The following is a 57,671-nucleotide window of genomic DNA, read 5'->3' as shown; positions in this document are numbered from 1 at the left end:
CAGGTGTTGATGGTCACCTTCCTGATGAAGAAGCTTGGCTTCGTCGATACGAGGGCCAACCTGGTCTGGGGTGCGGCGGCTGCGCTGATCTATGCGACGCCGGCGATCGGCGGCTGGGTTGGCGACAAGCTGCTGGGTACGCGGCGCACCATGCTGATCGGCGCGACGGTGCTGGCGATCGGCTACGGCATCCTGTGGATCCCGCCGGAGGCGCTGGGCCTGACCGATGGCGGCAGCGGCCTGATGGCGTTGTTGAACCCCGCCAACCTCACCTATTTCGCGCTCGGCGTGATCGTGGTCGGCAACGGCTTCTTCAAGCCCAACGCCGGCAACCTGGTACGCAAGATCTACGAGGGTGACGACACCAAGATCGACAGCGCCTTCACCATCTACTACATGGCGGTGAACATCGGCTCGATGATCTCGATGACGGCCACGCCGTTGATTCGGGATGTGGTCGCCAGGCACTACGGCGATTCGATGGGCTGGCACACCGCTTTCGGCGTCTGCGCGATCGGCCTGATCCTGGGCCTGTTCAACTACATGTTCATGCGTCGTGCGCTCGTGCACATTGGCTCGCCTGCTGACGACCTGCCGATGAACATGCGTCGCGCGATGCCGGTCTTCGGGGTCGCTTTCCTGATGATCTTCATAGTCGCGTTCATTCTGCAGAGCGAAGCCGTCGCGAAGGTCTGCGTCTACGCCGCCGGCGTGGTGATTCTGGGCGTTTTCGCGCACCTGATCCGCAGCAGCAAGCCAAGCGAGCGCGCAGGCCTGATCGCGGCGCTGGTGCTGACGGTGCAGACGATCTTCTTCTTCATCTTCTACTCGCAGATGGCGACGTCGCTGAACCTGTTCGCGCAACACAACGTGGACCTGTCGTTCAACGTATTCGGGGTACACCTGTTCAACTGGATTCCCGAGCAGTACCAGAACCTCAACGCGATCTGGATCGTCGTCCTGAGCCCGGTGCTGGTGTTCGCCTACAACGCGCTTGGCCGGATCGGCAAGGATCCGTCGATCGCACTGAAATTCGCGCTGGGCTTTGCCGCCGTCGCAGTGGGTTTCTTCATGTATGGCGTCGGCGCAAGCGCCGCGGTGGCCGGCCAGGTGTCGTCGTGGACGATGGTCTGGGGCTACGGCTGGTATTCGCTGGGCGAGTTGCTGGTCAGCGGCCTCGGCCTGGCGATGATCGCCCGCTACGTGCCTTCGCGCATGGGCGGCTTCATGATGGGTGCGTACTACGTGGCTGTGGGCCTGTCGCAATATCTCGGCAGCATCGTCGCCAACTATGCGCACATCCCCGACCACATCACCGATCCGGAACAGTCGCTGACGATCTACGTGAGTCTGTTCAACAAGCTCGGCTTCGTCGGCATCGCCTGCGTGGTGATCGCGCTGGTCATGCTGCCGCTGATGAACAAGCTGTCGGCCAGCCACTCCGATCCTGCGAACAACCACACGCCGCTGCCCGCCGTGCGCAGCGAGGAATTCAACACGCCAGCCTGACCCGGCCAGCCCGTCGCGCATGGCACGGCGGGCTTCACGGATCATCGGCAAGCCTGGAAGAACAGCATGCCGCACCGGCCAGCCCAACCTGTCGGCCCGTTCGCGCTGACGCGCACCCTGGCATGGTTGCGGCTTTGCGCGATCGCCGGACAGAGCGTGGCGGTACTCGTTTGCGCCTGGTGGATGCAGCTGGCCATACCGCTGTTGCCGTTGTTGCTCGGCATCGGCCTGCTCGCCGTGTTCTCGGTATTTGCCGCATGGCGACTGCGTCAGCCATGGCGGCTGCGTGAGTGGGAGGCCATCGGCCATATTGCCGCCGACACCCTGGTGCTCGGCTACCTGCTGTACTTCACCGGCGGCGCCAGCAACCCGTTCATCACGTTGCTGCTGGTGCCGATCGCACTCAGCGCAGCCGCCTTGTCAGTGCGTGCCATCCTGGCGGTGGCCACGCTGACCGGCTTCGCCTACCTGGTCCTGCTGCGCTGGCACGTGCCGCTGCCGATCCCGATGCACGGCGAACTGCACGCCGGCTTCTCGCTGCACGTGGCCGGCATGGGCGTGAATTTCGTGATCAGTGCACTACTGCTGGGCTTCTTCATCAACCGGCTGGCGCATGCGCTGCGCGTGCAGCAGCTGGAAGTGCAGCGGGTACGCGAGCGGGCACTGCGTGACGAAGGGATTCTCGCCATTGCCACCCAGGCCGCCGGCGCCGCGCACGAGCTCAATACGCCGTTGTCGACCATGCGCACCCTGCTGCCCGAACTTCGCCGCGAGCACGCAGGCGATACCCTGCTGGCCGAAGATCTTGTGCTGCTCGAAGACCAGGTCGATCGCTGCCGCACGATCCTGCGCGAAATGGTCGCCCTCGGGAAAGCACAGCTATCGCAGGAACCCGAACGCCTCAGCGTGGCGCAGTTCATACACGGCTGCCTGGAACGCTTCCAGTTGCTACGACCAGAGGCAGAGCTGACTCTGGAACTGGACGAGGCCGCAGCGCAAACCAAGCTGCGCACGCCACCAGGCCTGCGCCATGCCTTGCTCAACCTGCTCAACAATGCGGCTGATGCCTCGGCCAGTTGCGATTCACAGGTAGTGGTGCTGCAGGTGGCGCGTGATACCGGCTGGCTACGGCTTTGTGTGCGTGATCATGGCCCCGGCTTCGACCCGGATGGTGAACCTGCGACACGGCTCGGGCACTCCCAGAAACAGGCCGGCCTGGGGATCGGCCTGGCCCTGGCCGAAGCCACCGCCGAGCGCCTGAACGGCAAGCTGACCGCCGGCAACATCGAACACGGTGCCGAGGTATGCCTGTACCTGCCGCTGGCGGTAATTGCGGACCGCTAAGCCCGGACGCGTCATCAAGCAGAACGTGCATGCGACATCGCTTCCGGCAAGAATGGGCGCGATCCATTCAGGGAAACACCGATGACCGAGTTGCCCCATGTCGTCACGACGCGCCCGCTGCTGCTGGTCGACGATGACGCCACCTTCGTGCGTGTGCTGGCGCGCGCGCTGACCTCGCGCGGCTTCGAGGTCATCACAGCGACCAATTTCAGCGAGGCACGCATGCTGACGCGCCGTCAGCACCCGCGTTACTGCGTGCTTGATCTCAAGCTGGGTGAAGAAAACGGACTGCGACTGATTCCCGAACTCCATACCTTGGTACCCGACCTGCGCGTACTGCTGCTGACCGGCTACGCCTCGATCGCCACCGCGGTGGAAGCGATCAAGCGTGGCGCGCACGACTACCTGGCCAAGCCGGTCGATGCCGACGCGGTGGTGCGCGCCCTGCTTGATGGCGACAGTGCCGAGCCCGGTGAACCCGATCTGCCAGACACACCGGAGGCACCGCTGGCGCTGCGCCGGCTGGAATGGGAACACATCCAGCGCGTGCTGACCGAATGCGATGGCAACATCTCCGAGACCGCGCGGCGACTCGGCATGCATCGCCGCACCCTGCAACGCAAGCTGGGCAAGCATCCGGTACGCGAACGGCCCGAACAAGAGTAGTGCCCGACTGGCCCTGAGTGATGGGCTCTGGGCCGTTGATACCCTCGACCATCGTCGCCTTGTATGGGCAACCGCCGGCACGCGACCATGCCGCGACAAGCCATCGGAGAGCCGGATGAACACCACACGCGACGGATTCATGGCACGCGCCGCCCTGCGCAGCGCGGCATGGGCGGAGCGCTGGTTTCCCGATGCATGGGTATTCGCCGCGCTTGGCGTGATCGTCGTCGCGCTGGCGGCCCTCGCCTTCGGCGCCACTCCTGTCGCTGCGGTGAGCGCGTTCGGCGACGGCTTCTGGAGCCTGATTCCGTTCACCATGCAGATGGCCTTCGTCGTGATCGGTGGCTACGTGCTGGCCACTGCACCGATCGTGGCGCGCTTCATCGACGTGCTGGCCCGCGCACCGCGCACGGGACGCGGGGCGATCGTCTACGTGGCGCTGGTCAGCATGCTGGCCTCGTTGTTGAGCTGGGGTTTCTCGCTGGTGTTCGGCGGCCTGCTGGTGCGTGCGCTGGCGCGGCGCAGCGACCTGCGAATGGATTACCGCGCGGCGGGCGCGGCAGCCTACCTCGGCCTCGGCGCGATCTGGGCGATGGGGCTGTCGTCATCGGCGGCGCAGTTGCAGGCGAATCCGGCCAGCATGCCTCCGGGCCTGCTGGCGATCACCGGCGTGCTGCCTTTCAGCGAGACGATTTTCCTGTGGCAGTCGGTCGTGTTGACCGGCGCGCTCATCGTGGTGTCGCTGCTGATCTGCTGGACCACCGCGCCATCGGAGGCGAATGCGCGCACCGCGCAGGATTTCGACGTCGGCGAAACCTCGACACCGGCGCTGCCGCCGCGCACGCGCCCCGGCGAATGGCTGGAATACAGCCCGCTGCTGTCGCTGGCGATCGGCCTGCTCGGCCTGGGCTGGCTCGGCCACGAGTTCGCCAGCAAGCCGGCGATCAGCGCGATCGCCAATTTGAATACCTACAACTTCCTGTTCCTTACCCTCGGCCTGCTGCTGCACTGGCGCCCGCGCAGCTTCCTCAACGCGGTGAGCCGTGCCGTACCCAGCACCTCCGGCGTGCTGATCCAGTTTCCGCTGTACGGCGGCATCGCCGCGCTGCTCACTCAGGTGCCGGGGGCCGGCGGTGTGACGCTGGCGCACCGGCTGTCGAACCTGTTCGTGCACCTCGCCTCCACCGACAGCTTCCCCGCGGTGATGGGCGCCTACTCCGCCGTGCTCGGCTTCTTCGTGCCTTCCGGCGGCGGCAAATGGCTGGTCGAGGCACCCTACGTGATGCAGGCGGCCAACGACCTGCACGTGCACCTGGGTTGGGCGGTGCAGGTGTACAACGCCGCGGAGGCGCTGCCGAACCTGATCAACCCGTTCTGGATGCTGCCCCTGCTCGGTGTGCTGGGACTGAAGGCGCGCGACGTGGTCGGCTACACCTTCATGCAACTGGTGGTACATGTGCCGCTGGTGCTCGGTCTGCTGTGGCTGCTCGGACTGACACTCGACTATGTGCCACCGGTGATGCCGTGAACGAACTGACTGCGGGAAGGGTTTCCATCCAGACAACGCGTCGCAACTGAAATCCTTCCGGCAACATCGAACCTGTATCGGCAGCGGGCAGTGCTTGCTGGCACGGATCCCCGCAGCCGTTCCGCTTCTTCCACGCTGACCACGCCATCGGCGTGGATGGTGCTGGCCAGCCCCTGGATCAGCCGGACCCTGGCATCCACAGTCCATCCAGCGCGCGCTCGAAGAGTTTCTGCCAGGCGAACGGCGGAGCTGCCCGGACACCGGCAAAGATCATGCTCACGGACTGCTGCACATCGTTGCCAAAACCGCCGGCGGTCAAACGCCGGTGACACACCTGCAGGCTCGGGAAGCTGCACAAAGGCCTGCTTGCAGCCGTTGCGTTAAGTGATCAGTCCGTTGTGGATCCCCATGAAGTGCAAGACAATCAGAACGCCAACCATCGGAAAAATGATCCGGCTCACCATCACGTTCTCCACCCCACGGCGCATCCACGCACCGGAATCACGTCAGGGCATCATGCAGTTTCACAAGTTTTTTCTGCCGATCGCAGCTGCGCTCGGGCTGGCCTGCGTACCGGTCGGCGCGTCCACGGCCGGCGCAGTGCCGCAGATCATTCCGATCCATGCACCTGTCGCGTCAGAGGCGCTGCCAACTGCGCGCGTACAGAGCACACTCGCCGACTACCAACGCTGGCTGGACCGGCTCGCCGCGCGCAATGCCGTTGCCGGCCTGGCGACCGCCGTGGTGATCGACGACAAGGTCGTGTTCGAGCGTACGGTCGGTTATGCCGATGCCGCCACTGGAGAAACGGTGACACCCGATACGGTGTTCCGGCTCGCGTCACTGTCCAAGGCTTTTGCCACCGCGATCACCGGCCTGCTGGTGGATGACGGCAAGCTCAGCTGGGACACCAAGCTGGTCGATGTGCTGCCGTACTTCAAGCTCAAGGACATGCAGGCCGCTTCCGAGGCCACCGTGGCCGACATCCTGGGGCAGCGCCTGGGCCTGCCACCCAACACCTACGACAGCATGCTCGAGGGCGACATCCCCTACGAGGAACTGGTGCGTAAACTGGACGAAGTCGACCTGGTCTGCGGCGTAGGCCAATGCTACGGCTACCAGAACGTCGCGTTCGGCATGATCGGCGACGTGGTGCTCGCACGCACCGGCGATTTCTTCTACCGCCTGGTCGACAAGCGCATCTTCTATCCGCTGGGCATGACCACCGCGAGCTATGGTCGCGCCGCACTGGAGTCCAGCAACAGCTGGGCACGCCCACACCGCGCTTCCGCCCATGGCTGGATACCGTTCGAGCCAAGCGAGACCTATTACCGCGTCGCTCCGGCCGCCGGCGTCAACGCCAGCCTGCACGACATGGAAAAATGGCTGATCGCACAGATGGGCGGCCGCCAGGACGTGCTGCCGACGTCACTGCTCGACGTGCTGCACGCGCCTGGAGTTGCCACCCCGAGCGAACTGCGTGCCACGCCATGGCGCAGCGCCAGACTGACTGATGCGCACTATGCGCTGGGCTGGCGGGTGTACCGCTACGCCGGTGAAACCCTGATCTTTCACGCCGGTGCAGTGGCCGGCTACCGCACCATGATCGGTTTCTTCCCCAAGTACAACGTCGGTGTAGTCACCCTGTGGAATTCGACCGGTCCGACCCCGAGCGGACTGATGCCGATGGTGTTCGATGGCCTGCTCGGCCTGCCGCACGTCGACTGGGCCGACATCGAAGGCACAACTCCATCGCGCAAGGCTGCCCCCAGGAAGAAGCGCCGCGCCCTCCAGCACTGAGCAGCGTCACCGGACGCTGGACCGGGCGGATGTCCGAAACGGAAACGGCGCATGCAAGCATGCGCCGCTTCCGTCAGCACCATCGGATCAGAGATTGAACTCGATCTTCAATTGCTGCGTGGTGGATATCGCAACGCCATCCTTCATCGCCGGCTTGTAGCGGTAACGATGTATGGCGTCGCTAGCCGCACGATCGAACACGTGCCTTGGCTGCGCATCGACCACGCGGATGTCGTCGGTATGACCATCGGGCGCGATCGAGAACGACAATATGACCCACCCGCTCTGGTGCGAGCGAAGCGCCGTCGGCGGATAGGCTGGGGCGGCCCCTTTCAGGAGTACCGCATCCGCGGTCTCGCCACCGGTTGTACCACCAGCAGCCGCTGCCGTCGCATCGCTGGCTTCCGGCTTGGCCGCCGTGGCCGCCGTCTGGTTTGCCGGTTGCGCTGCGTGTGCCGACTTCTCCTTCTGCTGTTCGGCCAACTGTGCCTTCTGCTGTTCGGCCAGCTGGTCTGCGGCCTGCTTGTCCGCCGCCGCCTTTTGCGACGCCGCGAGTTGCTGCGTCTTCTGCTGGTCAAGTTGCTGCTGCTGTTCCTTGTCCAGCGTCTTGCGCTGGGCATCCAGCTTGGAGCGCAAGATGGTCAATGTGAAATTGGTCGGATCGGCCTTGGCCAGCAGGTCGATCTGGCGCTGCGCTTCATTGAAGTCACGCGAGTTGATCGACTGTTCGGCCGAGTTGGCAGCGAACGGGAATGTCTCGCGCAGTGCGTCGGAGGCGACCTTGTTGCCGGGATCCTTCTCCAGCACGCGCAGGTAGAATTCGAAGGCATTGTTTCCCACCGGCGCCAGGTAACGCTGCTCGTTCATGGCTGTGCGCGCCTCGGCCAGCAACTGTCCGACGTCCATCGTGGACACGTCCACCGGCGGCGGCGCCGCTGCCCGTGTCGCGGTAGACACCGGCGTCGACGGATGACCACCCGAGTCGGCCATGATCAGCTCTTGGTGCGGCTTGATGATCAGAAACCAGGCGCCTACGGCAAGCGCCGCAATGATGGCAATGATGGCAATGAACAGGGGCCTGATGGCGCCTCGCGCTTGCCGACGCGTATTGAGTATGTATCGGGTATCCATGGTCTCTCGCTGAGTGTCGACAGATACCCGCGCTTTTTCCCCCTGTCGATCCAGGAGCGATGAGTCCCCGGACTCACCGCGGCGCGGATGAGCGAAAGGTAACTCCAATGGCGCAACACAGCAAATCGTGCGTGATTTCACGGCACGACGCGAAAATCTGCTGCATGGAGCGGAACCGGTATTGGGCACCGGAATGCGCTGGTTCGAAGATCGGGCGGGTGGCCGAGGGACAGCCGCCATAGTCGCCGCGAAATCAGTACCCCTGAAACGAAGCGTCCCGGCCAGGCCGGGACGAAGTCTTCTCGAAGTGCTCTCCCCGCGCTGGGCACCGCGGGGAGAGAAGTCGATTGCGTTTCTTGTTGGTTAATGCGTGTCGCGGTGTTGCTTACTTCTTGGCTTTGCCAGTCTTGGTGGCTTTCACCACCTTGGCGGCCGCCGGCTTCTTGGCAGCAGCTTTCTTGGCTGCCGGCTTCTTGGCAACCTTCTTCACGGCAGCTTTCTTGGCAGCGGCCGGCTTCTTCTTCGCAGCAACCTTCTTGGCTGCCGGCTTCTTGGCAACCTTCTTCACGGCAGCTTTCTTGGCTGCCGGCTTCTTGGCAACCTTCTTCACGGTGGATTTCTTGGCAGCCTTCTTGGCGGCCGGTTTCTTTGCAGCGGATTTCTTGGCAGTGGCCATAGTTCGTCTCAGCTCCTCATCAGTTGGCAGTGGTTGCCCAGTAAAAGCGTGCAGGAACGCCTCAACCAACAAGTCGCTGTTGGTAGCGTGCCGAAGATTGTTCACTTGACGGTGGGTGCGCAAATCGGAAAGCCGCCGCAAAACATGCAGCGGAATCGAGACAGTGATCTTGCGTACTGCATTGGCCTTTTCACCGTGCTCGATATACGGCTTGATGAATTTCGTTGTCGCCATAAAGCGCGTTCCCCGTGATCTGTTGCGAAAGCTATCCCTGAATATTTCGGCTGTCAATTGATTTTATCCATGAAATCAAACCACTTCACCCACCCCACGAGCCGCCCTGAAGCCCGCCACAGCAACGATTCAAGGCATGAATCTAGTAAGTTTATATGGACGTCCATACGTCCGTACAAAAATCCACCTTAAAACATGACAACTCGTGAAACCCTTGTGTATCAAGGCTTCCGAGACTAATGGTGTGCCGCTGCGTGGAAACAGTGCCACGAATATATCGTCCATATGGCGGCACGTTTTCATATCTTCCCGGGGCCGGATATGCCAGATGAACGGAGCCGGACCGGACCGAAAAATCGTCCTTCCCGGGGCCAAAATATTTTCGCCGCCAGACGCAGTGAACCACCCTTTGGACACGCCCACGTGCAATCAGGCCGACCTCTCCCCACGCGAAAATTTTCATCGCGACCCACTTCGCATGCGTCTCGACGAGGTCGCATGCAGCGCGAAAAACATCATCGGCTGCATGAAACATGCGTGGCGAAAAATGCCCGGTGCCCGCCTATCGAATCTGCGTGATCGACCTTCGCACGCATCGATGCGTGATCCGAAAACAGTGCCGGCCGCACAAGGCGGCCGGCAGCAGGACAACGCGATGGCTAATGCTCAGTGATCGTCGTTCTCAACCAGCTCCTCGTATTCGCTCGCGCCGAGCAGCTCGTCGAGTTCCGCACGGTCGCTCGGGCGCACCAGGAAGATCCAGCCTTCGCCATACGCGTCCTCGTTGATGGTTTCCGGCTTGTCGTTGAGCAGCTCGTTGACCTCGACCACCTCGCCTGAAACCGGCGAATAGATGTCCGAGGCGGCCTTCACCGACTCCACCACGGCAGCGCCGGTGCCCGCCTTCACCGCCGAGCCGATTTCCGGCAGCTCGACATAGACCAGATCACCGAGCTGGCCTTGTGCATGGTCGGAAATACCCACGCGAACCAGGCCGTCGTCTTCGGCGCGGGCCCACTCGTGGGACTTGAGGAATTTCAGATCGCCAGGAATCTCGCTCATGATCAGGTCCAGTCGTTGTGTTCGGATGAGGGTGCAAGCGGCGATTCTAGCCACATCCACCGTGGGGAAAAATGTGTCATGACGGCGAGCCGCTCAGATCCCTTCGCAGGGCTTGCCGTCACGAACGAACGGGTACTTGACCAGCCGCACCGGTATTTCGCGGCCACGGATGTCGACATGCACATCGCCCGCCGTGCCCGCCGGAATGCGCGCAAACGCCACCGCCTTGTTGAGGGTCGGCGCAAAACTGCCGGACAGGATCTCGCCGTCGCCGTTCGCGGTCAGCACCTTCTGGCCATGGCGAAGCACGCCCTTGTCGTCCAGCACCAGCCCGACCATCACGCGCGGCACGCCAGCGGCCTTCTGCTGTTCCAGTGCGGCACGACCGATGAACGCGCGACCTTCGTCGAGTGCGATCGTCCAGCCCAGGTTCGCCTCCCAGGGTGAAACCGTCTCGTCCATGTCCTGACCGTACAGATTCATGCCAGCCTCCAGCCGCAACGTGTCACGCGCGCCCAGCCCGGCCGGCGCAACACCGGCGGCCGCCAGCGATTCCCACAGGGCGACGGCATGCTCGTTCGGCACGATGATCTCGAAACCGTCCTCACCGGTGTAGCCGGTGCGCGCGACGAACAACGGCATGCCATGCGGCCCCTGGGCAGCAGCGGCAGCGAACTTGCCGAGCTTCTCGATGCGCGGACGATCGACCTCGTGAAGCAGACCAAGCACCTTGGCGCGTGCACTTGGCCCCTGCACTGCGATCATCGCGAAGTCCGGGCGTTCCTTCACCTCCACACCGAACGTCTGTGCCTGTTGCTCGATCCACGCCAGATCCTTCTCGCGGGTGGATGCATTCACCACCAGCCGGAAGTGCGCCTCATCGAAGAAGTAGACGATCAGGTCGTCGATCACGCCGCCCTGCTCGTTGAGCATGCAGGAATACAGCGCCTTGCCGGTGACCTTGAGCTTGTCAACGCTGTTGGCCAGCAGGTGACGCAGGAACTCCCGCGTGCGTGCGCCGTGCAGGTCGATCACCGTCATGTGCGAGACATCGAACATGCCGGCATCGCGGCGCACCGCATGATGCTCCTCGATCTGCGAGCCGTAGTTGATCGGCATGTCCCAACCGCCGAAATCGACCATGCGCGCGCCTAGCGCACGATGGGTGGCGTTGAGTACGGTCTTCTCGGTCATCGCGGGACTGCCTGGCGGGGAAAGATCTGCATTATCGCCGCCGGCCCGTGTCAATCCAACCCGGGGCAATCCAAGCGATGCCGGCAACGCACTGCGGCGTGATCAGGCAGTCACCGGATAGGTCGGCTCGACATCCAGTGTGGCTGCACATACTGATGCCAGTTCCAGCAGGCGCAGATCCGAGCCGCGCGCACCAACCAGTTGCAGGCCGATCGGCATGCCATCCGGCAACGTACCCATTGGCAGACTGACCGCCGGACAACCGGCCAGACTGGCGAAGCTGGTGAGGTCGGCCTGCGAATCCGGAACCGGACCATCCAGTGGAAATGCGCCCTGCGGGGTGGTCGGCAACACCAGTACATCGACCTGCGCGAACAGTCGGCGCATTTTCAGGGTGGCTGCATCGAGCACACGGTCGGCGACGGCGTAATCGGCTGCTGTCTTGCTCGCTGCATAGCCGAGCAACTGTCGGAAGCCTGCGGACACCGGGTGCTCGGTACTGGCCAGATCGGCAGCGAAGGTGCCAATCATTTCTGCCTCCATCAGCAACAGACCGGCGCGGCGGGTACGTGCAAAATCCCAATCGGCGAAATCCACCTTACGCCGATCGCCTAACGCATACGTCAACTTCGCCATGGCGGCGTCGAACACCTCGATCACCTCGGGCTGCACGCCGACCGCTGCAAGATCCGGCAACAGGCCGGTGCGCAGGTTGCCCGGCTCCCAGTCCGGCAACGCAAACGCCACACGACGCCGGCGCGAGCGTGCATCGTCGGCGTCGTAACCGGCCAGCACCTGCAGCAACACGGTGAGGTCATCCGCGCTACGCGCCAGCAGGCCGACCGCGTCGAGCCGTCGCGCCGCCGGCACCATGCCGCGCGCTGAGATTTCGCCATGCGTCGGCTTGAGTGCGTAGATGCCGCAATAGCTGGCCGGAATACGGATCGAACCGAGACTGTCCGAGCCGACCGCCGCCACCGCCAGTCCGGCCGCCACCGCGGCGGCGGCACCGCCGGAGGAGCCGCCTGCGCTGTAGCCATGGCGATGTGGGTTGTGGGTGGCGCCGAAATGCGGGTTGTCGGTCGCCGCACCCAAGGCGCCCTCATCCATGTTCGTCTTGCCAACCAGCACCGCACCGGACGCACGCAACCGGGCCACCACATGTGCATCGTCCTGCGCCGGTCGGTCGCGACCCGGCAGACCGGCGCGGGTCGGCCAGCCGGCCATGTCGAAATTGTCCTTCAGCGCCAGCGGGATGCCGTCGAGCCGCCCGATCACGCCGTCACGACGGCGCCGATCTGCCATGTGCGCCTGCTCCTGCAGCAGGCCCGAGCGCTGATCGACATACGCGTTGAGTTCGGGGTTGAGCCGTTCGATCGCCTGCTGATAGGCGTCAGCCAGTGCCTGTGGCTGCACACGCCCCACCGCCAGCCAGTGCAACAGCTGGCATAACGACGCTCGGCGCAGGTCCAGATCGGCAATCGGCGGCATCGAATTCATGGAAGCTCCTTGCAAGTTCCGGCGATTATCACCGCCCCAGGTGAAACTATTGCAAGCGGTGGCGCAGCACGCGTTGCCGCACGGCACGCGAAACCGGACAATGGACGCCTGATCCATACCCTCACGCACGGCAGCCGCCTGTTGCCCGTGCCTGCCTGTACTGCAGCTGGAGTCCGCCATGAGCGAACGCGAAACAATGGAATACGACGTCGTCGTCGTCGGTGCCGGCCCGGCTGGCCTGTCGTTCGCGATCCGCCTCAAGCAGCTGAAACCGGAAGTGTCGGTGTGCGTCATAGAAAAGGCCTCGACCATCGGCGCGCAGATCCTCTCCGGCGCGGTGATCGAGCCGCAGCCGCTGGATGCGCTGCTGCCCGGCTGGCGCGACAACCCGCCGCCGATATGCGTGCCGGCGGCCGAGGATGAATTCTGGCTGCTGAACAAGACCGGCGGCCGCAAGCTGCCGGTGCCACCGGGCATGCATAACCATGGCAACTTCATCGTCTCGCTGGGCGCGATGTGCGCATGGCTGGCGCCGCAGGCCGAGGCATTGGGCGTGGACGTATTCCCCGGCTTCGCCGCCGCCGACACCATTTACAACGAGGACGGCTCGGTCGCCGGCGTGCGCATCGGCGACATGGGCGTGGCCAAGGACGGCACGCACAAGCCCGGCTACACCGAAGGCATCGACATCAGGGCCAAGGTTACTGTGCTGGCCGAAGGCGCGCGCGGCAGCCTGACCAAGCAGTTGATCAAGCGCTTCAAGCTGGATCAGGACAGCGACCCGCAGGGTTATTCCATCGGCATCAAGGAACTGTGGCAGGTGCCGGCCGGACGCGTGACGCCAGGCAAGATCGTGCACAGCTTCGGCTGGCCGGCGGACAATCACACCTACGGCGGCAGCTTCCTGTACCACTTGGACAAGGACCGCATCGCGCTCGGCTACGTCAGCGGGCTCGACTACAGCGACCCGAACTACCAGCCGTGGGAAGCCTTCCAGCAATGGAAGAACCACCCGATGATGAAGTCGCTGCTGGATGGCGGCACGATTCTCTCCGCCGGCGCCCGCGCCATCGTCACTGGCGGCTACCAGTCGCTACCCAGGGTGGAGATGCCCGGCGCGCTGCTGATCGGCGACACCGCCGGCCTGCTCAACGTGCCCAAGATCAAGGGCACCCACCAGGCGATCAAGAGCGGCATGCTCGCCGCCGAACACCTGGTCGCGAATGAACTGAAACCGGCAGGTTTCGACGCCAAGCTGCGCGACTCCGATGTGATGGCGGAGTTGAAGAAAGTCCGCAACATCAAGCCCGGCTTCAAGAAGGGGCTATGGTTTGGCATGTTCAATGCCGCATGGGAAACCATCACCGGTGGTGCCTCGCCGTGGACACTGAAGAACAAGGCCGACTGGTCGTCACTGCACAAGCTGGGTGCACAGGAAGAACCGGAGCGCGACTACGTGCAGCGCATACTCGCCCCACGCGATCGCCTCGCCGGCGTCTACTTCGCCGCCACCGAGCACGACGAAGACCAGCCGATCCACCTGCACGTGGCCGATACCTCGGTCTGCGTCACCAAGTGCGCCGAGGAATACGGCAACCCCTGCACCCGCTTCTGCCCGGCGAATGTCTACGAGATCGTCAATGACGAGGCGGGCAAGCGCCTGCAGATCAACGCCGCCAACTGCGTGCACTGCAAGACCTGCGACATCAAGGACCCGTACCAGATCATCAACTGGGTGACGCCGGAAGGCGGCTCGGGTCCGAATTACCAGAATTTGTAACCGGGGCTAGATCACTCCCGACGGGATTCATTTTGGCAGCAGTGTGGCTGGACATGCGCCGTCACTGCCGCGCATGCCATCCCACAGCCCGCGCAACATGCAGCGCAGGTTACGCAACCGCGGCCCGATCAGCACGCCGAACAGGAACAGCTTGGCCAGCACCCGCGGCATGTCCTGGGCAATCCACAGGCGGGGCGTATGTGGCATGCGGTACAGCAGCAGCCGGTTACGCATCATGTAGTACAGCCGCAGCGGCCCATGCACCACGACCTGGCTGCCGAAAGGAAGCGCACGGCGCGCATCGCCCAGCCGATGATGCATCGTCGCCGAGCACACGCCATACAGTGCATAGCCCTGCGCGCGCGCGCGGAACCCCCATTCCAGGTCCACGTTGTCGATGAACAACCCCGCATTCATCGGGCCGACCCGATCGAGCACCGCCAGCGGAATCAGCGCACCCGAGCTGATCAGGAAATCACAGGCAATGTGCTGCGTGGCGTTCTCGCACCAGAGTTTGCGATTCAGCGGGAAGCCGATGCGCACAAAGGGCGCATCCCCATCCTCGCGCATGTCATGGAACCTCGGCCCCACCGCAGCCACCTGACTTGTCGCCGCCAGCATCTGCAAAGCCTGCAACAGGGTCGCCACCATGCCATCTCCTGGCTGGCTGTCCTGATCCAGCAGCAATACATGGCCGTATCCGTTCGAACGGGCCCACGCGATCCCGATATTCTGCGCGGCCGCCAGCCCCCTATTGTGCGACTGACCCAGCAATGCCCCGCCCCGACCCTGCAAAGCCTCCTTCAGCACCGATTGCCAGTCGCCGCTGCTCGCATTGTCGACCAGCACCACCGCGCCAACCTGCGGCGCCACGGCATCAATCAGGCTCGCAATGGCGCTGGGGTCCGGGTGATAGCTCACGATCACTGCGCAAACGTCGGTCACCGAAAGCCTAGTCATGACGCAATAGATCCCGCAGCATCGAGCGGCCACCCGTGCCATAGCGGCGATAACAGCCCGCCCGCGCCTCGCGCAGGACCGGCAGCAGGCGCTGCCAGCGCGGCAGGTGGCCAATCGCCACCCGTCGCTCGAAATGCGAGCGCTTGTGATGAATCTGCGCGGCGCGATCGACACCGTCGCTGAATCCAGCCCGCCCAAGGAACTCCTCGAGCCACCGCAACCTCGTCGCCTCGTTTGACAACAGGCGGCCACGTGGCAGCAGCAGGTCCTGCCATTTCATCGCGAGCGTACGCCGGCGCGCACCGATCTGGTTGCCGCCATGCTGGCGATAGTCGATCAGCGGCGCGTCGATGAAATCGATCCGGCCACTTGCCGCCGCGACGGCAGTCAGCCATTCGTCGTGAATCCAGTCCTGTGCCACCGGCAATGCCAGAGAGACCAGTTCGCGCCGCAACGCTGCCGTGGCACCGGTCACGAAGCTGCGGCGCAGAACCACCTCGAACGCACGACCCTCGTGGATCGCCCGCTTCTCCTGCGACGTCACCTGCAAGGCGTCGAACAGCGAGCACTGCAGGGACTCACCATGCGCATCCACTAGCCGCGCATCGCTGTGCAGCAAGAGCAATTGCGGATCATTCGCGAAACATGCAGCCATCCTGGCCAGCTTGTCAGAGCGCCAGACATCGTCCTGGTCGCACAGGAACAATATGTCGCCACTCGCCTCCCGCAGGCCTGCCGAAAAATTCCCGACGTAGCCGAGATTGCCCGGATTGCATCGGAGCTTCACGGCAATGCCGGCAGCTTGCGCTCGCTCCGCAAACGTCTGCAGGATGTCCAACGTGGCATCGGTCGAGCCATCGTCACCAATCACGATCTCGTCGGGAAGGCAGGTCTGTCCCAGCAGGCTGTCCAGCTGCTGCGGCAGGTAGGTGGCCCCGTTGTAGGTGGAGATCACGATGGAAAGGCGGGGTTGCGTCATGCTCACTCGTTGCTGCAGATAGCCAGGCCGTCACGATGACGCCATCAATATGAACCGAGTCGACCATTACCGGCCGTCATCCCCGGGCAAACGGCACACCCCGTGCCAACTCTCATGCCGGTTGGCGCCACATCATACTGAAATGACTGCCCCAGGCCCGCCACGGCGCGATCTCACAATGAATACAAGCCATCCTGAGCGATGACACCGGCTCGGGTTAGAATAGTGCGCTGCCTCATTACCGCACGCGCCCCGCAGGCGCCCGTAGAAGGAATCGTTGATGAAAATTCTGGTCGGCTACAAGCGCGTGGTGGATTACAACGTGCGCATCCAGGTCAAACCCGACGGCACCGGCGTGGTGACCGATGGCGTCAAGCTATCCGCCAACCCGTTCGATGACATCGCACTGGAAGAGGCGCTGCGCCTGCGTGAGAAAGGTGTTGCCACGGAAGTCGTGGTGATCGGTATCGGTCCAGCTGATCTCACCGCCCACCTGCGCAATGGCCTGGCGATGGGCGCCAACCGTGCGGTCCACGTCGTCACTGCCGATGCCGTGCAGCCACTGACCGCGGCGCGCGTATTCCTCAAGCTGATCGAGAAGGAACAGCCGGAGTTGGTGATCCTGGGCAAACAGGCGATCGACGACGATGCCAACCAGACTGGCCAGATGCTGGCTGCACTGTGGGACCGCCCGCAGGCCACCTTCGCCAGCAAGGTCGAGATCGCCGATGGCAAGGCCACGGTGACCCGCGAGGTCGATGCCGGCCTGGAAGTGATCGAGGCTGAATTGCCGGCGGTGATCACCACCGACCTGCGCTTGAACGAGCCACGCTTCATCAAGCTGCCGGACATCATGAAGGCGAAGTCCAAGCCAATCGACACACTCGAGCTCGACTCGCTCGGTGTCGAGACGCACGACCACCTGAAGACCACGCACTACGCCGCGCCGGCCAAGCGCAGCAAGGGCGTGATGGTGAAGGACGCCGCCGAACTGGTCACCGCGCTGAAGCAGAAAGGCCTGCTGTAATCCCCATCCCTGAGTAGGCGCCCACCCTGTGGGCGACGCTTTTCGCCACGCCATCAAGAGCAGCGCCCACAGGGCGGCTCCTACCAAAAGCTTTGGAGACACCCATGAGCAAGATCCTGGTCATTGCCGAACACCTCGGCGGCAAACTCAACTCATCCACCGCACGCGCGGTGAGCGCCGCGATCGCGGTGAAGGGCGAAACCATCGACGTGCTGGTGCTCGCCGACCATGCCGACGCGATTGCAGCCGAGGCCGCAAAGATCGACGGCGTGAGCCGCGTGCTCACTGTCACCCGCGCCGAGAACGCGCATGCGCTGGCCGCCGTGCTGGCACCGCAGATCGCCAGGGCCGCCGTCGGCTACAGCCACGTATTCGTCCCCTCAACCACATTCGGCAAGGATGTCGCCCCGCGCGTCGCCGCCCTGCTCGGCGTGGCCCAGGTCAGCGACGTGATGAGCGTGGAAGCCGCGCATACCTTCAAGCGCCCGATCTACGCCGGCAACGCGATCATCACAGTTGAAGCCGACGCCAGCCACACCGTCGTTGCCACGATCCGCTCCGCCTCATGGCCGGCGGCTGGCCATGGCGGCAACAGCGCGCCGATCGAAGCACTGGACATTGACGTATCGTTGCCCGCGCATACCCGTTTCGTCGAGCTGAAACAGGGCAGCAGTGACCGACCCGACCTGCAGAGCGCCGGCAAGGTCGTCTCCGGCGGACGTGGTGTCGGCTCGAAGGAAAACTTCGACATCATCTTCAAGTTCGCGGACAGGATCGGTGCCGCCGTCGGTGCCTCACGCGCCGCCGTCGACGCCGGCTACGTACCCAGCGACCTGCAGGTCGGCCAGACCGGCAAGATCATCGCCCCCGAGCTGTACATGGCGATCGGCATTTCCGGCGCGATCCAGCACCTGACCGGCATCAAGGATGCCGGCACCATCGTAGCGATCAACAAGGACAGCGAGGCGCCGATCTTCGAGATTGCCGACCTTGGCCTGGTCGGAGATCTGTTCAAGATCATTCCGGAGTTGGAACAGGCGCTTGGCTAAGTTTCACAGGCGACCGGGTCATCGATTCGATGCCTCCGCCATGCGCTTTCAAGCATTGACGGTATCAGTTGATCCAGATGGAAAGAGAAATATCGAGCATGTCGTGACAGCTGAAAGTATTCAGTAGATCCCAACTGTTTGGCGCGCTGTCTGGGCTGTTGCCAGTGCCGTAGCAGGGCCTATTTGCATAGATAGAGAGAATGTGGATGAACAAGGCGCCAATGGATGAAGCCTCGGCCATGCAGGAAGATGCAGCTGTGCTGCTGTGTATCGACCTGGACGGGACCCTCATCCGCTCAGACCTGCTCGTGGAGTCCGCGCTGGCGTTGATCGCACGCAATCCGCTCACCATGTTCGCCATGCTCATATGGCTGATGCGGGGCAAGGCATTCCTCAAGCATCAGATAGCCCGGCGCATCGAACTTGACGCCTCCACACTTCCTTATAACGGTGAAGTGCTCGATTGGGTTCGTGCACAGCAGAAACTGCGCACCGTCATACTCTGCACGGCCTCGGATCGTCGCCTCGCGGAATCGGTCGCACAGCATGTCGGTGGATTCAGTGCCGTGCTTTCCAGCGACGGCAGGCACAACCTTTCAGGAAGTAACAAGGCCCATGCCTTGGTGGCGCTCTACGGCGACCGCGGGTTCGACTACGCCGGCAACGCCATTGTCGATTTGAAAGTGTGGCGCCATGCGCGCTCCGCGGTCGTGATCGAGTCAGGCACGAAGCTGGCTTCAGCAGCAGCCCATGTGACCCGGGTCGATCGAAGCTTCGCCATTCCGCGCTCTTCGCTGCGACTTTGGGCAAAGGCTCTGCGCATGCACCAGTGGGTCAAGAACCTGCTGGTGTTCCTGCCGATGCTGGCCGCGCATCGCGTGCTGGATCCCGTCGCCGGCGTGAACTCGCTGCTTGCGTTCCTGTGCTTCGGACTGTGTGCTTCCAGTGTCTACCTGACCAACGACCTGCTCGACCTGGGCGCTGACCGCCTGCATCCGCGCAAACGCCACCGACCGTTCGCGGCTGGCACTCTGCCGCTGGTGGCGGGGCCGATTGCAGCGGTTGCGCTGCTGCTCGTCGGTTTTGTGCTGGCCTGGTTCGTCGCACCAGCCTTTCTGGCCGTGTTGTTCGGCTACTACGTGCTCACCACCGGCTATTCACTTCGCTTCAAGCGCATCGTGATGCTGGACGTGGTGGTACTGGCCATGCTCTACACCACCCGAATTCTTGCTGGCGCCGCAGCGGTCAGGACTTTTCCTTCCTTCTGGCTGCTCGCCTTTTCGATGTTCATCTTCCTCAGCCTGGCAATGATCAAGCGCTATACCGAACTTGCCTCTGCACTCAAGCTCGGCAAGGTGACGGCGAGCGGACGCGGCTACGACGTGGACGACATCCCGTTGATCCAGTCGCTTGGTGGCTCCAGCGGCTATCTGGCAGTACTGGTATTGGCGCTGTATATCGACAGCACAGCGAGTCAGGCGCTTTACCGGCATCCGCATTACCTGTGGCTGCTGTGCCCACTGCTGCTTTATTGGATCAGCCGGGCCTGGGCGATCGCCCATCGGGGCATCATGCACGACGATCCGGTCGTCTTCGCCGTGAAGGACAAGATAAGCCTGCTGCTGCTGGTCCTTGCGGCGATCATCGTCTTCGCAGCCGTCTGATGAGCGCCGGCGGGCACTCCTGGGGGCGTTACCCACAGGTCAACCAGACCGTGGTCGACCTGACTGATCGCCATCGGCAACTCCCTGCCGTGGGTGGCTCGCTGCTTCCCTACGGTAATGGCAGGAGCTATGGCGACAGCTGCCTCAATGCAGGCAACATCGTGCTGCGCACCCGGGCGCTCGACCACTTCATCGCTTTCGACACGGGTACCGGTGTGCTCGAGTGCGAGGCAGGGCTTCTGCTGTCCCAGATCCTCGACCTGGTGGTGCCGCAGGGCTGGTTCGTGCCGGTCACGCCTGGCACCCGGTTCGTCACGATCGGTGGCGCCATCGCCAACGACGTGCATGGCAAGAACCACCACCGCGCAGGCAACTTCGGACGGCACGTGCTGGAGCTGGAGCTGCTGCGCTCCGACGGCAGTCGGCGCATCTGCAGCCGAAACGAGAACCCCGAATGGTTTGCCGCCACGGTTGGCGGGCTTGGCCTGACCGGCCTGATTACCCGCGCCAGCATCCAGCTGCGGCGCATTGCCGGCCCATGGATGAGCACGGAAGTGCATCGTTTCGACAATCTGGCCGGCTTTTTCCGGCTCTCGGAGCAATCGGATCGCGACTACGAATACACAGTAGCCTGGATCGATTGCCTGGCCAGGGGCAAAGCTCTCGGACGCGGGCTGTTTACCCGGGCCAATCACGCGCCAGCCCACCCCGACCGGCGGCCGCCGGCATCCGCAAGTCGGTTGCGCATGCCATTCACGCCACCGTTGTCACTGGTCAACCGGCTGACCTTGCGCAGCTTCAACACCCTGTACTACTACCGGCAGCGCAGGCCCGTGGTCCACGCGACCACGCATTACGAGCCGCATTTCTATCCGTTGGACGGCATCGGTGAATGGAACCGCATCTACGGGCCGCGCGGCTTCATGCAGTACCAGTGCGTGGTCCCGCCGGTCGATGCTGACCGCCGCATCGCGCAGCTGCTCGAGGTGATCGCCGCGTCAGGCAGAGGTTCGTTCCTGGCCGTACTCAAGCAGTTTGGAAATCTTGCCTCGCCGGGCATGCTGTCCTTTCCGAGACCAGGCACCACGCTGGCGCTGGACTTCCCGAATCAGGGCACGCGTACCCTGACGCTGCTGGACCGCCTCGACGATGTCGTCGCCGCGGCAGGCGGCGCGGTCTATCCAGCCAAGGATGCACGCATGTCCGGCGCGCATTTCCGCCAATACTTCCCGGCCTGGGAAGCCTTCCGCCCGTTTGTCGACCCGCATTTCTCGTCCAGCTTCTGGCGCCGGGTCATGGAGTGAACATGCTCAACGTACTCATCATCGGCGCCACGTCCGCCATCGCAGAAGCCACCGCGCGATGCTACGCCGCCCGAGGCGCGAGGCTGTTCCTGATCGCGCGCGATGCCGCCAGGCTGGCCGACATCGCCGCCGACCTGCGCGTTCGCGGCGCCGTGGGCGTTGACCACGCGACGCTCGATGTCACCAGGCTCGACGCCCATGCCGACGTGCTCGAACGGGCATGGACAACGCTGGGTTGTATCGACGTGGTGCTGATCGCCCACGGCACCCTGCCGGACCAGGGTGCCTGCGAGAATTCGGTGGAAACCGCACTGGCGGAATTCGCCATCAACGGCACCGCCACCATAGCCCTGATGACCGCGATTGCTCCGCGGCTCGAGGCCCAACGGCGCGGCGTGCTGGCAGTCATCTCCTCCGTCGCTGGCGATCGCGGCCGGCAGAGCAACTACCTCTATGGCGCCGCCAAGGCTGCCGTCAGCACCTTTGCCAGCGGCCTGCGTCAGCGCCTGGCCAAAGTCGGTGTCAATGTGTTGACCATCAAGCCGGGCTTTGTCGATACCCCGATGACCCGCAACTTCCGCAAGGGCGCGCTATGGGCCAAACCCGAGGCGATTGCCCGTGGCATTGTGCGCGCCGCCGATCGCGGCCGCAGCGTGGTGTATCTGCCGGGATTCTGGTTACCCATCATGCTGATCATCCGCCACATCCCCGAATTCATCTTCAAGCGCATCAAACTGTGATCACGGACCACCCCATGAGCAAGATCGACAAACACGCCAAGCTGGTACTCACCGGCGCTGCCGGGCTGGTGGGGCAGAACCTGATCGTGGAGTTGAAAGCACAGGGCTATACACAGCTTGTTGCGATCGACAAGCATGCCTACAACCTGGACATCCTGCGCAAGTTGCATCCCGACGTGACCACCGTGCAGGCCGACCTCGCCGAGGACGGTGACTGGACGCAGACATTTGCCGGCGCCGCTTGCGTCGTGCAACTGCACGCCCAGATCACCGGCAAGTCACCAGATCTTTTTGTGCGCAACAATCTCGATGCCACCGCCAAGGTGCTCGATGCCGTAGGTCAGCATGCGGTGCCCTATCTGGTGCACATCAGCTCGTCGGTGGTGGTATCAGTGGCTGACGACGACTATACCCGCACCAAGAAAGCCCAGGAAAAAATGGTGGTCGAGAGCGGCATACCGCATTGCGTGTTGCGCCCCACCCTGATGTTCGGCTGGTTCGACCCCAAGCACCTGGGCTGGTTGTCGCGGTTCATGGCCAGGACTCCCGTATTCCCGATTCCCGGCGACGGCCGCTACATGCGCCAGCCACTATACGAGCGCGACTTCTGCCGCTGTATCGTACGTTGCATCGAGACCCAGCCGGCCGGAAACATCTACGACGTGGTCGGTGACACCCGAATCGACTACGTGGATATCATCAAGGCAATCAAACGCGCAAAAAACCTGCATACCCTGATAGTGCATATTCCCTACGGCTTATTCCATCTGCTGCTGCGTATCTACGCGATATTCAGCGGCAAGCCGCCGTTTACCGCTGATCAGCTCAAGGCGCTGACGGCCGGTGATGAATTTCACGGCGTGGATACCGAGCAGGTGTTCGGCGTGCGGCAAACACCCTTCGACGAAGCCATTCGCGAGAGCTACTGCGACCCTCGCTACTCGGGCATCGTTTTGCAACGGTGATGAGGTCTGTTGCACCGCCAAAAGCATGTGCCATCGAGGCAACCACTCATCTTGTTCGGCTTCAGCACATTGAATGATGCCGTGCACCGACACAGATCCGACGCATCACTAACCCGGGAAAATTGACTTCATGTCGAGAAAGAAGTCACTGGTCCACAGCCACCCCACCCGTGGTACCTCGCTGGCCATGCGCCGACTCCTGTGGCTGGCGATCCCGCTGATCACCGGCTTGCTCTTCGCCGTGGCAGCTCACCTGCTGGCGAATCGCACTGCGACGGCCACCGGGGGCTGTGCCCCATCGACTGACCATTACCTCGATGGCCGGCATATGGCACCTGGCAGCGCCATCACCTACTGCAGCCTCGGTGACCGCGACCGCACCTCACTTGCGACCAACTGGCTGCCGCAAGGCACGCGACGTATCGATATCAAAACGGCCGGCTACGGTGCCCAGCAAGAGCAGACGCTGAGTCTCCAGGCCAGCGACGGGCAGAGCATTCCCATACCCTTACCGGCACTGGGCGAGCAATGGACACCCCAGACCATCATTGTTCCATCGACCATGCGCCACCAGTCAATCCGCCTGATGTTGGTGGATGGTTCGGACAAGTTCCGCGGTTGGTCCGGCCTGGGCATCGTGAGCTACTCCAGTGTGCGTGTCGATCTGCAGGTGATGGCCAAGCTGGTCTGGATTCTGGGACTCCTGCAGTTCATGGTGGCCGAGACGGCATTGATGCTCTCACGTCGACTGCCGAAAGATCAGGCCATTGTGGCAACGCTGCTGGCACTCGGTATCGCGAGCTGTGTCACGGTCTGGACCACTTACGCATTCGGAAGAGGCGGCGCATTTGTCGGAATGGCGATCCTGATTGTCCTGCTGGCGCATGCCGCCGCGAGCTTGCAGCATGGCAGCGAGTCGCTCGCGGGGAACTTTCACTACTTCAACAAGTTGCTCGCTCCCATATCCAGTTCGGTGCTGCTTGTGTTTGTGCTGTCCCTCTACCCGTTTCCGCAGGACTGGGATACCTGGCAGTACGCGGCCGACCGTTGGCAAAGCCTCCCCATGGATATCTGGTTGCCGAAGTACTTCGCAGACCAGTTGTGGGCCGGGCATGTCGCACATCCCATGATCGGAAGCTGGCTGTCCAGCGACCGGCCACCACTCCAGACAGGCTTTTACCTGATGTTCAAGCCGCTGGCGAAAGCAAGCGGCGCGCTCTATCTGATCCCGGCCATGTGGCTGCAGGCGACCTGTCTCGTGCCGATGTACTTCATCCTGCGGGAATTCCGGAACCGTGTGAACCCCGCATCGATCATCATGCTTATCGTGTTATCGGCGCTATTTCTCTACAACGTCAGCTTTGTCTGGCCAAAGCTGGTTGCAGGGACGTTCTGTGCCATCACCTATCTGGCGCTTTTCTCCATCGCAGATCAGCCTCTTGGCCGAATTGGCAAAGGCATTGCCACAGGTCTTGGCGCATCGCTGGCCATGCTTTCCCATGGCGGCGCTGCGTTCGCCCTGTTCGGCATCTTTGCGACCTACCTGATTGACTCTCATCGCGGCAAGTGGCGGATCATCGCCGTGGCGGGCATTACTGCCCTCCTGTCATACCTGCCGTGGATGCTTTACCAAAAGCTTGCCGACCCCCCTGGTACCCGCCTCATCGCGTGGCAACTCGCGGGCGTTCATGATGTAAGCACCCATGGCGTCGGCTGGGATCTTCGCCATGCCTATGCACAACTGACGCCCGCGCAGTGGCTGCAGGGACGCATTGCCAATCTCGCACAGATTTTCAACGGCAGCATGACGGGCTTTTTCACCGACTTTCTGGGGCTGTTCAGCGAACACTCGGACAAGGCGCGCTTGAATATACTTGTGCATAGTTTTTTCCACACTTTCTATGCACAGTGGTTCTTTTCCCCATCTGTCGCATTGTGCCTGCTCGCCATCGCGTGGCGGCGCATTGGTGCAGTTCGGGCCATGCTGGTTAAGCCGTTCGTCGTGCTTGCGTCCGGACTGACATTCTGGACCCTCGTGATGTTCATGCCCGGCTCGACCATTATTCACCAGGGAGCCTATTTCCTCGACCTTCTGGGACTCATGATCATGGGCGTCCTGACATACGCCGCCAGTGCACGACTTTTCCATCTTCTTCTTGGTCTCAACGCATTCGTCATGGTCACCGTATTCGTCAGGGCCGACAGAATCACGACGTCGGCCCTGCCGCCTCTCCCGATCAATATGCAGAGTCATTTCTGGACCCCTTCCCTGGATTACGCCTACATCGCGATGGTGCTTGCCGCCATGGCGCTCAATTTCCTTGTCATATGGCAGTCCTACCGTCCGAAAGAGCATGCACCGCCCCGCGCAAAATCACCTGCCCTATCCTGCCTGAATCAGAGATTCCAACATGAGTGACATCGAAGCAAAAAGAGAGCATTGCGTAATCCTGGGCGCAGGCCCAATGGGCCTGATGGTTGCCATGGAGTTGCTGAAGCAGGGCAAGTCCGTGGATATCTACGAGCGCGACGACCGCATCGGTGGCATGTCGGCCAGTTTCGATTTCGACGGCCTCGAAATCGAGCGCTACTACCACTTCGTCTGCAAGACGGACTTTGCGCTGTTCCAGCTGCTGGAGGAGCTTGGCCTCTCCGACAAGCTGCACTGGACGGATACCAAGATGGGCTTCTACTACAACGGCAGGTTGTACAAATGGGGCACCCCGTTTGCCCTGCTGGCATTCGACGGGCTTGGCCTCGTCGGCAAGATCCGCTACGGCGTGCACGCCATGTATGCCAAGAGCATCAAGGACTGGCGACCCTTCGACGGCATCACTGCTGTCGCCTGGATCAAGAAGTGGGTGGGCGCGAGAACCTATCAGGTGCTCTGGAAGAGTCTGTTCGAGCTCAAGCTCTTCGAACATGCAGACACCATCTCGGCAGCGTGGATCGGCACGCGCATCAAGCGCGTCGCTCTGTCTCGGCGGAACCTCATGCAGGAATCAATGGGCTATCTGGAAGGTGGCTCGGCCACACTGCTTGAGAAGATGCGGCAGTTCATTGAATCCCGCGGCGGCCGGATCCACCTGAATTCGGGCATCGAGGAGGTCGTTGTTTCCGGGCAGCGCGTGGTCGCAGTGAAGATCGGAGACCAGGAGGTGCCCTGCGACACGGTGATTTCGACTGCCCCCATCCAGTACGTTCCCCGACTGGTTCCAGCGCTGCCCCCGGCGTTCGTGGAGCGGATCAACGCCATCAAGAATATTCCCGTGGCGTGCGTCATCCTCAAGCTGAGGCAACCGCTGTCTGAAAACTTCTGGATGAATATCAACGACGCCAGGATCGACATCCCCGGTCTGATCGAGTACTCCAACCTCACCGGACAGGACACCTCGATCGTCTACGCCCCCTTCTACATGCCCAAGACCCATCCCAAATGGAGTTCGGCCAACGCCGAACTCATTGAAGAGGTCTTGACCTATCTGCCGCGGATCAACCCGCAGTTCAAACGCGAGTGGGTCATGGCAACGCACTGCCACCGCTACGAGTTTGCCCAGACCATCTGTCCGACCGGCTTCTTTGACATGCTGCCGCCCATGCAGACGCCTGTCAGCGGTCTGTTCATGGCCGATACCGGCTATTACTACCCCGAGGATCGCTCGATCAACGAGAGCGTGGCGGTGGCAAAGACGCTGGCGGAAGCCGTACTCGCATGACCAGGATCGGTTCTCCAGAAAGTGTTCCGCCACATGACGTGACCGATGGAAAAACTCCCAACCGGGTGGACCGTCAGTTTCTGCTCTTCCTGATCACGGGCGGATTGGCAGCCTTGGTCAATTTCTTTTCCCGGATAGGTTTCAGTCGCTGGATGGACTACACGCCGGCCATCATCCTGGCCTATGCGTGCGGCATGATCACTGCCTTCGTGCTCAACCGTCTCTTTGTCTTTCGACATTCGATCAACCGCTTGCACCACCAGATGTTCTGGTTCGCCGTGGTCAACCTGTTCGCCGTCGCACAGACGATACTGGTCAGCCTGGTGCTCGCAGAGCTGCTGTTTCCCCGCATGGGCATGACTTGGCACGCGGAGTCGGTTGCGCACGGGATCGGCGTGCTGGTACCGGTGGTAACCAGTTTCCTCGGTCACAAGCACCTGACCTTCCGGACGAGATGAGATGCTGACGACCTCTTCGCAGCAGCCACGCAGGGCTACGATACTCATGCTGGCGGCAGTGGTGATGCTGGCCATAGCTGCTGCCCATTCCTTTTACGTATCCCTGTTCGCGGGTGATCTCCCGTTCTGGGACCAATGGTCGCAAATCAGCGCGGAGCTGGCGCCCTGGTGGCAGGATCATGCGAACCTGCACTTCCTGTTTACCGCGCATAACGAGCACCGCATCTTTTTCACGCGACTGGTCAGCATGGCTCTGCTCGCGATCAATGACGGCCACTGGAGCAACCTGGCCGAGGCGTACATCAACACACTGATTTATTCGTCTGCGCTCGCGTTGCTCTTCGCCTTTTCGGCATGGGATATCCGCTCCACACCGATGCGGCTACTGCTGCTGTTGTGCGTGATTGGCATGGGCTGCCTGCCCTTCGACTGGGAAAACACGCTGGTCGGCTTTCAGAACCAGTTTTACTTCATGCTCGCGGCCGCGACGGCCCTCCTCGCAGTTGCGGCCTACACCACAGATACATGGACAAGACTCTTCGCGCTCCTGGCGCTGGGCCTCGCTTCGCTGTTCACGATGGCTTCCGGACTCATCGCCCCGTTGGCCGCGGCTTTTGTCCTCGTAATGCGTGGCCTGCCGACAAGGGCATGGTCGGTGAGAACCGTTGTGGCCGTCGGCGGCCTGTTGGCGATAACCATGGCGGGATTGCTGCTTTTGCCGCATCTGCCTGGCGATGTACCTATGCAGGCCAAAGGCCTGCCGGAGCATGCGCATGGGATGCTTTTGGCGCTGAACTGGCCGCTTGCCAAAATCAAAGGTGGCCACCCCCTTTTCATGCTGCTCCTCTGGCTGCCAGCTTGCCTGGGATTGACCAGAGTGCTGAGGGGAACCCGGACCAGTCGAGGCGAACTCTTCCTGCTCGGCATTTTGGGCTGGATCGTGCTGCAGGCGTTCGCCATCGCCCATGCCCGAGGCCATGACATGGCTGCCATTCCTTCGCGCTATACCAGCATCCTGGTCGCCGGGGGGCTGGCCAACCTAGCGCTAGGCATGCTTTGGGCGTGTGATCCCGATGCATCGAGTGGCCTTTCCCGTACGTCCAGAATATGGCTGATCGCCACGCTGCCGATACTGTTCTCGATCATGCTGCATCGCACGCATGACGACCTGGCAGGGATGAAGCAAAGAGGAATATTCTCGCTGATCGAGACTGCAAACCTTTCCGGGTTCATTTCCACCGACGACGAGCGCTTCCTGCAACATCCCGGTCTGGAGATCCCCTATCCCTCGGCGAAGGATCTGACCCATTACCTCGCCAATCCGAAAGTGCGCGAGATGGTAACGGCCTCGGTCAGTTCAGCGGCTCGCCCGACTGCCCCATTGTCCGTGCAAGGGCCACTGACCGTATCAGCCAGGGGGCTGCGCCATGAAGAACGTGTCCTGCTCCGGTCACTCAGCGACCGTTCTCCGCAGGTGCAATTCCAGCAAATGCCCGCTGCAATCTCGATCGCAAAAGCATCGGGTGCCCATGGGCAATGCACAGTCGACGCGCTAAACGGCGACAAACCTCTTGCGACGGTCACGATGCACCCGTACGACGCATTCACCCTGCAAGGCTGGATTATCTGGCCTGGCAATCTGGGGCCAGGTAGGGATGTACTTGTACTACGTGGCAAGTCCGATTTCACAATCGAGCTGACTACAAGCGCAGACCGCAAGGACGTGATAAGAGTGATGCGATCTGCGCCCTCACTCACCCGTGGATTTTTTCTGGGCGGTGATCTGGGCGGCGTTGCACCAGACGTCTACTCACCAGCGATCGCAAGAGAATCCTCAGGCGGCTATACCGCTTATTGCGAACTCCCTTTCACCGTGACCGTCAACAGGTGACATGGGCTGCGGAGCAAGGATGGTTTGCAAGTAAAGGGCTGGAGTGCCGAATCGCCAGGCCACTCTTCACGGAATACGCACCCTGGTCGCCGGAGCAGGGCCCAGCCAGAAACCGAGCAGCAACAACACCCCGTCACCACTGAAGGTGACAATTCTGAACGCTGCTGCCAGTAGCAGTATGTCGGACTCCGGCATATGCCCGCGCAACAGCGCGAGGAAAACCATTTCGCGCACCCCGATGCCGGCCGGCGCGCCAATGACCAGAAAACCGACAACCCAGCTTGCCGCCGCCGCCGCCGGCAGCAGCCATATATCCTTGCCATTCGGGATCAATACGCAAGCGGGGATCATCAGTGCCAGTGCCATTGCCGCAAAGAGCAGCAATTGCAGTGGAAGCACCGGCAACAACCATCTCGGCGAATGCAGTGGAAACCACGCCTGCGCTCTCTCGCTCCGTCTCCGCCACCATTGCAAACCCGCAAAGCTGGCACCCAGGCACACACATTCCGCCAGCAACACTTGCCAAGCGCTCAACGTGATATTGAGCGAAGGCAATAACACGCCCATCGCGCTTGCAGCCCATACCAGCGATGCGAGAACCAGAAACCCAGCTTCGCCAAAGGTTGCCAGCAACAAGGCACGATGATTCATCCCGAGTTTGCGCAACAGCAGATGCCGTCCGACGTAATGCCCGATATTGCCAGGAAGATACTTGGCGAACTGCGTGGTTGCATAAGTGGCAAACAAGCCACGGAATGCCGGACGTACTGGCAGCAATGTTGTTTGTAGACAACACCATGCCAATCCCGCGCAGCACAAGCCTGCAACGTATACGGGAACCGCCATAACGATAAACCAGGCGAGACGATCGAAATGTGATGAGTCGAATAGTTGCGTCAGGACGCCCGTGCGCACAAATTCGGCGACGATCCAGCCAATGCCAGCCAGTGCCAGCAGCCCCCCAACGATACGAACCGCTGCCTTAGCGATCTTTGACACGGCAGAGTGCAAGCGTCCACGGAAGCGGTGATCGCACAGCAATAATCTCGAGGCGCCGCTCCAGAAGCTCCAGGAATGATGCGCGCGACCAATGCTGAATATGGCCAGGCGTGTTGCCAAATTCCTTCCAGTAACGCCCTCTTGCCATATTCAGAACACGCCAGACGGGTTCACGCGGCACGCTTACCAGCACGTAATCGCTGCTCAATTCGATCAGGATATCCAGCGCCGCGGCCGGGTCTTCCAGGTGCTCCATGACTTCACAGCAGACAACCAGATCACTAGTCTCGAATTCACCTTTGGCGTCAAGCACGTTCAGCACACGAAAGGGGATGGACACTCCCGCGACCTGAGCTCGACGGCGTGCCTCCTCAACCGCTTCCTGGGCAATGTCGCATCCCTGTACACGCCATCCAGCGGCAGCAAGACGAATGGATAGCTCGCCCTCACCGCAGCCAATTTCCAACGCTGTTCCCACCGGCGAAGCCAATCGCGCAAGATCAGCAAAGGATCGAAGGAATCCCTGCATCATCGCCCTGGCGACGGGATTGCGGGTGTTGTACTTGTCGTAGAAATTGCCTGCCGGTTGCACGACTTTTGAACTCATGGACTACCTCTCTGAATGGCTTCCTCCGGTCACATGAAAGGTGACGTTCGGGAACATTGCCACGGCAACACCAGGCCAATCTTGCCGTTCAATCCGCTTTGCTCGCGGCCGAATTACTGGTCATTTTCAATTCTACCTTGTAAATGCATGGCGACAGACGGCAAAGCAGGATCCATTACTCGCCATTTCCGGCTAATTACTGTGCAATCGCATATGTAACAATCAGGCATACAACATTGATCGCTGCCGGGGCTCGATCAAGTCATTTGTCATTTCCATATCTACTCATGTAGACACGCACACGGCAACAAATAACATGAAACTCATCATCCAGATCCCCTGCTTCAACGAAGCCGATACGCTCGCCATCGCGCTCTCGGAGCTGCCGCGCCAGGTCGATGGCTTCGACACGGTCGAATGGCTGATCATCGATGACGGATCCACCGACAATACCTCCGAGGTGGCGCGCGCCAACGGCGTGCATCACATCGTGCGTCATCGGGTGAATCGCGGTCTCGCCGTCGGCTTCATGTCGGGACTGGAAGCGTGTCTGCAACTGGGTGCCGATGTCATCGTGAATACGGATGCCGACAACCAATACTGCGGCGCCGACATTCCCAAGCTGACCGCACCCGTACTCGCTCACGAGGCTGACATTGTCATCGGCGCAAGGCCCATCAACGAAACAGAACACTTTTCCTGGATCAAGAAAAAGCTGCAACGTCTTGGCAGCTGGGCGGTACGTGTGGCCAGCAAGACCGACGTCGCCGATGCGCCCAGTGGCTTTCGCGCCATGTCCCGCGAGGTCGCGATGCGCCTGAATGTCTTCAATGCATATACCTATACGCTGGAAACCATCATCCAGGCCGGGCAGAGCAATCTGAGAATCCTGTCAGTACCCATCCGCACCAATGGCGACCTGCGCCCCTCACGACTGGTCAAGAGCATACCCAGTTATGTCAAGCGGTCACTGGTGACGATCTTGCGAGTCTTCGTCATCTACAGGCCACTGGCGCTTTTTTTCTATATCGGCTCGAGTTTCATGGCTGTCGGAGTAATGACGATGGCCCGCTTCCTTTACCACTATTTTCACCGTGGCGGCGCCGGACATGTCCAGTCCGTGATTTTTGGATCGATGTGCCTGACCATGGGCATGCTGCTCTACATGATGGGCATCATCGCCGACCTGATTTCCACCAACCGCAAACTGTCGGAAAAAATACTTCTGCAACTCAAGCAGATGGAAAGCACGCGTCAGGAAGGCAACAAGCACTGACAGTCCTCTTCGACGTCAGCCCGGGCCTGGTTCGGCGGAGGCCCGGGAGGAACGGCCGCGCCACGTGACGATTGAAGCCGCCAGCAAAAGAATCAGCAGCGTCAGCAATGAAATCCATTTTCCGTATTGTATGGAATACGGCATGTATCTGAACTTGATACTGGCGCCGGCATTCACCTTGACCGCAGGGAGGCCGCCAAGATAATTCGCTGGCTGGACCACTCGCCCATCCAAGGTCACCCGCCAACCGCGCACGATATTCATTGGCACCACCACATACCCTGCTCGCGTCCCACTGTATTCCAGATCGAAATCATGGCTTTTCAGGTTGCGCACGACAACGCTCGATGAGCTTCCACGATCAGGCCACTGATCCAGCCTCTCGACGAAATAGGGCCCCGAGGGTACCTCGGTATTCTCAAGCAGCTGGATGCCGTGGTTCGACGCTATGGTGACAAACGGACCGATACTCGATCGCAACCTGGAAAGCTGCATATCCAGACAGCCCGGCATGGCGTTGCCGTCAATCACCAGGGAGCAATTGGTGGCGTCGGCCGGCTTGTACCATGCTGTCAGTTTGTTTTGGCCGCCATCCGAATAATTCAGCGTGAAGCTGTACTTGCCGGGAGCCAGGTCCAGCGGCACAGGCAATTGAAACGACGCCATCATGTTGTCGCGGATCGATGACGCATCCAGCGCAACACGTGCCAGCGGCGCAGGGAAGTTGTCTCTATAGAGCTGCAACGCCACCTGACCTTTCAGACCGGATTCGCCGTATGTGGCCAGACGAACGGTCACGACAACTAGACGATAGTCGTGGTCAAGCGAAAATTTCTGTGTCACCGAATGATCAGGCAACGGCGGTATCGGCTGATTGGGAGGCAGTGCGCTGGCGTCTCCCTGGAAAACCGGAGTCAGGCTGTCGTAAGACAGGCCGGAATCCCCCATTGCATAGCGAATGCCCAAAGCAGCCATCATCGGGCTGGCCAGATGAAATCCTTCAGCCTCGATCGCGGTGGCCGTGGGCGTTGTGAACGGGTGGTCTGCAAGCTGGGCAAGATTGGCCACCATGAACGGGCTGTTGAAGCCGTGCGCCAACCATTCGTGTATCCCATAGGCACCCAGCGTTCCCGAAACCAGAAAATTGTTGTCCGCCACCACGCTCTGGAATGGGCCGATGTGGTCCTGGACATACGTGATCAGCTTGTCGCGAGGATAGAAATAACTGTCGGCAATGGGTCCGTTGAATTGCCTGAAAAGCGAGCCGGTATCGAGCACCTGGCAGCCAGTGAGCACCAGCATGGCGCCGACAAACAAGGCGCGAGAGTTGACGCGCCGGCGCCATTCATCCAGCGCATACGCGGCAGCGGCGGCCAACGACATGTCCAGGAGAATGATCGCCCGCGACCAGGCGTTGTTCGACAAGCCTGGCACCCATGCGAGATATCCGTCCGGGATGATTTCGAAGACCAGCGTCAGTCCGATCAGACCCAACAGCAGCGGAAACAGGCCCATCACCGGCACACGCAACCTTCGTACGATGACGATAAGCCAACCCGTGATGCCTGCCAGCAACACGACCACGCCGACATACATCGTCGACTCGACGTGCGGTTCCGATCTGGCAAAATGTGGCAGCAGGTAATGAAGGTCACCAAACAACTGCAGGGGACTGCCGCCGTGTCTCAGGGAAATATCCTGGTCCGAAAGCCAGCGGGCGAAGCTCAGCAGCGGCACGGCGCATAAGCCTGCGCTGGCGACCAGGGCAAGCACGAACCCGGCGATACGCATTTGCCAACGGGATCTGGAGTCCTTGAACATCAGGCACAGGAGATACAGCACTACCGCACCGAAACCCAGCAAGCTGACGAACGGGAATCCGCCAAGGATCAGCAGCGCGCTGAAAACGACCATGCCCAGAAACTGCTTGTATCGAGGGTTTTCCCACCAGCAGTCCACTGCCCAGAGCAGCCAGGCGATCCACATGGAGGTCATCGTGTGGGGCCAGTACAGCCACGCGGCATGAAAGCCGCACAGCATGAGGGCCAGCCCCCCGAGGAGAGCGGGCAAGCTGGAAAGACGGCGGCGTAGCCAGAAAAATCCACCCCATCCGAGCACGGTCAGATTGAAGAGCGTGGCCAGATAAAAACCCAGGGGCGGACTCGGACTGGCCGCAAAAATGGCAAAGGCCGGCGTCAGTTCCGAATAAACAAGATTCTGCATGCCCCGCTGCCCTCCTTTGGGCACCGGGTCCCAGATCGGCAGACTGCCGGCACGGAGCACCTCGCGCGCATGCAGCCAGCTGGGCAGCAACCAGTCGAGAACGTCCGATCGCTCCATGTTGCGAACGGGCACAGGAGGAACATCATCGATCCACGCGCCCTGGCTGGCCAGCAGATCGAATGGTCCCACCGTCTGATGGGCGAAAGGATTGGCACCAAGCACCGCCACCGCGACCGCGAAGCAGGCCATCATCGGCAGCAGTGTCATCCATAACCTGCCGCGCGCAGCTGCCACAACTTTCCCCGTGCTGACCTTCATAAAGCCCCTGTCTCCATTCCCTGCCCCTGCGCCATGAGAGATTGTCCCCGTGATTCATGCCGCGACCGGGGCAAGCTGTCATGGCAAACAGTCGCTAGCTTGTCATACTAGAGCGCCAGACGACCAGCGCGACGGAACATCCCCATGCGAGCGAGCAAAGTCGCGGGATGACGATCGAGACTGGCGGCCCCTTCACCGTGTCACGTGCTTGTGTCCACGGAACGGAGGCGCGTGATGAAGCGCGCGACAGAAATGGCCGCGGCCCAGACAGGTGATTCTCACGCCATGTTTGCACGAGACGTGCGGCGAGGTGCTACAGACTCAACGTTCCGTGCGGGGAGGGAAAGCCAGCTCGAATGGTGCACCGGTCAACGTAAGGTTGGGACTGTAGGCCGGATCCGTGGTGAGTTCATCGCCCCATATCGTTCGCATGCGCTCGACCTCCCCGGCAAACCTGGCCTGTTTCTCGGGCGAGTCCTCGTAACCCCGGGTGGCCGACTCATGGTGGTACAACTCGGCAAAGGGAGTCCACAGATTGCGGTAACCGAGTCGACGCACGCGCAGGCAGAAGTCGACATCGTTGAAGGCGACGCGAAGCGACTCGTTCAAGCCACCGGCTTCCTCGAACACCGAGCGCCGGATCATCAGGCAGGCAGCCGTCACCGCACTCAGACTCTGGGCGATTCGAGCCCGTCCCATCTGACCGTTATAACCGCGCGGACGATCGCAGTAGGAGTGGCTGGCCACGCCCCCCACTCCCAGCACCACGCCAGCATGCTGGATCCGGTTGCTGGGGTAGTAGAGCATGGCACCCACCGCACCGATCGCGGGGCGCATGGCGTGCCCGGCCATCTCCAGCAGCCAGTCCGGCGAGATCACCTCGATGTCGTTGTTGACAAGAGCCACCAGCTCTCCGGAGGTCTGCCGCACTGCAAAATTGTTGAGCGCCGAATAGTTGAACGGCAAGTCGTATGGAAGCACCCGGACCCGCGGGTCGGCGACAACCTGCGCGAGGTACTCCAGCGTCTCCGACTCGCACGACTGGTTGTCGACGATCACGACTTCGTAGTTTTCGTAGCGGGTCAGTGACAGGATGGAATCGACGCAGCGCTTGAGCAGATGCAGCCCGTCACGGGTGGGAATGATCAGGCTCACCTTCGGCTGCGGCGTTGGCAGCGCGTACCGGATATGCAGATGCCCGTGACCGGCGTCACCCTCTTTCACCGAGGCCTCCACCCCGATGCGCTGAAGATGTTCCTCGATCGATCTGATACCCGCCCCGCGGGCATAGCTTTTCTGATCCACACCTACCGCGGTCGAGCCTGGAATCGCTCGCCAGTGATAGAGCACATGCGGCACATGGCCGATCTCCTCCGGCCCCAACCGCTCGATGCAGCGCAGGGCCAGATCCCAGTCCTGGCTACCTTCGTAACCCAGGCGAAAACCACCGACATCGAGCACGAGTTGGCGCTGATAGACCCCAAGGTGACTGATGCAGTTCTGCGAAAGCAGCAGGTCGTAATTCCACTCGGGCTTCATGTAGGGGTCGTAGCGTCGCCCCTGCGCGTCGATCTTGTCCTCATCGGTGTAGATCAGCTTGCGCGAGGGGTGCGCCTGCAGCGACTTCACCACCTCGAACAACGCCAGCGGATGCAGCTCGTCGTCATGATCGAGCAGCGCGATGAACTCGCCACCGGCCAGGTCCAGCGCGCTGTTGGATGTCGCCGAGATATGGCCATTCACCGGTCGGTGTACGACCCGGATACGCTGGTCGGCAGCGGCGTACTCGTCCAGGATATGCGACACGTGCGGCATCGTCGAAGCATCGTTGGCCAGGCATAGCTCCCAGTACGGATAAGCCTGCGCCTGCACGCTCTCGATGCAGCGTCGCAGCCATTTCCGGGGGCTGTTGTAAACCGGCACCAGCACCGAAACCACGGGCTTGTGCTCCCAGTCGGCCACTTCGTGACGCGCCCGCTCGATGTCCTCTGGCGCCACCACATCATACTTGCGCAACCACTGGACGTAAGAGTTCGTCTCATACTCCGGCGTTGTGTAGGTCTGGTAGAACCAGTGTCCGAACCCGCGGCTGCCGGAGGCACGCAGCCGCTGGACAATTTTTCTCCAGCCGGACGGCTTGCCGGGCACCGGCCGCGCAAAGGCGATCCCCTTCAGTAGTATCCACGCCGCGCGGATCTTGCTTATGCGTCGAATCTTCAGCCCATGCACGGAGATCTCGCCGGAGGACTCGGTAGGATCGAACCGCAGGCCAAGGAGGGTATGGGAAAAACAGACCGCTCCACGATGGCGTGATTTTCCCTGTCGAATGAAGGGCAATACCAGCCCTTGCGGGTCACGAGGTACCCCCGGTCCGTAATCCGGGTACAAGCGCGCCTCGACCGGCAGGCCCGTGTGCTGCTGCATATCCACAGTGGCCATGTACCAGCCTGCAGCCAAGGGCAGTTGGCTGCTGCCGCAAGCGAACGCGGGGTCGTTGCCTGTCACGCGCCAGCGGCCGTCCGCGTTATCCACCCGCTGCAGGTGCATGACCGGTGTGAGAGTGAAGCTGATCGGCAGGAAACGGCGGCGCAAACGCGGGATCAGGCCGCGGCGCAGCAGCAACTGCAGTGCCGCCCGCGACGACTCCGCCACAGCTGCCAATTCCGCCAGCCGCAGCCGGGTTTCATCCAGGTGGGCGATCAGCGCCGACGTCCGGGACCGCTCAGCGTGAAGCTGTGTTGTCATGCGGGACCGTTCAGCATCAAACTGCGAAGTCAGTTCTTGCTCCAACGCATCATGCTCGCCCGATTGCCGCGCCATCGCCTCGTGCAAGGCATCGAATTCCCGGCCAAGGCGCTGGACGTCAAACCACTCGATGTCGAGCCGAAGCAAGGCCCCCTCGGGAACCGTGCCCTCCGGCCAGGAAAAATGGATCTGCGGGTCGTCATTCATGCGAAGCAGCTGGATACCCGCCTGACTGGGGCTGGTCATCTCCCCCACGCCAAGGGGCAGGGACTGTTCCCGCTCATCGCGCCAATCCCAGACCACACGCTCCTTGTTGTCGACCACCACCAGCGAATGAATGATGCAGTAGCCGGCGCGGCTGACTGGATCAAGTCGATACTTTCCGGCACGACCGGCAAGCAGTGGCAAATCGATCTGGCCGCGTCCCCGGGGAACATCCTGCCTGATCACGCGCGCCTCTGAGAAATCCTGATTCGACGCACCGTAGTAGAGGGAGGCAAACACGCGCTCCGCCGGCACCCCGCCTGCCACGGAACCATGCTCCACATGAGCATGCACCGCCGCTTCCGCACCATACGCAAACAGGCCCAGGTTTTCGAGCACGCGGTCACACACCACAGACAGTGCCGACCAATCCCGGCTTGTCGTCGTCTGCGCCACCAGATGTCGACAAGCTGCGTCCAGCTCCGTTGCGAGCGATGGAAGCGTCACATCCGCATCATCCTCACGCTGGGTACGCAGGCCTTGATCGACGAAGGACTCCAATGCACGCAGTCTCTCGCCGGGGGCCACCGGCCAGCCAAGCGAGAGATCCATGCTGACTCGATCGAGAGCAGCGAGCGGGTCGCTCAACAGTTGCTCATACCGGATCATGCTACGCGGCATTTTGCGGGTGCTCAGCTCGGCCTCGGCCAGATGCTGCATCCAGCTCAGCACACCAGCTGGCTCACTCAATCCATGACCACGAGCTATCGAACGAGCCACTTCAAGAGGTGCCCGGCTCACGAACACTGCATTGACGGTGATGCCCATGCCGGACAACACCTCGATCCATAGCGGCGCCAGTCGGCACATCCGCGGATCCTTCAGCCCCCACAGCGGTACGCCGGAAAAATCCCGACGCACGAAGGTCTCGATCTCGCTGCGCGCGTTGTTGGCCGCGTCGCTCTGCAACCAGTCCTTGGGCAGTGGGTCAAGACACCACCAGAGCATGTCGAAAGATGCCAGCAGCGCATCGTTGATGCGCACCGCTTCGGCGTGCTCCCAATAGCCTTTTGCATTTCCCTCGTCGGGGGTCAGCAAATGCGAACCGACATCCATGCCCACCAAATTGAGACAGCGCGTGATCGCCGAGGTGCCACTGCGATGCATGCCAAGAATCAACAGGCAGCGCGAGGGGGCCATTGGGTCAACCGTCATTCTCGACACTCCGTTCTTTCATTCCACTCAACCGGATCTTGACCGAATCTACCAAGTCGATGAATCCAGTGGATAGCCGATCCGTACGCGGCATGACCTTGAACATCAGCGCATCGATGCGCCGATCGAGGTAGGTCTCCTCTTCACCCACACGCCCCTGCACCCCAGCATTCATGAAGTAGGCGCCGGGAGCCAGACGGCAATCGAATTCGAAACTCACCTTGAATTGCGCACCCTGCTCAACCCAGATGATCGTTTGCTCGGTCCTTGCGCTGACTGCACCTGCAAGCTCGACTCCCGTGAGTGTCTTGATAAGCATGCCGAAACGAACACACGGGACGCCACGCACGAACTGCACGGCATAAGCATAGATATAGCGCTCGCCAGCGTTGAGCACGTTCACCCGTTTGCCCGCCATGGTCATGATATGTGGATCTTCGATCCGCGCCCCCTGACTGGTATACGTCAGTTCGTTGTCCGAGCGAAGGTGCTCGTCAAAATAGGCATCCATATAGGCCGCGTGCGCGGTCATCGAAGCGTCTATCACCGCCTCCTCCGCGACCGCCGGCGATGCATCCTGCGCTACAGGCTCCTCGACCTGTCGAGGCAGATTTTTCTCCCGCCGCATCTGTTCGCGCAGCTCCTGCACGCGATCTTCCGGTGCATAGAGCATCCGCTGATAACGCGAGATGACGGCTTTCGGAGTGCCGTCGGCCAACATTTCCCCGCCATCCAGAAGGATCGCCCTGTCACACAGTTCGATAACGGTACTGGCTGCATGCGATACAAAAAGAATCGTGCAGCCGCTTTGACGCAGCCTCTCGATGCGTGCAAAACACTTGCGCTGGAAAGCCTCGTCACCCACAGACAACGCTTCATCGACGACCAGCAGGTCGGGCTCAACATGAATCGCGACCGCGAACGCCAAACGTACATACATGCCGCTGGAGTAGGTCTTGACCGGACGATCGATGAAATCGCCGATATTGGCAAACGCCAGAATCTCCTCCAGTCGGTCTGCGATGGCTGCATGGGTCAGGCCCAACACCGTGCCGTTCATGAACACGTTCTCGCGTCCTGTGAACTCCGGATTGAATCCCGCCCCGAGCTCAAGCAACGCGGCCACCCGTCCACGCACCTGGACCTCGCCACGCGATGGCGCCAGCGTCCCGCAGATGATCTGCAGCAGGGTCGATTTGCCGGATCCGTTACGACCCACGATGCCAACGGTCTCGCCCCGCTCGATGCAAAAATCGATACCGCGCAGGGCCTCGAATTCGCGATACCAGCGTTGCCTCTTGTGGCGACTCAGCATCTGGAAAAGGCGATGATGAGGCTTGTCGTATACGGGAAAACTCTTGTACAGATCCCGTACTTCGATGAGCGGCTCAGAGGACATCGGCAAACCCTCGCTGGGTCGCCATGAACCACGCATGCCCCAGCCACGCGACCAGCAGGCCAGCCAGGGTAGCCAGCACCAGTCCGCTCCAGTCAGGCGCCGTGCCGGCAAGAACCACCAAACGCGCCTGGTCAATAAAGAAAGTCAGCGGATTGAGATGAAAGAGCCTTTGCATCGAAGGCGAAAGGGCACTGACAGGAATGACTGCCGACGAAAGAAAAAGCAACGCAGTAGCCACCACCGGCATGACCTGGCTGATATCGCGAAAGTAGACGCCGAGTGACGCCAGCACCCACGACACACCCAGTATGATCAGGATGAAGGGGATGAAAACAAGTGGAAGCAGCAGCAGCGAAATGTGCAGATGGTGTTCGAGCACCAGCATCAGCAATACCAAAACCACAATATTCATCATGGCGTGAAACAGGGCCGAGAGCAGCATCGGCCAAGGCAGCACATCCAAGGGAAAGACTACGCGTTTGACGAAATTCGGATTGGCAACGATCAGCGTGGGAGCACGATTGAGGCACTCGGCCAAGAAACCATGCAGGATCAAGCCGACGAAAAGAATCACCGTATACGGGTGGCCGCCACCCGCTTCTGGCGGCCAGCGGCTCTTCATTACGGTCCCGAAAGCGAAGGCATACACCCCGAGCATCATGAACGGACTGATGACCGACCATGCCATGCCGAAACTTGCTCCGCGGTAACGCCCCAGAACCTCTCGCTTGCTCAACTCCCAAGTCAGGGATCTATGCCGCATGAGTGCGGCAAACGGCCCCTCCCAACGCCGCCGATCCTGCAGCATCGTGACACCGCTGCGTCCCGGCCGTGAGGTTGAACTCATTGCAGTGCCGCCTCGAGTTCGGTGCGCAAATCAATCAAGTCCTCCACGCCAACTGACAACCGGATCAGGCCATCGCTGATACCCAGTCGCTTGCGGTTGGCGGCTGGTACAGAGGCGTGAGTCATGATCGCAGGATGCTCGATCAAACTCTCGACGCCACCAAGCGATTCGGCCAGCGCAAACAACTCGCAGCGCTCCAGCATGCGTTTTGCCTTCTTCAGCCCGCCCTTCACCTCGATCGTGATGATGCCGCCAAAGCCATGCATCTGGCGCCTGGCCAGGGCGTGCTGCGGATGGCTCTTCAGGCCCGGATAGATCACCTGTTCGACCGCCGGGTGCCTCTTCAGCCATTTCGCCAGTTCCAGCGCGCTCTCGCAGTGCGCCTTCATGCGCAGATGCAGGGTCTTCAGGCCACGCATGGCGAGGAACGAATCGAACGGGCCGGCCACCGCACCTACCGAGTTCTGCAGGAATCCCATCGACTCGGCCAGCTCGCTGCTGCCGGCGACCACGATGCCCCCCACCATGTCCGAATGACCATTGAGGTACTTGGTGGCCGAATGGAGCACCAGATCCGCGCCGTATTCCAGCGGCCGCTGGATCATCGGTGAGCAGAAGGTATTGTCGACCACCAGGATCAGGCCATGCTTCTTGGCGAACGCGGCGACTTTGGCCAGGTCGACCAGCTTGAGCATCGGATTGGTCGGCGTCTCGGCCCAGATCATCCGCGTGTTTGGCTTGAGTGCCGCTTTCATCGCTTGAGTGTCGTTCAGGTCAACGAAGCTGAAGTCCAGCCCCGCCGAACGCCGGCGCACCCTTTCAAACAGGCGATAGGTGCCGCCGTAGAGATCGTCCATCGCAATGACATGACTACCTGAATCGAGCAGGTCCAGCACCGTCGCCGCCGCGGCCAGACCGGAGGCAAACGCGAAGCCCGCAACGCCGCCTTCCAAGTCGGCCACGCAACGCTCATAGGCCATGCGGGTCGGATTCTGTGTACGGGAGTATTCATACCCCTTGTGCTTGCCCGGACTCTCCTGCACATAGGTCGAAGTCGCATAGATCGGCGTCATGATCGCGCCGGTGCTCGGGTCGGGGGACTGGCCGGCATGGATGGCACGCGTGCCGAGGCCAGGCTTGTTCAAGCTGTTCTTTGTGGTCATCGAGTTCAGCCATGGGGGCCCGTACAGGATCGAGCCTGTCAGCAGCCGCATTGAAAGATCGTGCATTCTAGCCGTTTATCCGGCAGACCATGGCCGGCCGCGCCACAGCGTATGGACGAAATTCACATTGGCCGTGCCAGTCGAGCCGCCCGATTTCATGGAACGGGCCGGCTGGAACGAGACCTTGGTGCTTCCGACTGTCCGCCTGATGCTGCGTGATGCCGCTGATGCTCAAGTACCGGAAATGCCAACCGTTTCGGTGCCGGCCCCACTTACCGGAGCATTCCGGCGTCTGAAGGATGCCAGGCAGGGCTGCTCCACCCAGTGCCAGGAAAGCGCTGCCAGAATCACCGTGACAGGCACTGCAATCACCAGGCTGAGATAGCTGTTCATCGCGGGATAGAGGCTCGACACCGCCTGCTGCACCACGAATCCGTACAGATAGATACCGTAGGAATAATCATGCTTCGGTGCCAGCCGGTGCAGCATCTTCGCCGAACCCAGCCATAGCAACCCGTAGATGAAGGCCGGGTAGAAAAATACGGGGTCGAACCGCGAATGGCGTAAAGCCAGATAAACCGTCAGCAACGCAACCACTGGCTTCCAGTCGAGCAGGACATGGTCACGAAAGGCGTACAGCAGCATGCCAAGCAGGAAAAACGGCACCGGGTAGAAAGAGTAGGCCAATGGCAGCACAAAGAACGAGCCTAGCGGCAAATATTTCGGCGGATGGTTGGCAAACATCGCGAACACCAAGCCCACCAACACCACGACGATGACTGTCCGGCGTCTGGACCCGATGCATCCAAGCAGCCCGGCGACGAGCACGATCACGTAGCATTTCAACTCCACAGGCAAAGTCCAGACCGTCGCGTTCACCAGCGACTTGAGATGATTCTCTGCGAAGAGCTGCGGCAACGGGCCACCTACAGGATCGATCAGCAAAGCGTTGTGGAACAGCCAGTGGAGTATTTGTGCATCGGAAAAATAGACGAGCACCGGCGACCGCGAAAAGATAGGCCCGACCACGAATGCGATGAAGGCTGCACAGACCATCGCGCCCGGCCAGATACGCAACACGCGCAGACCGATGAACCGGAAGATCGATGGCTGATTTACAAAGCTTGCCGAAACCAGCATGCCACTAACCATGAAAAAGGCGTAAACCGCCAGACTGCCGAACGACTCGAGATGACTGAAGCGCAGCATGGATTCCATCTCGCCGCCCTGGATTCCATAGGAATGCCCGAGCATGACCATCAGCGCAGCCGTGAGCCGAATCAGGTCGAAATTGTTGTTGCCGCGTACAAGCGTTTCCGAGAGTCGTTTCATGCGTTTCTTCGGCAAAAATGGCACAGCGACCATGCGGAGGGAATGTCAGCCACTAATTTGCGCACGGCACACGGGGTATCGCACGCAGAGTCAGTGGAGGATCTGGAACCACCAGTCGCAGACCGTCAACGACACCGTACCATTGCGTGGAATCACGAACGCAGACAAGCGTGGCCCACAGTGGATCATCGGCCACCACGTAGAACGTAGAAGGTTCCGCCTGCCCGTGCATCAACAGCTCGATCCGTGCACTTCTAGCCAACGCGAGGCGCGTAGTGTCCTCGCGCGCGAGATAGGCGACATTGATGGTCAATCGATGAGTGGCCGCATAATTCGCGACACGGCGATAGCTTTTCACAAAGCTGAGCATCCCTGCCTGCACGTTGGCCGGTTGCAGGTAAGCCACGTGCCGATACCCTGCCGCAAGCTCGTTCCACAACGGTGAACCCATGTCGGACATTCCCTGGGCTGCCGTGGTGGCATGCCTGATATTCACCGCTGCCCTGGAGAGATCGCCCAACTGGATCAATACGCACAGCAACAGAACCCAGCGAGCGTGGCGCACGCCCAATCCACGTATCAGCATGAACAGAGTGCCGATCAGCAGGAGATACCACATCGGCCACATTATCCGCGCCGCGCCGCGAAACACGCCATAGACATGATCCAGCCAGTCCGGCAGCGGATAAGCAAACAGCAGCTTCTGCGCGAAGTACACGCGGTTTCCCAACGCATAGATGAAAAGGACAAGGCAGACGCCGGTCAGAACAATCCATGACAAAGCTGGGATTGAGCCGCCCGGGATCTTGGCGGGGGTACGCCACCTGCTCACCAGCAAGGAAACCAGCGCGACGGGAAGCAACAGCAGGAAGCCCAGTCCAAAATATCCGAAGCCGTCATACGCGAGGATGTCCATATTTTGGTACGTCGCAGGCACGAACCAGGACCATTCGCCCGCCAGTACGCTGCCTGTCCAGAATGGAAACCAGAGATCCAGATGCGTGCGAATGGGTATGGTTGACGTCGACGCCGGCACGAAGTACCCCACCGCCCACATCAGCAGCATTACCAGGATCACGGCCATAGCCGTGTGCATGAAAAGCTGCAAACGGCCACATTCCCTACGCCACCCTCGTTGTATCAGATCCGCCGTCCACAGTGCCGCCAGCATGATGAAGAGGTAGGCATGCACCAAAACCGCCAGACATAGCAGCGACAACCAGGCTCGCGCGCGAAAGTCCCTGCCCAGAACCAGATAAAAGCCGGCAAGCAGCAGCCACTGGGCAGCCAGCGCCGGATGCAGATAGACGCGAACCAGGAAGATCGACGCGGTCAGGAAGAACACCGTTCCGGCCAGCTGGATCACCGGGTCATTGGTGAACCTCTGCATCAGCTTGCAGGCGAACCACCCCTGCAACAGAAAGCAGGCCATACCCCATAGCCCAAGGTACTGGAAGTTCTGATGCAGCCATGGCGACAAGGGCTTGAGTGCCAGTGCCATCAGGGGAATGCTGTCGGATAGCACGATGGTCCCTGGCGCATCGCTGCCATACGCGGGGTTTGCACCCAACGGCCATTGCCACCAGGACCCGAGGCGAAAGAATTGCCAGGCAAGGTATTGCGACTGCGTATCGATGCCGGACATCACCCAGCCGATATGCCCAGGTGCCAGCGTGTACGCGCCGGCCCATACCCAGAAAGCCAGCAACCCACATAGCAGGGCAAGCAGGAGTGTCCAGCGGATCGGCAGTTTCGACAGCATCATGGTTTGCCTTGCGACATCCTCAGGTGAAAGATTCTGTATGCGTGCAAACCCGGTCAAAACCGTCGATTCCACCGCCCGAACGCCCCGTTATCACCTCGCGCCCTAATATAACGATACGCGAAGCGCATCGGCTCTGCGGCTCGGCGGTGTGGCGATGGCGACCATTCCGGCCCGATTGGCGCCGCTGCTGTTGTTCCAGATACCGCCCTTTTGCGGCAACATGCAGCCTCTGAAGTCGTGGCCGTGACCGGCCACCGCGGTAGATCGGAACATCATGAAATTTCTGTTGTACGCCCAGATGGCACAGGACACCGTCGACAAGCAACTCGGGACGGCTGATTACAGCTACTTCTTCCTGCTGCGTGCCTTCGCCAACGTCTGCGCGACGCTTGGCGAGGTCATCCGCCTGCGCGAGGCCGCCGATGCCGACCCCATCCACGCACAATGCGTCGCGCGGAATGAACCCTGTGTCCTGCTCTCGTTCGCACCGCCGCACAAGACTCCACTCGGGCTGGCTTGCCCCACCGTGCCGGTATTCGCATGGGAGTACCCGGATATCCCCGAGCGGATCGAGGAGGCGAGCTGGATGGACGACCCGCGGCATGACTGGCGCAACGTGTTCGCCCTCACCGGGCGCGCCATCACCTTGTCCAGCCATACCGTGGATGCCGTCAAGCGCAGCATGGGGGAGCGCTTTCCGATCGTGGCGATACCCGCGCCGATCAGGTCGATCGCCTGGACGGCGGCGATGGGCCAATTGCCCGGTCCGTCGGAAGACCAGCTGCTCAGGGTCAGCGCAAGCGTTGCCGACAGCCGACGCATGGGCCTGGATGTCGCCGGCCTGATCTGCCTGGAGGAGGAAGACGGTACTGGCTTCGATCCCGCCGACGCACACATCCTGCCGATGCGCCCGTCCCTGGCGCAGAAGGCCGACGAATCCACTTCCACCAGTACGGTCATGACAACTGCACCGGACGAGCCGGAAAATGGTTCGGGCGAGTCGGCTCCGCTCGGATGCGGCTGGGACCTGCCTCCGGCGATACCGATCCGCATTCGACTACGTGGCCTGGTCTACACGGCGGTGCTGACTCCGACCGCCGGACGCAAGAACTGGGAAGATTTGATCACGGCATTCTGCTGGACTTTCCGCGACAACGAGAATGTCACCTTGATACTCAAGCTGGCCGGCACCGATCTGCAGCGCCATCATCATCAGCTGATGATGCTGCTGACCAAGCTGTCGCCACTCAAATGCCGGGTGATCGCCATCAACGGTTACCTGTCCGACGAGGACTATGCCGCCCTGGTAGGCGCTACCACGTATTACGTGAATACCTCGCTGTGCGAAGGCCTGTGCCTGCCACTGGTAGAGTTTCTGAGCGAGGGCGTCCCGGCCATCGCGCCCGACAACACCGCCATGGCCGATTACATCCGCGACGATCTCGCCTTCGTCGTAGCGAGCTATCCGGGCATTCCCACGGTCTGGCCGCACGGCGACAACGAAGTGAATCGCACCTCATATCACCAGCTGGACTGGGAGTCGCTCACTACCGCATTTCGCCGCAGTCATGAGGTCGCGCATCACGACCCAGCCCGCTATCGCCAGATGTCACGCCATGCCTGTGAAGCCATGCAGGCATATTGCGGACCCGAGATCGTGAAATCCGGGTTGCACGCCTTCCTGTGCCCGGGACTGCCCGTGTCCGGCCAGCAGCATGAAGTGCCTGTATCCGAAGTCGATCGTCCAGTGCACATGACATCGGCAACACCATGATACTGATCGTTCACACCAGTACAGCGGCAACACGGATCGCGCAGCAACTGGGCAGGCCGGAATACAGCTACCGCTTCGTTCTGGATGAGTTCCGGCCTCTGCTGGATGAGCTCGGCACCGTGATCGAGGTCGGCGAGCCGGAGCGCGAGGTGGACGTGATCCATGCTCGCTGCCGCCGCGATGGCGAGCCCTGTGTCTTCCTGTCCTTCATGCCACCCAACAAGACCCCGATCGGGCTGGCCTGCCCCACCATTCCGGTGTTTGCGTGGGAATACGAGGCGCTGCCCATAGAGGAATTCGGCGGCAAGCCACGCAACGACTGGACTCGCGTGCTGGCGAAACTGGGCCACGCACTCACCCATTCCAGTTTCACGGTGGAACGCACCCACGCAGCGCTAGGTGACGATTTTCCCATAGCGTGTGTGCCAGCCCCGTTGTGGGAGCGCATGCAGGAACTGCGAGGTCCGCGCAATGGACCGACCCGGCTGCATGTCGACGGCCTGGTAATTGACAGCCAGCGCATTGACCTGTCGGCATACCGCAAGAGCCTGCTGCTGGCTGCCGAACCCGACGTGCTGCCCTTGCCGGAAGTCCGGGACGTGGATCGCGGCGTGATCGCACTCGACGGCGTGGTCTACACCGCCATCTTCAATCCACACGATGCCCGCAAGAACTGGATGGAGATGATCAGCGGCTTCTGCGACGCCCTGCGCGACAAGTCTGACGCCACACTACTGATCAAACTGACCCATTACGATCCTGCCGACATCATCCCCACCTATCTGGAGCAGCTCTACAAGATGGGGCGCATGTCGTGCCGCGTGCTGCTGGTGCATGCTTACCTGCACAAGCCGGACTACAACGCCCTGCTGCGTGCTACGACCTACGCGGTCAACACGTCTCACGGCGAGGGGCAGTGCCTGCCGCTGATGGAATACATGTCGGCCGGCAAGCCGGCACTGGCTCCGCAACATACCTCGATGCGGGATTACGTGGACAGCGACGGCACCTTCGTGATCGACTCCAGCGTCGAACCGGGCACGTGGCCTCACGACCAGCGCCAGGCCTTTCGTACCCTGCGCCGGCGCATCCACTACCAGTCGGTGGTCGAGGCTTACCGGCGCAGCTATCACGTGGCCCGGCACGAACCACAGGTCTACGCAGCCATGGGCGATGCGGCGGCCGCGTCACTGCAGCGCTACTGCTCGATCGAAGTGGTGCGGCCACGACTGCACCGTTTCATCCATGACCGACTCGAAGCCAGCTCGCCAACGGGGCCCATGCATGCCCATCCCGCCTGAACACCGAGACCCGGGCAACGGATGTAACCGGGGCATCGTCGACACTTCCGTGATCCTGCCGGTCTGGTTGCTGTCCTTGCTGGTCACCAGGTTGATTGCGCTGCTGGCCGACCTGAACTATCGCTACCTTGAGCAGCCGCTGCGTGAACGTGGCCGGCACCTGGCCGAAAGTTTCGGGCGACGCTGGAAAACCTGGCAGCTACCTGTCGATACGCCTGCCTTGCTACCCTCACCCGGGCTGGCTGGCGAGGGGCGATAGAGTGTTGCGCATCCAGTCATCATGACCACCTGCGCAGAAGACATCCTCGACCTGGCAACCCATTACCGAGATTCAGCATGTCACATTCCAACGACACTACTGCCGGATCTCAGGCAGATCCAGCTGCTCGCGAACCATCGCCAGTGGCACAGCCCGATGTCGAGATGAGACCGGGTAGCGGCTATGGCCTGGGCCTCAAGGATGCCGTGCTCAGCGGTTGGTTCCAGAACGACACCGATGAACTGTTCCGTGGCATCCATGTCGGAACGGACGACGTGGTCGTCGATGTGGGCTGTGGCGACAGCGGCAACGGCTTCTATTGCGCGCAACGAGGGGCGCATGTCATTGCCATCGACATCGATCCGAAGGTATTGGCCGTGGTCAAGTCCAGGATCGCGCAGATCGACCAGGCCCTGTGCACGACTCTTATCAGCGACGCCAACCCGCTGCCACTGGCGAACGAAACAGCCACTCGCGTGATCTGCACTGAAGTCCTGGAGCACGTGGAGGACCCGGATCAGTTGCTCGCCGAACTTTTTCGCGTTGGCAAGCCAGGCGCCCGCTATCTGCTGAGTGTGCCGGGCTCGCTCAACGAGAACATGCAGAAATGTGTCGCGCCACCCGAGTATTTCGAGCGACCGAACCACATTCGCATCATCGATCGGCAGCAGTTCGCGGATATGGTCACCCGCAGCGGCCTGGTCATCGAGGAACAGACCCAACACGGATTCTTCTGGTCAGTCTGGTGGGCGCTGTACTGGGCATGCGAGGTGGATCTTTCCAACCCCAGCCACCCGATACTGGACCACTGGACGGAAGCGTGGGAAGGCGTTCTGAAACTGCCACGTGGACACGAGTTGAAACGGCAACTGGACTCTTTCATGCCGAAAAGCCAGATCATCATCGCGTGCAAGCCATGATGCCGGGATGCTTGCCCGGAATTGCGCAATCATGGCGCAACCAAGCCACCGGATATGTAACCGCATGAGCATCAGCATTGCCCGCGCCCTGTGGACCTACCGCGGATTCATCCTCGGCAGCGTCAAGCGTGAATTCCAGTCCCGCTACCGCAATTCGCTGCTGGGGGCCGCGTGGACCGTGCTGCAGCCGCTGGCCATGATCACGGTCTACACCGTGGTGTTTTCCGAGCTGATGCGCACTCGTCTGGCAGGCATGGATGGACCCTACGCCTATAGCGTCTACCTGTGTGCCGGCCTGCTGACCTGGGGCCTGTTCGGCGAGATCCTTCAGCGCGGTCAGACTGTTTTCCTCGACAACGGAAACATGATCAAGAAGCTGAACTTTCCGCGCATCTGTCTGCCTGCGATCACCGTGATCAACGCACTGGTGAACTTCTCCATCACGTTCTCGATCTTTCTGGTGTTCCTGCTGTTGACCCACAGCTTTCCCGGCTGGGTGTTCCTGTATGCGCTGCCGGTACTGCTGGTGCAGGTCGCCTTCGCCACGGGGCTTGGCATTATCGCCGGCGTGCTGAACGTATTCTTTCGCGACGTCGGGCAGTTCGTGAATATCCTGCTGCAGTTCTGGTTCTGGTTCACCCCGATCGTCTATTCGACCGCTACCCTGCCGAAGTCGGTTCAGCCGTTGATCAAGCTCAATCCGATGACGCCGCTGGCAAATGCCTACCAGGGCATCTTCGTCTATCGGCAGGAGCCGGACTGGCATGCGGTGTGGCCGGTGGCAGTACTCGGAGCAGGCCTTTGCCTGATCGCGCTCCTGTTGTTCCGCCGGCGGGCGGGCGAAATCGTGGATGAACTCTGATGGGCGATATTCGTGTCGACGGCCTGGGCAAGGCCTACAAACAGTACGCCGGGCAATGGTCGCGTCTGGCGGAATGGATCATGCCGGTCGGCAAGCCACGCCACATCGAGCACTGGGTTCTGAAGGACATCAGCTTCCATCTGAAGGAGGGAGAGGCCGTCGGTATCGTAGGCTCGAATGGAGCTGGCAAAAGCACCCTGCTGAAGATGCTCGCCGGCACGGTGCGGCCGAGCTGTGGCGAGATCACCATCCGCGGCCGCGTGGCTGCGATGCTCGAGCTTGGCATGGGCTTCCACCCCGATTTCACTGGCCGCCAGAACGCGGTGATGGGCGGCCAACTGCTCGGCCTGTCGGTCGAGGAAATCATGCAGCTGATGCCGGAGATCGAGGCCTTCGCCGAGATCGGCGAATACATCGATCGTCCGGTGCGCACCTATTCCAGCGGCATGCAGATGCGGCTGGCCTTCAGCGTCGCCACCGCGCAGCGACCGGATGTCCTGATCGTCGACGAAGCGCTCTCGGTCGGTGACTCGTACTTCCAGCACAAGAGTTTCGAGCGCATCCGCACCTTCCGCCAGGCGGGCACCACCTTGCTGATCGTGTCGCACGACCGCTACGCGATCCAGACTGTCTGCGACCACGCGATCCTGATGGAAGCCGGTCGCATCCGCATGCAGGGACTGCCGGTGGAAGTGCTGGACTACTACAACGCCATGATGGCCGAGCGCGACCATCAGGCGATCCGGCAGATGCCTCTGGGCGACGGTCGTGTTGCCACGATCTCCGGAACCGGCGAAGCCTATATTGTCGACGTACAACTGGTTGATGGAAACGGCCGCCTGGCTGGCAATGTGGAAGTCGGTCAACCGGTACGCCTGCTGGCCACCGTGAGGGCACGTGAAGCCATACCACGGATGGTGCTGGGCTTCATGATCACGGACCGGCTGGGTCACTGCATCTACGGGATCAATACGCATCGACTGGATCAGCCGCTGGAGGATCTCCAGCCGGGCGAGGAGGCCACCTACTGCTTCAGCTTTCCGGCCAGGCTGGGCAAGGGCAGTTACTCCGTATCGCTGTCCCTGTCGCGGGAGGACTCGCACATCGACAAGAATTACGAGTGGCGCGACAATGCACTGATGTTCCACGTGGTCAACACCCGGCAGGAAAATTTCGTCGGCTGCAGCTGGCTCGACGCCAGCGTGGAGATCACCCGCCACCCTCGATCAGGGTGACTGATACATCCAGCGCAGGGTATCCATGAGGACATGCTGCGGCAGCGCTCCGACACGGGACTGCAGCAACGCCGGATTACCCTCGAGGCGCCGCACTTCGTTGTCGCGCACAAAGGCTGGGTTCACTCTGATCTCGATGCTGTAGCCCGCTATATCCGCCATCATCGCAAGTACTTCGCGCAGCGAATGGCTCACGCCAGAGCAGATGTTGAAAGTATCGGCATCGCTGCGAGTTTCGAGCAGTCGGCGATACACCCAAGCCACGTTGCGCACATCCATGAACTCGCGCCATACGTCCAGGTTGCCGAGTTCGATGTACTGCCCGCCGCGACGAAAATGCCCGACGATCTTCGGAATGAGAAAACGCTCGTCCTGGCCCACACCGGTGTAGTTGAATGGTCGCGTGAACACCAGCGGCAGGCGCGCGGCCCAGGTTCTCGCCATGTACTCCATTGCCACCTTGCTGACCGCATAGTCGTTGGTCGGAGACAACGGGGTACCTTCATCCAGTGAACCACCAGCATTGCCATACACGTTGGCGCTGCTTGCCAGCACCACGATTGATGGCGGCACCTTCAGGTCGGCAAGTGCCGAGAGCAGGTGCCTTGTTCCAATGACATTGGTCCGGTAGATCGAATCGATATCGTCGTGCGCGACGAATGCAATTGCCGCCAGATGGATCACCGCCGATGGCTGGATGCGCTCCACCGCCGCACGCACAGCATCGGCGTCAAGCAAGTCGGCATGCTCTTGGTTTGCCTCTGGGGATGGCAAGCCATGGACTGCATAGCCTGCGCGCGCAAGTTCCGCGGCAACATGGCGGCCGGTGAACCCGTCGAGCCCGGTGACCAGCACCCGGCGTGCGGTCTCAGAAGGAGAAGCCATGCTCGTTCCTGCGCAGGTCGGCCTCGACCATCATCCGGCACAGCGATTCCAGTGACGTTTGCGTGGCCCAGCCCAGCCTGGCCTTTGCCCTGCCGGCGTCCCCGATCAACAGGTCCACCTCGGCAGGCCGCTGGAAACGCGGATTGATGCGCACCCTGGTCCTGCCAGTCCGCGTATCCACGCCACGCTCTTCATTGCCGCTGCCTTGCCAGTCGATTTCCACATCGATCGCTGCAAAGGCCAGACTGGCGAAGTCACGCACGCTCTCGGTGCGCTGGGTGGCCAACACGTAGGTTTCCGGTTCGTCGGTCTGCAGCATGCGCCACATGCCGTCGACATACTCCTTGGCATAGCCCCAGTCGCGTCGCGCGTCGAGATTGCCGAGTTCCAGCACATCAAGCTTGCCCAGCCGGATCTTTGCCACCGTATCGGTGATCTTGCGTGTCACGAACTCGCGGCCACGCAACGGCGATTCATGGTTGAACAGGATGCCACTGGCTCCGAAGAGGCCATAAGACTCCCGATAATTCACCGTGATCCAGTGTGCGTAAAGCTTGGCCACGCCATAGGGGCTGCGAGGGTGAAACGGCGTCTCCTCGCACTGCGGCACAGCCTGCACCTTGCCGAACATCTCTGAGGTGGATGCCTGGTAGTAGCGGATGGATGGATCGACTACCCGGATCGCCTCGAGCAGGTACAGCGCGCCCAGGCCGGTAATCTGGGTGGTCGTTACCGGCTGGTCGAAGGACACGCCGACGAAACTCTGCGCCGCGAGATTGTAGACCTCGCTGACCTGGTATTTTTCCAGCAGACGGATCGCCGCCCCCATGTCGGTGAGATCGAACTCGACCAGTTCGAGTTGCGGATGTTCGTAAATGCCAAGTTCCTGGATACGCCAGAAATTGGTCGAACTGGTGCGCCGGTAGGCACCCACCACGCGATATCCCTTGTGCAGCAGAAACTCCGCCAGGTAGGCACCATCCTGCCCGGTGATGCCCGTGATCAATGCTGCCTTCATGCTTGGTCCTGCATACGGTCGAGTATCTACATGCTACGGGCAAGCCGGCATCTGTCAAAGAGCATTGCGTGGCGACCCTGGATATCCGGTCAGGAAGAACTGGTGCGACTGCCTGGCTGCCATGGCTGCAGCCACTGCACATGGGCCTTATCACGCAGCAAATCCCAGATTCGGGCGGTCGTGTCCTGCCAGCTGAGAGCGATATCAGCCTCAGGCCTGCATGCAGACCGGTCTGCTGTCATGGCATGGCGCAGCACCCCGACCAGACTGTCAGGATTGTCACCATCGAAATAGCTGGCGAACGATGAAGCGACTTCACGGAACACCGGGATGTCCCGCGCAATCACCGGCACGCCTCGTCGGGCTGCTTCGACCAGCGGCAGGCCGAAACCTTCTGCCTCTGAGGCGGCGACCAGTGCGCATGCACTGTCGTAGATTTGCTCCAGGTATTGGTCGCTGGCCTGCTCCACCCAGATCAGCCGCGTGCCGGCCTGCGGATGCCTGCGCATGCGGGCGGAAAGATCCGAAGACATCCAGCCCTCGCGTCCAACCACCACGAGATTCGCTTCCACGCCCTCAGCCCACAGCCGCTCGAATGCATTCAGCACCAGGGCATGCCCCTTGCGGGGCTCGATCGTGCCGACCATCAGGAACGACGGCAACGCACGCAATCGTGTCAGCAATTGTGCCGCATCCTTGGGCAGCCCCGCGCTCGGCAACGTCGATGCAGGATCGTTTCCCGGGTAGAAATAACCCAGCCCCAGTGCACCGGGACGGAGAGGCGGCTGCTCGTCGAACCAGCGACGCACATCATCGGCAACACTCCGCGATATGCACAACAGGCCGTCCGCATAGCGGCCGATGCAGTGCAGCCAGCTTGCGTGCATCACGGCAATCCCGTCCGGAAACCATTGCGGCTTGCGCACCGGCAACAGGTCATACACCACGAACAGCATGCGCACGCCACGCACACGCCACGCATCAAGCAACGCCGTACTGGCAGGTAGCATATCGGCGACCCAATCCAGTCCGAGTAGGATATCCCCCGCACGCGGGTGAACTTCCTCCTCCGGTAGATCGGCCGGCGGATGCGCCAGCACGTGCAGGCCGTAATGAAGTGCATGTACATAACGACCGCCTTCCAGCCGCACCGGTTCGATCCGGTACTCCATCTGGTCAAGCCGCAAAAGCCCAGACAGGACACCACGCACGACTCGCTCGATGCCTGTATGCAGATCACTGCCTGCGGTTGCGGTCACATCGACATATAGGCAAGGCCGATCCAGACGCGGCTGGTTTGCCGCCAGCATCGATCGCGCCTCGTGCCAGGCCTGATCGCCTGGCGCGAACCCTGTCCCGGTTCGCTGCAAGCTGGCCAATACGCGCAGATTCTCGGCACCGGGCGCGCTTTCGACGAAATGCTCGATGGCATCGCGATATCGCAATGCAACATCGACCGGATGATGCTGCTGACTGATCAAGCGAGCTGCATTGGCAGCGAGCGTGGCCCGCAGCTCACCATCATTCCTCAATGATTCGAGCGCAGCCACCAATTCTGTATCATCGAAGTGATCGTCGATCCCGAGTACCGCATCCTCCGGCAGTTCCACTGCCGTCCCATGCCTGTTGACGATCAGAGGCAGGCCGTGGGCAAGCACGTCGAATACCGCTGCAGACGTTTCACCACGCGAATCCGTACGCAACTGCACCACTGCGTCGGCCGCAGCCAGGTAGTCGGCGTAGCTGTCCGGGCTGACGAACCCGGTGATGCAGATACGCCCTGCGCTCCTGGCCGCCTCGATGGTTGTGCTCAACGCCTTGCCGTAATCACCACCATGGTTCTCGCCGACGAAAATCAGACGGCAGCCTGTATCCGCCGCCAGGGATGAACGCGACCATGCCTCCAGCAGCCGATGATTCAACTTGGTCGGCGCCAGCATGCCGAAGCTGCAAACGACGAAATCATCTGGCCCGATGCCCAGAAGGCGACGTGCATGCCGCCTGTCGCCGCATGTTTGCCCCTTCGGGAACGGCACGACTGCAAACTTGCCGGCAACTATCGGACCGTAATGCAATCGTGACTGTCGAACCGCATAGTCCGAATGCACGATCACGCCCAGCGCCTGGCCGATGACGTCCCGATTGACCGGCCACGTGTCGAGTGTGGATGGCCGACCACGGCGCAGATCATGCAGCAGGCCAGCAAAGCCATGGCTGTCATGCAGAAGGCGCAGGAAATCATCCGGCTCGCCGACATGCTCGGCCATCCAGTTCCGCGCCGCACCAAGCCATGAATCATGCAGGACTACCACTCCCGGATGCCGTTGCAGCATTCCGAACATGTGCGCGTGAAATGGCGAATTGCCGAAGTGGTAGAGAATGCGCTCGCTGGAATCTGCGTGTTCAAGAAACCAGCGCGGCGAACGGATTGGAAAATTCGCCGCCACCCATGGATCGGTAACCTCGGGTTGATCGACGACCACCTCGATGTCGTAATGACTCGCCAGCTCGCGCAGCAGTCGAGCGCTGTAATCGGCGATACCCGAACGTACCGGAGGCAACGGCGACACATAGGTCAGTCGCGGACGCACGCGATGCGCACGGAATTTCGTCAGTCCAACCTGTGCCTGCCTCTCGATCGCAGCCAGTGCTCTGCGGGCACTGGACGGCCATGTGAACTGCCGTGTCTGGACCTGTGCATGCGCGCGCAGGCTTTCGACAAAGCCGGTATCCGCAAGCACGGCGTGCAATTTCTCTGCGATGGAGCTGCGGCTGCGCGGATCGAAAAGCGCGTCGGGCCTGCCGATGACTTCAGGCAGGCTGGCGGTATTGGAACCGATGACAGCCGCGCCACAAGCCATCGCCTCCAGGGGTGGCAGACCCAATCCTTCGTGCAGCGATGGCGCCACGAACAGGGTGCAGCTGGAATACAGCCGCATCAATTCCTCATCGCTCAGCGTACCGGTGAAGATCAGGCTGTCATCGGCCACACGGTGCCTGCGCCCGATTCTGTGCAAGTGCTTTCTCGTCAATTCGTCGCAACGGCCAGACAGCACAAGCGGATGCTGCCTGCGCATGGCCACGGGAAGCTCCGCATAGGCCTCGATCAGCGTGTCGACATTCTTGTGCGTGTCATAACCACCCGCATACAGGACGAATCCCGGCCGCAGCCGCCAGTCCGTCGCCCAGCGTGCCCAACATGCCTCGTCCACCGGCACCCGTCCGAACACAGGGTCGGCCGCACCGGAAACCACGACTACGTCTTCATCCCGGACGTGCAGGCATTCGATGGCCTCGCGTCGCGACGAGTCCGAAATTGCCAACAGCAGCCCGCAACGCTTGAGCAACCCCAGCCGCTGGTAATACCACCGGCGATAAGCCGGATCGTGCAGATACCGTTCCGGATATACCAGCGGGATCAGGTCATACAACGTGGCGACGTGGCGATGATCGTCGGCGCCCGTGCCCAGCGTCACGGTGGAGTTGTCCCCCCAACCCTCGAACAGGCTGCTATGCCAGATGCAGTCCGCCCGCAAACCCGCATAGAAGCCGGCCTGAGCCGCGATGGCAACCTGCATGCGCCCGTGGTTTCCCGGAAGGCAACCGGCAATATTGTCAGGCAGTTCGTTGATGAGTACTCGTTCGCGCGGGATCAACCCCTCGAACTGCATGAGCAGGCTGGCAGAAGATTCATCCTGGCGCCCGTTCAGGGCCAGCCACAGTTCGTGATGCGCGGCAGCCTCATTCGCGAATGCCTTCGCCATCGACAAGCTGTAACGACCGATGCCGCGATGACGGCTGTTCGATTGCGCACCCTGGAGATCCAGCACGATTTTCATCGGCGCACCCGGAACCTGCGCAGGACGCATCCCGTGCTGCCGATATTGCACTTGGTCAGGATCGACCTGTGCTCAAACTGCTCAACCATGTGGATACAACCTGGAACGAAGACGCGCATGCAGGCCGGGCACCAGTCTCGCGAGCACTCTCGCAACCCGACGCAGCAGAGGCACCCGCAGCATGGCACGCAGCAATCCACCGATTCGTCGCCGGGCCGACACAACTTGCATGGACAGCATCCGCAATGGCCGGGTCATGCGCCACGAGCGACTCCCCAGCAGCGCCGCCTGTGCGCTCTCGTATTCCA

The 57,671-nt window shown here is 61.4% G+C and carries 45 protein-coding genes (2 of these 45 running past the window's edge); 25 read left to right on the top strand and 20 right to left on the bottom strand.

The annotated features are described in order from the left end of the window. The 5 genes from B0E50_RS02645 to B0E50_RS02625 all read left to right on the top strand — a co-directional run. Nucleotides 1–1,509, top strand: the 3' portion of a protein-coding gene (locus B0E50_RS02645) for an oligopeptide:H+ symporter (RefSeq protein ID WP_077439523.1). Its footprint begins 93 nt before the window's first position; the window shows 1,509 of its 1,602 coding nt (coding positions 94–1,602); its start codon lies off the left edge, out of view; its stop codon occupies nucleotides 1,507–1,509. A gap of 66 nt (nucleotides 1,510–1,575) precedes the next feature. Further along, nucleotides 1,576–2,853 carry an ATP-binding protein gene (locus tag B0E50_RS02640; RefSeq protein WP_077439522.1) on the top strand — a complete coding sequence of 426 codons (1,278 nt, stop codon included), beginning with the start codon at nucleotides 1,576–1,578 and terminating at the stop codon, nucleotides 2,851–2,853. An 81-nt stretch (nucleotides 2,854–2,934) separates the two neighbouring features. Continuing rightward, a complete protein-coding gene (locus B0E50_RS02635; RefSeq protein ID WP_077439521.1) occupies nucleotides 2,935–3,519 on the top strand; it encodes a response regulator transcription factor in 585 nt (194 codons plus the stop codon). A gap of 115 nt (nucleotides 3,520–3,634) precedes the next feature. After that, the gene (locus B0E50_RS02630) at nucleotides 3,635–5,047 is read left to right on the top strand and encodes a TIGR00366 family protein (RefSeq protein WP_174575016.1); all 1,413 of its coding nucleotides are present in this window, start codon (nucleotides 3,635–3,637) and stop codon (nucleotides 5,045–5,047) included. Between the two features lie 516 nt (nucleotides 5,048–5,563). Further along, entirely contained in the window at nucleotides 5,564–6,847 is a 1,284-nt protein-coding gene (locus B0E50_RS02625; protein WP_077439520.1) for a serine hydrolase domain-containing protein, read from the top strand. A gap of 87 nt (nucleotides 6,848–6,934) precedes the next feature. Here the strand turns inward: B0E50_RS02625 and B0E50_RS02620 are convergent, their stop codons facing one another. Further along, a complete protein-coding gene (locus B0E50_RS02620; RefSeq protein WP_254427154.1) occupies nucleotides 6,935–7,837 on the bottom strand; it encodes an energy transducer TonB in 903 nt (300 codons plus the stop codon). Between B0E50_RS02620 and B0E50_RS18330 the strand changes: the two genes are divergently transcribed. Further along, complete coding sequence (locus tag B0E50_RS18330) at nucleotides 7,817–8,041, top strand: hypothetical protein (protein ID WP_254427153.1); 225 nt, start codon at nucleotides 7,817–7,819, stop codon at nucleotides 8,039–8,041. The genes B0E50_RS02620 and B0E50_RS18330 overlap by 21 nt on opposite strands. Before the next feature lie 322 nt (nucleotides 8,042–8,363). On the opposite strand, the gene metJ is transcribed toward B0E50_RS18330, so the two are convergent. Continuing rightward, nucleotides 8,364–8,888: a met regulon transcriptional regulator MetJ gene (gene metJ, locus B0E50_RS18440; RefSeq protein WP_077439518.1), complete on the bottom strand. Its 525-nt coding sequence runs from the start codon at nucleotides 8,886–8,888 to the stop codon at nucleotides 8,364–8,366. Nucleotides 8,889–9,216: 328 nt separating this feature from the next. On the opposite strand from metJ, the gene B0E50_RS17820 reads away from it, so the two are divergent. Then, nucleotides 9,217–9,561 (top strand): hypothetical protein, encoded by a 345-nt coding sequence (locus tag B0E50_RS17820; RefSeq protein ID WP_139350727.1) that lies wholly within the window; start codon nucleotides 9,217–9,219, stop codon nucleotides 9,559–9,561. Here B0E50_RS17820 and gcvH read toward each other — a convergent pair. The 3 genes from gcvH to B0E50_RS02595 form a co-directional block, all read right to left on the bottom strand. Beyond that, complete coding sequence (gcvH, locus tag B0E50_RS02605; RefSeq protein WP_077439516.1) at nucleotides 9,555–9,950, bottom strand: glycine cleavage system protein GcvH; 396 nt, start codon at nucleotides 9,948–9,950, stop codon at nucleotides 9,555–9,557. The genes B0E50_RS17820 and gcvH overlap by 7 nt on opposite strands. Before the next feature lie 93 nt (nucleotides 9,951–10,043). Next, a complete protein-coding gene (gene gcvT / locus B0E50_RS02600; protein ID WP_077439515.1) occupies nucleotides 10,044–11,144 on the bottom strand; it encodes a glycine cleavage system aminomethyltransferase GcvT in 1,101 nt (366 codons plus the stop codon). Nucleotides 11,145–11,246: 102 nt separating this feature from the next. Then, nucleotides 11,247–12,644: an amidase gene (locus B0E50_RS02595; protein ID WP_077439514.1), complete on the bottom strand. Its 1,398-nt coding sequence runs from the start codon at nucleotides 12,642–12,644 to the stop codon at nucleotides 11,247–11,249. Nucleotides 12,645–12,822: 178 nt separating this feature from the next. Between B0E50_RS02595 and B0E50_RS02590 the strand changes: the two genes are divergently transcribed. After that, nucleotides 12,823–14,424, top strand: coding sequence for an electron transfer flavoprotein-ubiquinone oxidoreductase (locus tag B0E50_RS02590; protein WP_077439513.1), 1,602 nt, complete (start codon nucleotides 12,823–12,825; stop codon nucleotides 14,422–14,424). A gap of 27 nt (nucleotides 14,425–14,451) precedes the next feature. Here B0E50_RS02590 and B0E50_RS02585 read toward each other — a convergent pair whose 3' ends face one another. Both B0E50_RS02585 and B0E50_RS02580 read right to left on the bottom strand, forming a co-directional pair. After that, nucleotides 14,452–15,384, bottom strand: coding sequence for a glycosyltransferase family 2 protein (locus tag B0E50_RS02585; protein WP_077439512.1), 933 nt, complete (start codon nucleotides 15,382–15,384; stop codon nucleotides 14,452–14,454). Next, nucleotides 15,377–16,363: a glycosyltransferase family 2 protein gene (locus tag B0E50_RS02580; protein ID WP_077439511.1), complete on the bottom strand. Its 987-nt coding sequence runs from the start codon at nucleotides 16,361–16,363 to the stop codon at nucleotides 15,377–15,379. The genes B0E50_RS02585 and B0E50_RS02580 overlap by 8 nt, the downstream gene beginning before the upstream one ends. Before the next feature lie 280 nt (nucleotides 16,364–16,643). Between B0E50_RS02580 and B0E50_RS02575 the strand changes: the two genes are divergently transcribed. The 10 genes from B0E50_RS02575 to B0E50_RS02530 all read left to right on the top strand — a co-directional run bounded on the left by B0E50_RS02575 (nucleotide 16,644) and on the right by B0E50_RS02530 (nucleotide 29,177). Further along, the gene (locus B0E50_RS02575) at nucleotides 16,644–17,390 is read left to right on the top strand and encodes an electron transfer flavoprotein subunit beta/FixA family protein (RefSeq protein ID WP_077439510.1); all 747 of its coding nucleotides are present in this window, start codon (nucleotides 16,644–16,646) and stop codon (nucleotides 17,388–17,390) included. Nucleotides 17,391–17,494: 104 nt separating this feature from the next. Next, complete coding sequence (locus B0E50_RS02570) at nucleotides 17,495–18,439, top strand: FAD-binding protein (protein WP_077439509.1); 945 nt, start codon at nucleotides 17,495–17,497, stop codon at nucleotides 18,437–18,439. 206 nt (nucleotides 18,440–18,645) lie between these two features. After that, nucleotides 18,646–20,103 carry a UbiA family prenyltransferase gene (locus B0E50_RS02565; RefSeq protein ID WP_256364083.1) on the top strand — a complete coding sequence of 486 codons (1,458 nt, stop codon included), beginning with the start codon at nucleotides 18,646–18,648 and terminating at the stop codon, nucleotides 20,101–20,103. Beyond that, nucleotides 20,103–21,407, top strand: a complete 1,305-nt coding sequence (locus B0E50_RS02560; RefSeq protein ID WP_077439508.1) for an FAD-binding oxidoreductase — start codon at nucleotides 20,103–20,105, stop codon at nucleotides 21,405–21,407. The genes B0E50_RS02565 and B0E50_RS02560 overlap by 1 nt, the downstream gene beginning before the upstream one ends. Nucleotides 21,408–21,409: 2 nt before the next feature. Further along, entirely contained in the window at nucleotides 21,410–22,147 is a 738-nt protein-coding gene (locus tag B0E50_RS02555; protein WP_077439507.1) for an SDR family oxidoreductase, read from the top strand. 14 nt (nucleotides 22,148–22,161) lie between these two features. Beyond that, nucleotides 22,162–23,112 (top strand): NAD-dependent epimerase/dehydratase family protein, encoded by a 951-nt coding sequence (locus B0E50_RS02550; RefSeq protein WP_077439506.1) that lies wholly within the window; start codon nucleotides 22,162–22,164, stop codon nucleotides 23,110–23,112. Nucleotides 23,113–23,242: 130 nt separating this feature from the next. Further along, nucleotides 23,243–25,531 (top strand): hypothetical protein, encoded by a 2,289-nt coding sequence (locus B0E50_RS02545; RefSeq protein ID WP_077439505.1) that lies wholly within the window; start codon nucleotides 23,243–23,245, stop codon nucleotides 25,529–25,531. Next, on the top strand, nucleotides 25,524–26,828 hold the full coding sequence (locus tag B0E50_RS02540) for an NAD(P)/FAD-dependent oxidoreductase (protein ID WP_077439504.1): 1,305 nt from the start codon (nucleotides 25,524–25,526) through the stop codon (nucleotides 26,826–26,828). Before B0E50_RS02545 ends, B0E50_RS02540 begins: the two co-directional genes overlap by 8 nt. Beyond that, nucleotides 26,825–27,286, top strand: coding sequence for a GtrA family protein (locus B0E50_RS02535; RefSeq protein WP_077439503.1), 462 nt, complete (start codon nucleotides 26,825–26,827; stop codon nucleotides 27,284–27,286). The genes B0E50_RS02540 and B0E50_RS02535 overlap by 4 nt, the downstream gene beginning before the upstream one ends. Nucleotide 27,287: 1 nt before the next feature. Next, entirely contained in the window at nucleotides 27,288–29,177 is a 1,890-nt protein-coding gene (locus B0E50_RS02530) for a hypothetical protein (protein ID WP_077439502.1), read from the top strand. Between the two features lie 66 nt (nucleotides 29,178–29,243). Here the strand turns inward: B0E50_RS02530 and B0E50_RS02525 are convergent, their stop codons facing one another. Next, entirely contained in the window at nucleotides 29,244–30,176 is a 933-nt protein-coding gene (locus B0E50_RS02525) for a lysylphosphatidylglycerol synthase domain-containing protein (RefSeq protein ID WP_168170793.1), read from the bottom strand. Then, a complete protein-coding gene (locus B0E50_RS02520; RefSeq protein WP_077439500.1) occupies nucleotides 30,160–30,783 on the bottom strand; it encodes a methyltransferase domain-containing protein in 624 nt (207 codons plus the stop codon). The genes B0E50_RS02525 and B0E50_RS02520 overlap by 17 nt, the downstream gene beginning before the upstream one ends. Nucleotides 30,784–31,099: 316 nt before the next feature. Between B0E50_RS02520 and B0E50_RS02515 the strand changes: the two genes are divergently transcribed. After that, a complete protein-coding gene (locus B0E50_RS02515; RefSeq protein ID WP_077439499.1) occupies nucleotides 31,100–32,059 on the top strand; it encodes a glycosyltransferase family 2 protein in 960 nt (319 codons plus the stop codon). Nucleotides 32,060–32,074: 15 nt separating this feature from the next. Here the strand turns inward: B0E50_RS02515 and B0E50_RS02510 are convergent, their stop codons facing one another. The 7 genes from B0E50_RS02510 to B0E50_RS02480 form a co-directional block, all read right to left on the bottom strand. Then, entirely contained in the window at nucleotides 32,075–34,600 is a 2,526-nt protein-coding gene (locus B0E50_RS02510) for a hypothetical protein (RefSeq protein ID WP_077439498.1), read from the bottom strand. Between the two features lie 321 nt (nucleotides 34,601–34,921). Further along, nucleotides 34,922–38,377 carry a glycosyltransferase gene (locus B0E50_RS17815; RefSeq protein ID WP_168170792.1) on the bottom strand — a complete coding sequence of 1,152 codons (3,456 nt, stop codon included), beginning with the start codon at nucleotides 38,375–38,377 and terminating at the stop codon, nucleotides 34,922–34,924. Between the two features lie 376 nt (nucleotides 38,378–38,753). Continuing rightward, on the bottom strand, nucleotides 38,754–40,163 hold the full coding sequence (locus B0E50_RS02500; RefSeq protein ID WP_077439497.1) for an ABC transporter ATP-binding protein: 1,410 nt from the start codon (nucleotides 40,161–40,163) through the stop codon (nucleotides 38,754–38,756). Further along, nucleotides 40,153–40,971: an ABC transporter permease gene (locus B0E50_RS02495; RefSeq protein WP_077439496.1), complete on the bottom strand. Its 819-nt coding sequence runs from the start codon at nucleotides 40,969–40,971 to the stop codon at nucleotides 40,153–40,155. Before B0E50_RS02495 ends, B0E50_RS02500 begins: the two co-directional genes overlap by 11 nt. A gap of 35 nt (nucleotides 40,972–41,006) precedes the next feature. Beyond that, the gene (locus B0E50_RS02490) at nucleotides 41,007–42,173 is read right to left on the bottom strand and encodes a PLP-dependent aspartate aminotransferase family protein (RefSeq protein WP_077439553.1); all 1,167 of its coding nucleotides are present in this window, start codon (nucleotides 42,171–42,173) and stop codon (nucleotides 41,007–41,009) included. A gap of 231 nt (nucleotides 42,174–42,404) precedes the next feature. Continuing rightward, nucleotides 42,405–43,505, bottom strand: a complete 1,101-nt coding sequence (locus B0E50_RS02485; protein WP_168170791.1) for an acyltransferase — start codon at nucleotides 43,503–43,505, stop codon at nucleotides 42,405–42,407. A gap of 52 nt (nucleotides 43,506–43,557) precedes the next feature. Beyond that, a complete protein-coding gene (locus B0E50_RS02480; RefSeq protein WP_077439494.1) occupies nucleotides 43,558–45,270 on the bottom strand; it encodes a DUF6311 domain-containing protein in 1,713 nt (570 codons plus the stop codon). A gap of 274 nt (nucleotides 45,271–45,544) precedes the next feature. On the opposite strand from B0E50_RS02480, the gene B0E50_RS02475 reads away from it, so the two are divergent. From B0E50_RS02475 to B0E50_RS02450, 6 genes are all read left to right on the top strand, one after another. Further along, nucleotides 45,545–47,044, top strand: coding sequence for a glycosyltransferase (locus B0E50_RS02475; RefSeq protein WP_139350724.1), 1,500 nt, complete (start codon nucleotides 45,545–45,547; stop codon nucleotides 47,042–47,044). Beyond that, entirely contained in the window at nucleotides 47,041–48,345 is a 1,305-nt protein-coding gene (locus B0E50_RS02470) for a glycosyltransferase (RefSeq protein ID WP_077439492.1), read from the top strand. The genes B0E50_RS02475 and B0E50_RS02470 overlap by 4 nt, the downstream gene beginning before the upstream one ends. Then, nucleotides 48,329–48,604 carry a hypothetical protein gene (locus tag B0E50_RS02465; RefSeq protein ID WP_139350723.1) on the top strand — a complete coding sequence of 92 codons (276 nt, stop codon included), beginning with the start codon at nucleotides 48,329–48,331 and terminating at the stop codon, nucleotides 48,602–48,604. The genes B0E50_RS02470 and B0E50_RS02465 overlap by 17 nt, the downstream gene beginning before the upstream one ends. Before the next feature lie 164 nt (nucleotides 48,605–48,768). Next, nucleotides 48,769–49,524 (top strand): class I SAM-dependent methyltransferase, encoded by a 756-nt coding sequence (locus B0E50_RS02460; RefSeq protein ID WP_254427152.1) that lies wholly within the window; start codon nucleotides 48,769–48,771, stop codon nucleotides 49,522–49,524. 64 nt (nucleotides 49,525–49,588) lie between these two features. Beyond that, nucleotides 49,589–50,386, top strand: a complete 798-nt coding sequence (locus tag B0E50_RS02455; protein WP_077439489.1) for an ABC transporter permease — start codon at nucleotides 49,589–49,591, stop codon at nucleotides 50,384–50,386. Further along, the gene (locus tag B0E50_RS02450; protein ID WP_077439488.1) at nucleotides 50,386–51,621 is read left to right on the top strand and encodes an ABC transporter ATP-binding protein; all 1,236 of its coding nucleotides are present in this window, start codon (nucleotides 50,386–50,388) and stop codon (nucleotides 51,619–51,621) included. The genes B0E50_RS02455 and B0E50_RS02450 overlap by 1 nt, the downstream gene beginning before the upstream one ends. Here B0E50_RS02450 and B0E50_RS02445 read toward each other — a convergent pair. The 4 genes from B0E50_RS02445 to B0E50_RS02430 form a co-directional block, all read right to left on the bottom strand. Further along, nucleotides 51,613–52,506: an NAD-dependent epimerase/dehydratase family protein gene (locus B0E50_RS02445; RefSeq protein ID WP_077439487.1), complete on the bottom strand. Its 894-nt coding sequence runs from the start codon at nucleotides 52,504–52,506 to the stop codon at nucleotides 51,613–51,615. The two genes, B0E50_RS02450 and B0E50_RS02445, sit on opposite strands and share 9 nt — an antisense overlap. Beyond that, nucleotides 52,490–53,524, bottom strand: a complete 1,035-nt coding sequence (gene gmd, locus B0E50_RS02440) for a GDP-mannose 4,6-dehydratase (RefSeq protein WP_077439486.1) — start codon at nucleotides 53,522–53,524, stop codon at nucleotides 52,490–52,492. Before gmd ends, B0E50_RS02445 begins: the two co-directional genes overlap by 17 nt. An 89-nt stretch (nucleotides 53,525–53,613) precedes the next feature. After that, complete coding sequence (locus B0E50_RS02435) at nucleotides 53,614–57,363, bottom strand: glycosyltransferase (protein ID WP_168170790.1); 3,750 nt, start codon at nucleotides 57,361–57,363, stop codon at nucleotides 53,614–53,616. Nucleotides 57,364–57,444: 81 nt separating this feature from the next. After that, nucleotides 57,445–57,671: the end of a hypothetical protein gene (locus tag B0E50_RS02430; protein ID WP_077439484.1), read on the bottom strand. 271 nt of this gene lie beyond the right edge of the window; only the last 227 of its 498 coding nucleotides appear in the window; its start codon lies beyond the right edge, outside the window; it ends in the stop codon at nucleotides 57,445–57,447.

The organism is Rhodanobacter sp. C01 (assembly GCF_002001045.1).
Classification (GTDB): Bacteria; Pseudomonadota; Gammaproteobacteria; order Xanthomonadales; family Rhodanobacteraceae; genus Rhodanobacter.
This window is presented reverse-complemented; position numbering and strand designations above follow the sequence as displayed.

Bases quoted from the DNA above. Each gene is read 5' to 3' on its own strand.
- B0E50_RS02540 (WP_077439504.1), top strand. From the start codon at position 25,524: ATGAGTGACATCGAAGCAAAAAGAGAGCATTGCGTAATCCTGGGCGCA.
- B0E50_RS02495 (WP_077439496.1), bottom strand. From the start codon at position 40,971: ATGCTGCAGGATCGGCGGCGTTGGGAGGGGCCGTTTGCCGCACTCATG.
- B0E50_RS02470 (WP_077439492.1), top strand. From the start codon at position 47,041: ATGATACTGATCGTTCACACCAGTACAGCGGCAACACGGATCGCGCAG.
- B0E50_RS02530 (WP_077439502.1), top strand. From the start codon at position 27,288: ATGCTGACGACCTCTTCGCAGCAGCCACGCAGGGCTACGATACTCATG.
- B0E50_RS02590 (WP_077439513.1), top strand. From the start codon at position 12,823: ATGAGCGAACGCGAAACAATGGAATACGACGTCGTCGTCGTCGGTGCC.
- B0E50_RS02515 (WP_077439499.1), top strand. From the start codon at position 31,100: ATGAAACTCATCATCCAGATCCCCTGCTTCAACGAAGCCGATACGCTC.
- B0E50_RS02585 (WP_077439512.1), bottom strand. From the start codon at position 15,384: ATGACTAGGCTTTCGGTGACCGACGTTTGCGCAGTGATCGTGAGCTAT.
- B0E50_RS02520 (WP_077439500.1), bottom strand. From the start codon at position 30,783: ATGAGTTCAAAAGTCGTGCAACCGGCAGGCAATTTCTACGACAAGTAC.
- B0E50_RS02460 (WP_254427152.1), top strand. From the start codon at position 48,769: ATGAGACCGGGTAGCGGCTATGGCCTGGGCCTCAAGGATGCCGTGCTC.
- B0E50_RS17815 (WP_168170792.1), bottom strand. From the start codon at position 38,377: ATGGGCATCACCGTCAATGCAGTGTTCGTGAGCCGGGCACCTCTTGAA.
- gcvT (WP_077439515.1), bottom strand. From the start codon at position 11,144: ATGACCGAGAAGACCGTACTCAACGCCACCCATCGTGCGCTAGGCGCG.
- B0E50_RS02435 (WP_168170790.1), bottom strand. From the start codon at position 57,363: ATGAAAATCGTGCTGGATCTCCAGGGTGCGCAATCGAACAGCCGTCAT.
- B0E50_RS02465 (WP_139350723.1), top strand. From the start codon at position 48,329: ATGCCCATCCCGCCTGAACACCGAGACCCGGGCAACGGATGTAACCGG.
- B0E50_RS02560 (WP_077439508.1), top strand. From the start codon at position 20,103: ATGAGCGCCGGCGGGCACTCCTGGGGGCGTTACCCACAGGTCAACCAG.
- B0E50_RS02630 (WP_174575016.1), top strand. From the start codon at position 3,635: ATGAACACCACACGCGACGGATTCATGGCACGCGCCGCCCTGCGCAGC.
- B0E50_RS18330 (WP_254427153.1), top strand. From the start codon at position 7,817: ATGACCACCCGAGTCGGCCATGATCAGCTCTTGGTGCGGCTTGATGAT.
- B0E50_RS02625 (WP_077439520.1), top strand. From the start codon at position 5,564: ATGCAGTTTCACAAGTTTTTTCTGCCGATCGCAGCTGCGCTCGGGCTG.
- B0E50_RS02510 (WP_077439498.1), bottom strand. From the start codon at position 34,600: ATGAAGGTCAGCACGGGGAAAGTTGTGGCAGCTGCGCGCGGCAGGTTA.
- B0E50_RS02500 (WP_077439497.1), bottom strand. From the start codon at position 40,163: ATGTCCTCTGAGCCGCTCATCGAAGTACGGGATCTGTACAAGAGTTTT.
- gmd (WP_077439486.1), bottom strand. From the start codon at position 53,524: ATGAAGGCAGCATTGATCACGGGCATCACCGGGCAGGATGGTGCCTAC.
- metJ (WP_077439518.1), bottom strand. From the start codon at position 8,888: ATGGCGACAACGAAATTCATCAAGCCGTATATCGAGCACGGTGAAAAG.
- B0E50_RS02575 (WP_077439510.1), top strand. From the start codon at position 16,644: ATGAAAATTCTGGTCGGCTACAAGCGCGTGGTGGATTACAACGTGCGC.
- B0E50_RS17820 (WP_139350727.1), top strand. From the start codon at position 9,217: ATGAACGGAGCCGGACCGGACCGAAAAATCGTCCTTCCCGGGGCCAAA.
- B0E50_RS02455 (WP_077439489.1), top strand. From the start codon at position 49,589: ATGAGCATCAGCATTGCCCGCGCCCTGTGGACCTACCGCGGATTCATC.
- B0E50_RS02595 (WP_077439514.1), bottom strand. From the start codon at position 12,644: ATGAATTCGATGCCGCCGATTGCCGATCTGGACCTGCGCCGAGCGTCG.
- B0E50_RS02635 (WP_077439521.1), top strand. From the start codon at position 2,935: ATGACCGAGTTGCCCCATGTCGTCACGACGCGCCCGCTGCTGCTGGTC.
- B0E50_RS02445 (WP_077439487.1), bottom strand. From the start codon at position 52,506: ATGGCTTCTCCTTCTGAGACCGCACGCCGGGTGCTGGTCACCGGGCTC.
- B0E50_RS02620 (WP_254427154.1), bottom strand. From the start codon at position 7,837: ATGGCCGACTCGGGTGGTCATCCGTCGACGCCGGTGTCTACCGCGACA.
- B0E50_RS02535 (WP_077439503.1), top strand. From the start codon at position 26,825: ATGACCAGGATCGGTTCTCCAGAAAGTGTTCCGCCACATGACGTGACC.
- B0E50_RS02580 (WP_077439511.1), bottom strand. From the start codon at position 16,363: ATGACGCAACCCCGCCTTTCCATCGTGATCTCCACCTACAACGGGGCC.
- B0E50_RS02480 (WP_077439494.1), bottom strand. From the start codon at position 45,270: ATGATGCTGTCGAAACTGCCGATCCGCTGGACACTCCTGCTTGCCCTG.
- B0E50_RS02545 (WP_077439505.1), top strand. From the start codon at position 23,243: ATGTCGAGAAAGAAGTCACTGGTCCACAGCCACCCCACCCGTGGTACC.
- B0E50_RS02570 (WP_077439509.1), top strand. From the start codon at position 17,495: ATGAGCAAGATCCTGGTCATTGCCGAACACCTCGGCGGCAAACTCAAC.
- B0E50_RS02640 (WP_077439522.1), top strand. From the start codon at position 1,576: ATGCCGCACCGGCCAGCCCAACCTGTCGGCCCGTTCGCGCTGACGCGC.
- B0E50_RS02555 (WP_077439507.1), top strand. From the start codon at position 21,410: ATGCTCAACGTACTCATCATCGGCGCCACGTCCGCCATCGCAGAAGCC.
- B0E50_RS02550 (WP_077439506.1), top strand. From the start codon at position 22,162: ATGAGCAAGATCGACAAACACGCCAAGCTGGTACTCACCGGCGCTGCC.
- B0E50_RS02485 (WP_168170791.1), bottom strand. From the start codon at position 43,505: ATGAAACGACTCTCGGAAACGCTTGTACGCGGCAACAACAATTTCGAC.
- B0E50_RS02450 (WP_077439488.1), top strand. From the start codon at position 50,386: ATGGGCGATATTCGTGTCGACGGCCTGGGCAAGGCCTACAAACAGTAC.
- B0E50_RS02565 (WP_256364083.1), top strand. From the start codon at position 18,646: ATGAACAAGGCGCCAATGGATGAAGCCTCGGCCATGCAGGAAGATGCA.
- gcvH (WP_077439516.1), bottom strand. From the start codon at position 9,950: ATGAGCGAGATTCCTGGCGATCTGAAATTCCTCAAGTCCCACGAGTGG.
- B0E50_RS02490 (WP_077439553.1), bottom strand. From the start codon at position 42,173: ATGACCACAAAGAACAGCTTGAACAAGCCTGGCCTCGGCACGCGTGCC.
- B0E50_RS02475 (WP_139350724.1), top strand. From the start codon at position 45,545: ATGAAATTTCTGTTGTACGCCCAGATGGCACAGGACACCGTCGACAAG.